Source organism: Streptosporangium sp. NPDC049376 (genome assembly GCF_044466505.1).
In the GTDB taxonomy this organism is placed as follows: domain Bacteria; phylum Actinomycetota; class Actinomycetes; order Streptosporangiales; family Streptosporangiaceae; genus Streptosporangium.
On the sequence record NZ_JBITMT010000005.1, the window covers coordinates 55,772 to 111,461 of the forward strand.

Annotated in this window: 51 protein-coding genes and 1 tRNA gene (1 of these 52 only partly in view); 27 read left to right on the forward strand and 25 right to left on the reverse strand. The window is 69.8% G+C overall.

Annotated features, from left to right (window positions below):
* Positions 1 to 44 precede the first annotated feature (44 nt).
* The 3 genes from ACIBVQ_RS15830 to ACIBVQ_RS15840 all read left to right on the forward strand — a co-directional run bounded on the left by ACIBVQ_RS15830 (position 45) and on the right by ACIBVQ_RS15840 (position 2,751).
* Positions 45 to 701, forward strand: a complete 657-nt coding sequence (locus ACIBVQ_RS15830; RefSeq protein ID WP_352010318.1) for a TetR/AcrR family transcriptional regulator — start codon at positions 45 to 47, stop codon at positions 699 to 701.
* A 36-nt stretch (positions 702 to 737) separates the two neighbouring features.
* Complete coding sequence (locus tag ACIBVQ_RS15835; RefSeq protein WP_352010319.1) at positions 738 to 1,148, forward strand: MerR family transcriptional regulator; 411 nt, start codon at positions 738 to 740, stop codon at positions 1,146 to 1,148.
* Positions 1,149 to 1,233: 85 nt separating this feature from the next.
* Complete coding sequence (locus tag ACIBVQ_RS15840; protein ID WP_399178102.1) at positions 1,234 to 2,751, forward strand: peptidoglycan D,D-transpeptidase FtsI family protein; 1,518 nt, start codon at positions 1,234 to 1,236, stop codon at positions 2,749 to 2,751.
* Here ACIBVQ_RS15840 and ACIBVQ_RS15845 read toward each other — a convergent pair.
* Entirely contained in the window at positions 2,739 to 4,727 is a 1,989-nt protein-coding gene (locus ACIBVQ_RS15845) for an ABC transporter ATP-binding protein (protein WP_352010321.1), read from the reverse strand. The genes ACIBVQ_RS15840 and ACIBVQ_RS15845 overlap by 13 nt on opposite strands.
* A 221-nt stretch (positions 4,728 to 4,948) precedes the next feature.
* On the opposite strand from ACIBVQ_RS15845, the gene ACIBVQ_RS15850 reads away from it, so the two are divergent.
* On the forward strand, positions 4,949 to 7,429 hold the full coding sequence (locus ACIBVQ_RS15850) for an ATP-binding protein (protein ID WP_399178105.1): 2,481 nt from the start codon (positions 4,949 to 4,951) through the stop codon (positions 7,427 to 7,429).
* Positions 7,430 to 8,079: 650 nt separating this feature from the next.
* Positions 8,080 to 8,856, forward strand: coding sequence for an AMP-binding protein (locus ACIBVQ_RS15855; protein ID WP_352010323.1), 777 nt, complete (start codon positions 8,080 to 8,082; stop codon positions 8,854 to 8,856).
* Between the two features lie 326 nt (positions 8,857 to 9,182).
* Here the strand turns inward: ACIBVQ_RS15855 and ACIBVQ_RS15860 are convergent, their stop codons facing one another.
* Positions 9,183 to 10,163 carry an ArsR/SmtB family transcription factor gene (locus tag ACIBVQ_RS15860; protein ID WP_399178107.1) on the reverse strand — a complete coding sequence of 327 codons (981 nt, stop codon included), beginning with the start codon at positions 10,161 to 10,163 and terminating at the stop codon, positions 9,183 to 9,185.
* A 65-nt stretch (positions 10,164 to 10,228) separates the two neighbouring features.
* Here ACIBVQ_RS15860 and ACIBVQ_RS15865 point away from each other — a divergent pair, with 65 nt between their 5' ends.
* Positions 10,229 to 11,431, forward strand: coding sequence for an MFS transporter (locus ACIBVQ_RS15865; RefSeq protein WP_399178109.1), 1,203 nt, complete (start codon positions 10,229 to 10,231; stop codon positions 11,429 to 11,431).
* Positions 11,432 to 11,436: 5 nt separating this feature from the next.
* On the opposite strand, the gene ACIBVQ_RS15870 is transcribed toward ACIBVQ_RS15865, so the two are convergent.
* From ACIBVQ_RS15870 to pcaB, 3 genes are all read right to left on the reverse strand, one after another.
* Positions 11,437 to 11,997, reverse strand: a complete 561-nt coding sequence (locus ACIBVQ_RS15870; RefSeq protein ID WP_399178111.1) for an RICIN domain-containing protein — start codon at positions 11,995 to 11,997, stop codon at positions 11,437 to 11,439.
* A 135-nt stretch (positions 11,998 to 12,132) separates the two neighbouring features.
* On the reverse strand, positions 12,133 to 13,152 hold the full coding sequence (locus tag ACIBVQ_RS15875) for a LacI family DNA-binding transcriptional regulator (protein ID WP_399178113.1): 1,020 nt from the start codon (positions 13,150 to 13,152) through the stop codon (positions 12,133 to 12,135).
* A gap of 84 nt (positions 13,153 to 13,236) precedes the next feature.
* Positions 13,237 to 14,586: a 3-carboxy-cis,cis-muconate cycloisomerase gene (gene pcaB, locus ACIBVQ_RS15880; RefSeq protein WP_399178115.1), complete on the reverse strand. Its 1,350-nt coding sequence runs from the start codon at positions 14,584 to 14,586 to the stop codon at positions 13,237 to 13,239.
* Positions 14,587 to 14,729: 143 nt separating this feature from the next.
* Here pcaB and ACIBVQ_RS15885 point away from each other — a divergent pair, with 143 nt between their 5' ends.
* Positions 14,730 to 14,852, forward strand: coding sequence for a hypothetical protein (locus tag ACIBVQ_RS15885; protein ID WP_399178117.1), 123 nt, complete (start codon positions 14,730 to 14,732; stop codon positions 14,850 to 14,852).
* Here the strand turns inward: ACIBVQ_RS15885 and ACIBVQ_RS15890 are convergent.
* Positions 14,844 to 15,551, reverse strand: a complete 708-nt coding sequence (locus ACIBVQ_RS15890) for a haloacid dehalogenase-like hydrolase (protein WP_362774039.1) — start codon at positions 15,549 to 15,551, stop codon at positions 14,844 to 14,846. The two genes, ACIBVQ_RS15885 and ACIBVQ_RS15890, sit on opposite strands and share 9 nt — an antisense overlap.
* 147 nt (positions 15,552 to 15,698) lie before the next feature.
* Here ACIBVQ_RS15890 and ACIBVQ_RS15895 point away from each other — a divergent pair, with 147 nt between their 5' ends.
* Entirely contained in the window at positions 15,699 to 17,159 is a 1,461-nt protein-coding gene (locus ACIBVQ_RS15895; RefSeq protein WP_399178119.1) for a benzaldehyde dehydrogenase, read from the forward strand.
* 491 nt (positions 17,160 to 17,650) lie between these two features.
* Complete coding sequence (locus ACIBVQ_RS15900) at positions 17,651 to 18,748, forward strand: glycerophosphodiester phosphodiesterase (RefSeq protein WP_399178121.1); 1,098 nt, start codon at positions 17,651 to 17,653, stop codon at positions 18,746 to 18,748.
* Between the two features lie 79 nt (positions 18,749 to 18,827).
* Here ACIBVQ_RS15900 and ACIBVQ_RS15905 read toward each other — a convergent pair whose 3' ends face one another.
* Both ACIBVQ_RS15905 and ACIBVQ_RS15910 read right to left on the reverse strand, forming a co-directional pair.
* Positions 18,828 to 19,352 (reverse strand): cysteine dioxygenase family protein, encoded by a 525-nt coding sequence (locus tag ACIBVQ_RS15905; protein ID WP_362909347.1) that lies wholly within the window; start codon positions 19,350 to 19,352, stop codon positions 18,828 to 18,830.
* A gap of 52 nt (positions 19,353 to 19,404) precedes the next feature.
* Complete coding sequence (locus ACIBVQ_RS15910; protein WP_399178123.1) at positions 19,405 to 20,295, reverse strand: amidohydrolase family protein; 891 nt, start codon at positions 20,293 to 20,295, stop codon at positions 19,405 to 19,407.
* 230 nt (positions 20,296 to 20,525) lie between these two features.
* Here ACIBVQ_RS15910 and ACIBVQ_RS15915 point away from each other — a divergent pair, with 230 nt between their 5' ends.
* Positions 20,526 to 21,506 (forward strand): LacI family DNA-binding transcriptional regulator, encoded by a 981-nt coding sequence (locus ACIBVQ_RS15915; RefSeq protein WP_352010334.1) that lies wholly within the window; start codon positions 20,526 to 20,528, stop codon positions 21,504 to 21,506.
* 156 nt (positions 21,507 to 21,662) lie between these two features.
* On the opposite strand, the gene ACIBVQ_RS15920 is transcribed toward ACIBVQ_RS15915, so the two are convergent.
* The gene (locus ACIBVQ_RS15920; RefSeq protein ID WP_399178125.1) at positions 21,663 to 23,033 is read right to left on the reverse strand and encodes a carbohydrate-binding protein; all 1,371 of its coding nucleotides are present in this window, start codon (positions 23,031 to 23,033) and stop codon (positions 21,663 to 21,665) included.
* 551 nt (positions 23,034 to 23,584) lie between these two features.
* Between ACIBVQ_RS15920 and ACIBVQ_RS15925 the strand changes: the two genes are divergently transcribed.
* The gene (locus ACIBVQ_RS15925; protein ID WP_399178127.1) at positions 23,585 to 24,286 is read left to right on the forward strand and encodes an RNA-guided endonuclease TnpB family protein; all 702 of its coding nucleotides are present in this window, start codon (positions 23,585 to 23,587) and stop codon (positions 24,284 to 24,286) included.
* Here the strand turns inward: ACIBVQ_RS15925 and ACIBVQ_RS15930 are convergent.
* Complete coding sequence (locus ACIBVQ_RS15930) at positions 24,237 to 24,605, reverse strand: phage holin family protein (protein ID WP_399178129.1); 369 nt, start codon at positions 24,603 to 24,605, stop codon at positions 24,237 to 24,239. The genes ACIBVQ_RS15925 and ACIBVQ_RS15930 overlap by 50 nt on opposite strands.
* A 196-nt stretch (positions 24,606 to 24,801) precedes the next feature.
* Between ACIBVQ_RS15930 and ACIBVQ_RS15935 the strand changes: the two genes are divergently transcribed.
* The 5 genes from ACIBVQ_RS15935 (at position 24,802) to ACIBVQ_RS15955 (ending at position 30,441) form a co-directional block, all read left to right on the forward strand.
* Positions 24,802 to 25,086: a hypothetical protein gene (locus tag ACIBVQ_RS15935; protein ID WP_352010337.1), complete on the forward strand. Its 285-nt coding sequence runs from the start codon at positions 24,802 to 24,804 to the stop codon at positions 25,084 to 25,086.
* A gap of 75 nt (positions 25,087 to 25,161) precedes the next feature.
* A complete protein-coding gene (locus ACIBVQ_RS15940; RefSeq protein WP_399178132.1) occupies positions 25,162 to 25,560 on the forward strand; it encodes an OsmC family protein in 399 nt (132 codons plus the stop codon).
* Positions 25,561 to 25,958: 398 nt separating this feature from the next.
* Positions 25,959 to 26,032 (forward strand) — tRNA-Lys (locus ACIBVQ_RS15945).
* A gap of 210 nt (positions 26,033 to 26,242) precedes the next feature.
* The gene (locus ACIBVQ_RS15950) at positions 26,243 to 27,769 is read left to right on the forward strand and encodes a hypothetical protein (RefSeq protein WP_399178134.1); all 1,527 of its coding nucleotides are present in this window, start codon (positions 26,243 to 26,245) and stop codon (positions 27,767 to 27,769) included.
* Positions 27,766 to 30,441: a hypothetical protein gene (locus tag ACIBVQ_RS15955; protein ID WP_399178136.1), complete on the forward strand. Its 2,676-nt coding sequence runs from the start codon at positions 27,766 to 27,768 to the stop codon at positions 30,439 to 30,441. Before ACIBVQ_RS15950 ends, ACIBVQ_RS15955 begins: the two co-directional genes overlap by 4 nt.
* A 165-nt stretch (positions 30,442 to 30,606) precedes the next feature.
* Here ACIBVQ_RS15955 and ACIBVQ_RS15960 read toward each other — a convergent pair whose 3' ends face one another.
* From ACIBVQ_RS15960 to ACIBVQ_RS15985, 6 genes are all read right to left on the reverse strand, one after another.
* Positions 30,607 to 31,065, reverse strand: a complete 459-nt coding sequence (locus tag ACIBVQ_RS15960; RefSeq protein ID WP_352010341.1) for an ABA4-like family protein — start codon at positions 31,063 to 31,065, stop codon at positions 30,607 to 30,609.
* Positions 31,062 to 32,030: a hypothetical protein gene (locus tag ACIBVQ_RS15965; RefSeq protein WP_352010342.1), complete on the reverse strand. Its 969-nt coding sequence runs from the start codon at positions 32,028 to 32,030 to the stop codon at positions 31,062 to 31,064. The genes ACIBVQ_RS15960 and ACIBVQ_RS15965 overlap by 4 nt, the downstream gene beginning before the upstream one ends.
* A gap of 22 nt (positions 32,031 to 32,052) precedes the next feature.
* On the reverse strand, positions 32,053 to 32,772 hold the full coding sequence (locus ACIBVQ_RS15970) for a response regulator (protein ID WP_399178138.1): 720 nt from the start codon (positions 32,770 to 32,772) through the stop codon (positions 32,053 to 32,055).
* The gene (locus tag ACIBVQ_RS15975) at positions 32,691 to 33,752 is read right to left on the reverse strand and encodes a histidine kinase (RefSeq protein ID WP_362774012.1); all 1,062 of its coding nucleotides are present in this window, start codon (positions 33,750 to 33,752) and stop codon (positions 32,691 to 32,693) included. The genes ACIBVQ_RS15970 and ACIBVQ_RS15975 overlap by 82 nt, the downstream gene beginning before the upstream one ends.
* Positions 33,753 to 34,190: 438 nt before the next feature.
* On the reverse strand, positions 34,191 to 35,219 hold the full coding sequence (locus ACIBVQ_RS15980) for an aldo/keto reductase (protein WP_352010733.1): 1,029 nt from the start codon (positions 35,217 to 35,219) through the stop codon (positions 34,191 to 34,193).
* Between the two features lie 12 nt (positions 35,220 to 35,231).
* Positions 35,232 to 37,391 carry an MMPL family transporter gene (locus ACIBVQ_RS15985; protein WP_386187196.1) on the reverse strand — a complete coding sequence of 720 codons (2,160 nt, stop codon included), beginning with the start codon at positions 37,389 to 37,391 and terminating at the stop codon, positions 35,232 to 35,234.
* Positions 37,392 to 37,513: 122 nt separating this feature from the next.
* Between ACIBVQ_RS15985 and ACIBVQ_RS15990 the strand changes: the two genes are divergently transcribed.
* On the forward strand, positions 37,514 to 38,935 hold the full coding sequence (locus tag ACIBVQ_RS15990; RefSeq protein ID WP_399178141.1) for an MFS transporter: 1,422 nt from the start codon (positions 37,514 to 37,516) through the stop codon (positions 38,933 to 38,935).
* 116 nt (positions 38,936 to 39,051) lie between these two features.
* The gene (locus ACIBVQ_RS15995; protein WP_362909331.1) at positions 39,052 to 39,687 is read left to right on the forward strand and encodes a MerR family transcriptional regulator; all 636 of its coding nucleotides are present in this window, start codon (positions 39,052 to 39,054) and stop codon (positions 39,685 to 39,687) included.
* 78 nt (positions 39,688 to 39,765) lie between these two features.
* On the opposite strand, the gene ACIBVQ_RS16000 is transcribed toward ACIBVQ_RS15995, so the two are convergent.
* Genes ACIBVQ_RS16000 through ACIBVQ_RS16010 form a run of 3 tightly spaced genes read right to left on the reverse strand, consistent with a single transcriptional unit; the run spans position 39,766 to position 41,643 of the window.
* On the reverse strand, positions 39,766 to 40,791 hold the full coding sequence (locus tag ACIBVQ_RS16000) for a lactonase family protein (RefSeq protein ID WP_362909329.1): 1,026 nt from the start codon (positions 40,789 to 40,791) through the stop codon (positions 39,766 to 39,768).
* A gap of 26 nt (positions 40,792 to 40,817) precedes the next feature.
* The gene (locus ACIBVQ_RS16005) at positions 40,818 to 41,246 is read right to left on the reverse strand and encodes a MaoC/PaaZ C-terminal domain-containing protein (RefSeq protein ID WP_399178144.1); all 429 of its coding nucleotides are present in this window, start codon (positions 41,244 to 41,246) and stop codon (positions 40,818 to 40,820) included.
* A complete protein-coding gene (locus tag ACIBVQ_RS16010) occupies positions 41,239 to 41,643 on the reverse strand; it encodes a MaoC family dehydratase N-terminal domain-containing protein (protein ID WP_399178146.1) in 405 nt (134 codons plus the stop codon). The genes ACIBVQ_RS16005 and ACIBVQ_RS16010 overlap by 8 nt, the downstream gene beginning before the upstream one ends.
* A gap of 199 nt (positions 41,644 to 41,842) precedes the next feature.
* On the opposite strand from ACIBVQ_RS16010, the gene ACIBVQ_RS16015 reads away from it, so the two are divergent.
* Positions 41,843 to 42,601: a BTAD domain-containing putative transcriptional regulator gene (locus ACIBVQ_RS16015; protein WP_399178148.1), complete on the forward strand. Its 759-nt coding sequence runs from the start codon at positions 41,843 to 41,845 to the stop codon at positions 42,599 to 42,601.
* A 44-nt stretch (positions 42,602 to 42,645) separates the two neighbouring features.
* Here ACIBVQ_RS16015 and ACIBVQ_RS16020 read toward each other — a convergent pair whose 3' ends face one another.
* Genes ACIBVQ_RS16020 through ACIBVQ_RS16040 form a run of 5 tightly spaced genes read right to left on the reverse strand, consistent with a single transcriptional unit; the run spans position 42,646 to position 46,138 of the window.
* On the reverse strand, positions 42,646 to 43,095 hold the full coding sequence (locus tag ACIBVQ_RS16020; protein WP_352010352.1) for a MaoC/PaaZ C-terminal domain-containing protein: 450 nt from the start codon (positions 43,093 to 43,095) through the stop codon (positions 42,646 to 42,648).
* On the reverse strand, positions 43,092 to 43,556 hold the full coding sequence (locus ACIBVQ_RS16025; protein WP_352010353.1) for a MaoC family dehydratase N-terminal domain-containing protein: 465 nt from the start codon (positions 43,554 to 43,556) through the stop codon (positions 43,092 to 43,094). Before ACIBVQ_RS16025 ends, ACIBVQ_RS16020 begins: the two co-directional genes overlap by 4 nt.
* Positions 43,547 to 44,671: a beta-ketoacyl synthase N-terminal-like domain-containing protein gene (locus tag ACIBVQ_RS16030; RefSeq protein ID WP_399178150.1), complete on the reverse strand. Its 1,125-nt coding sequence runs from the start codon at positions 44,669 to 44,671 to the stop codon at positions 43,547 to 43,549. The genes ACIBVQ_RS16025 and ACIBVQ_RS16030 overlap by 10 nt, the downstream gene beginning before the upstream one ends.
* Entirely contained in the window at positions 44,668 to 45,885 is a 1,218-nt protein-coding gene (locus tag ACIBVQ_RS16035; protein ID WP_352010355.1) for a beta-ketoacyl-[acyl-carrier-protein] synthase family protein, read from the reverse strand. Before ACIBVQ_RS16035 ends, ACIBVQ_RS16030 begins: the two co-directional genes overlap by 4 nt.
* The gene (locus ACIBVQ_RS16040) at positions 45,878 to 46,138 is read right to left on the reverse strand and encodes an acyl carrier protein (protein WP_184719879.1); all 261 of its coding nucleotides are present in this window, start codon (positions 46,136 to 46,138) and stop codon (positions 45,878 to 45,880) included. The genes ACIBVQ_RS16035 and ACIBVQ_RS16040 overlap by 8 nt, the downstream gene beginning before the upstream one ends.
* 185 nt (positions 46,139 to 46,323) lie before the next feature.
* Between ACIBVQ_RS16040 and ACIBVQ_RS16045 the strand changes: the two genes are divergently transcribed.
* From ACIBVQ_RS16045 to ACIBVQ_RS16065, 5 genes are read left to right on the forward strand one after another with little or no spacing between them, the layout of a single operon-like run.
* Positions 46,324 to 47,277, forward strand: a complete 954-nt coding sequence (locus ACIBVQ_RS16045; RefSeq protein WP_352010356.1) for an AfsA-related hotdog domain-containing protein — start codon at positions 46,324 to 46,326, stop codon at positions 47,275 to 47,277.
* Positions 47,274 to 47,915, forward strand: coding sequence for an HAD family phosphatase (locus tag ACIBVQ_RS16050; protein ID WP_352010357.1), 642 nt, complete (start codon positions 47,274 to 47,276; stop codon positions 47,913 to 47,915). The genes ACIBVQ_RS16045 and ACIBVQ_RS16050 overlap by 4 nt, the downstream gene beginning before the upstream one ends.
* 6 nt (positions 47,916 to 47,921) lie before the next feature.
* Positions 47,922 to 48,626, forward strand: a complete 705-nt coding sequence (gene fabG / locus ACIBVQ_RS16055) for a 3-oxoacyl-ACP reductase FabG (protein ID WP_352010358.1) — start codon at positions 47,922 to 47,924, stop codon at positions 48,624 to 48,626.
* 39 nt (positions 48,627 to 48,665) lie between these two features.
* On the forward strand, positions 48,666 to 49,187 hold the full coding sequence (locus tag ACIBVQ_RS16060; RefSeq protein WP_362909321.1) for an ester cyclase: 522 nt from the start codon (positions 48,666 to 48,668) through the stop codon (positions 49,185 to 49,187).
* Complete coding sequence (locus ACIBVQ_RS16065) at positions 49,184 to 50,806, forward strand: PQQ-binding-like beta-propeller repeat protein (RefSeq protein WP_352010360.1); 1,623 nt, start codon at positions 49,184 to 49,186, stop codon at positions 50,804 to 50,806. Before ACIBVQ_RS16060 ends, ACIBVQ_RS16065 begins: the two co-directional genes overlap by 4 nt.
* Positions 50,807 to 50,953: 147 nt before the next feature.
* Here ACIBVQ_RS16065 and ACIBVQ_RS16070 read toward each other — a convergent pair whose 3' ends face one another.
* Positions 50,954 to 51,958 (reverse strand): TIGR03617 family F420-dependent LLM class oxidoreductase, encoded by a 1,005-nt coding sequence (locus tag ACIBVQ_RS16070; RefSeq protein WP_362909319.1) that lies wholly within the window; start codon positions 51,956 to 51,958, stop codon positions 50,954 to 50,956.
* A 245-nt stretch (positions 51,959 to 52,203) separates the two neighbouring features.
* Between ACIBVQ_RS16070 and ACIBVQ_RS16075 the strand changes: the two genes are divergently transcribed.
* The 3 genes in view from ACIBVQ_RS16075 to ACIBVQ_RS16085 are tightly spaced (at most 11 nt apart) and all read left to right on the forward strand, a layout consistent with a single transcriptional unit that may run on beyond the window.
* Entirely contained in the window at positions 52,204 to 53,748 is a 1,545-nt protein-coding gene (locus ACIBVQ_RS16075; protein WP_386187661.1) for an acyl-CoA carboxylase subunit beta, read from the forward strand.
* An 11-nt stretch (positions 53,749 to 53,759) separates the two neighbouring features.
* On the forward strand, positions 53,760 to 54,008 hold the full coding sequence (locus ACIBVQ_RS16080) for an acyl-CoA carboxylase epsilon subunit (RefSeq protein ID WP_352010363.1): 249 nt from the start codon (positions 53,760 to 53,762) through the stop codon (positions 54,006 to 54,008).
* Positions 54,009 to 54,012: 4 nt separating this feature from the next.
* On the forward strand, positions 54,013 to 55,690 hold the 5' portion of the coding sequence (locus ACIBVQ_RS16085; protein WP_399178156.1) for an acetyl/propionyl/methylcrotonyl-CoA carboxylase subunit alpha. Its footprint extends 86 nt past the window's final position; 1,678 of the gene's 1,764 nt are visible here — the first part of the coding sequence; the start codon lies at positions 54,013 to 54,015; its stop codon lies beyond the right edge, outside the window.

Sequence of the window (55,690 nt, forward strand, 5' to 3'; positions counted from 1 at the left end):
GATCATGACAATCACTGTCGGTTGTCATGAGGGATGATAGAGCGATGACGAACGTTTCCGGGGAGACCCTCCGCCGTCGTCCCGCCCAGCGCCGAAGCCTCGAACGTGTCGAGCGAATGCTGGACGAGTGCGCACGGCTCCTCGACGAGGTGGGGTACGACGCCCTGACCACCAAGGAGGTCGCGCGCAGGGCCGAGGTGCCGATCGGCACGTTCTACCAGTTCTTTCCCGACAAACAGGGACTGGCGCGCGCGCTCGCGCTGCGCAACCTCGACGCCTTCCTCGGCCGCGTCACGGCCAGGCTCACCGAGGTACGGCTGTCCGACTGGACCGAGATGGTGGATCTCGCGATCGACGAGTTCGTCGCGATGAAGCGCACGACGCCCGGGTTCGCGGTCGTCGACTTCGGCGAGGTGCTGCTCACTCCGGGGGGCCCGGCGCTTGAGGGGACCGAGCGCACGCTCGACACGGCGCTGAGGAACAACGTCGTCGTCGCCGACCGGCTCAAGGCGATCATCATCGACCTGCTCGGCGTTCCCGGCGGCCGAGGGCTGGACAGGGCGCTGATCGTCGCGGTCGAGGCGGCCGACGCCGTGCTCAAGCTTGCCTTCCGCGCCCAGCCCGGTGGTGACCCCGAGCTGATCGGCGAGTGCAAGCGGCTGGTGCGCCGCTATCTGTCGGCCCATCTGCCGGACGACTGAGCGGTCCGGCTTGACCTGGAGCGCACTCCAGGTGGGATGCTGCCGGACGTGAGTGTCTACACGCCGGGACAGGTGGTCGAGGAGACCGGTTTCAGCCTCGACACCCTGCGTTACTACGAACGGATCGGCCTGCTGGGAAGGGTCGGCCGCAACGCGGCCGGGCAGCGGAGGTTCACCCAGGACGATGTCGGCTGGCTCGGCACGCTCCGGTGCCTGCGGGACACCGGTATGCCCATCGCCGAGATGCTCCGCTTCGCGGAACTGGTCAGGGCGGGCGACCACACCATTCCCGACCGGGTCGCGCTGCTCGAAGCCCATGACAGGCGGGTCGAGGAGCAGGTGGCCAACCTGCGTGAGAAGCAGCGGGCGGTCCAGGCGAAGATCGGCTACTACCGTGACGTGGCCGACCTGCCGCCCGCCTGCGAGCCGCTCGTCTCCAGGGCCTGACGAAGCCGTACAGCGGCTTTGCTCCGCACCTGCCCCTTCTTTCCGCTTCGCCTGTTAAACCGGAAGCGGGACCGGGGGAGGGGCGATGGCCGCACCGCGCGCGCGCCGGATCAACATTCCGCTCCGGCACGTCACCCTGACGTGCGGAGCCATGATGTTCGCGCTGCTGGCCAACGTGACCTATCTCCAGGCCTTCCGGAGCGACAGACTCTCTGAGGACCCCCGCAACCCCCGCGTGGTGATCACGCGTCTCGACGGGCTCCGGGGGGACATCCTGCTGCGCGACGGCACCGTCGTGGCGACCAGCGTCGAGAACGAGACCGCGGGACACAGGTACCGGCGCCTCTACCCGGGCGGGCCGCCGTACGCGCCGGTCACCGGGCATCTGTCGATCTACGGCGCCACCGGGCTCGAACGCGCGCAGGACGCCGTGCTGTCCGGCACCGACCCGCGGGTCAAGCTGCGCGCGCTGCTGGACGGCACGCGGGCGGGGGCGACGATCAGGCTCACCATCGACCCCGCGGCGCAGCGGGCGGCCTACGAGGGGCTGCGCGCGACGGGACGGCCCGGGGCGGTCGTCGCCATCGAACCGGGGACCGGCGCGATTCTGGCCATGGCCTCCTACCCCTCCTACGACCCGAACCTCTACACCGACCCCGACGCCGTGGGACTGGAGCGGGCGGACAGGCGGCTGCGGGACGACCCTCGCGAACCCCTGCTGAACCGGGCGATCCGGCGCGGCTACCCGCCCGGCTCGACCTTCAAGATCGTCACCAGTGCCGCCGCGCTCGGCTCGGGGAGATACCGCCCGACGACCGGCCTGCGCGCGCCGGCCGTCCTGCGCCTGCCGGGGACGGCCTCCTACCTGCGCAACGCGGGCGGTGCTCCGTGCGGGAACGGCAGGGCACCGCTGGCCTACGCCTTCCAGCTCTCCTGCAACACCCCGTTCGCGAACCTGGGCATGGCCCTGGGGCAGGAGACACTGCGTGAGCAGGCCCGGGCGTTCGGTTTCGACGCCGACGACCTGACCGTCCCCATGCCGGTCGCGCGGAGCGTCTACCCGCGGGACATGGACCGGGCGCAGACCGCCATGTCCGCGCTCGGTCAGTTCGACACCAGGGCGACTCCCCTCATGATCGCCATGATGTCGGCGGCGGTCGCGAACGACGGCTCGCTGATGCGTCCCTACCTGGTCGATGAGATCCGGCTCGCGGACGGCGCGCTGGTCGACGGGGCGGCCCCCTCGCCGTACCGCAGGACGCTGGACGCCGAGGAGGCCAACCGGCTCACCGCGATGATGGTCACGGTCACCAGGCCCGGCGGCACCGGGGAGGCCGCCGCCATCCCCGGTGTCGAGGTGGCCGCGAAGACCGGCACCGCGGAGAACGGGGTCCCGGGAGGGGACCACGCCGTCTTCACCGGATTCGCCCCGGCCACCGCGCCCAGGATCGCGGTCGGCGTCCTCGTCGAGCACGGCGGCTCGGGCGGCGAGGTCGCGGCCCCCATCGCCAGGGCCGTCATGCGGGCCGTACTCGCGCCCTCCTCCCCTGGGGAGGAACCGCGGGAGGTCGGGGAGGAACCGCGGGAGGTTCAGGCCGAGTAGGCCTCGGCCTGCAGGCCGTACAGATCGGCGTAGAGACCGCCGAGGGCCATCAGCTTGCCGTGGGTGCCCTGCTCGACAACCCGGCCGTGGTCCAGGACGTAGATCCGGTCGGCGTAGCGGACACTGGCCAGCCTGTGGGTGATCAGCAACACCGTACGGCCGTCGGCGTGCCGCCTGACCTGTTCGAAGAGGGCGTGCTCGGCACGGGCGTCGAGGGCGGCGGTTGGCTCGTCGCAGATCAGCAGCGGGGCGTCCCGGTGGAAGCCGCGGGCGATGGCGATCCGCTGCCACTGCCCGCCGGACAGCTCCTGACCGTCCTTGAACCTCCTGTCGAGCAGCGTGTCGTAGCCGTGCCGCAGCTCGGCCACGACCTGGTCGGCCCCGGCGACCTTCGCCGCGGCGGCCAGCGTCTCCTCGCCCCTGTCGGTCCCCATGCCGATGTTGTGCCTGGCGGTCAGCGGCCAGCGGGTGTGGTCCTGGGCGATGACGGCGATGTTGCGCCTGAGCCCGTCCTGGTCCACTCCCGCCAGGTCGGTCTCGTCCCACAGCACACGCCCGCCGTCGGGCTCGTAGAGACCGGCCAGGAGTTTGGCCAGCGTGGTCTTGCCCGAGCCGTTCTCACCGACCAGGGCGATCACCTCGCCCTGGTCGATGTGCACGGAGACCCCGCGCAGCGCGGGCGTCTCGGCGCCGGGGTAGGTGAACACGACGTCCTCGGCGGTGATCCGCTCGAACGTCTCCGGCGCCGCGTCAGGCCGTGCCGGGCCGACACGCCTTTCCGCCTCGGCGCAGAAGTCGAGGAAGTCGGTGAAGTACAGCCCCTCCTCGTAGAGCCGGTTGGTGGCGAACATCAGATTCGACAGATAGGTCTGCCCCGACCGGATCGCCAGTACGGCGGTGCCCGCCACGGCCAGCGCCACCGCGCCCGAGGCCAGCAGCAGCCCGAGGGCCACGTAGACCAGGGCCGCCCCGAGCCCGCCGAGGGCCTCGCCGACCACCTTGGCGAAGGTCTGCCGCCGGGCGAGGTCGAGCCTGACGTCCTGCTCGGCGGTGGCGACCGCGTCGTACATCCGCAGCAGGAAGTCCCGCATCGTGAAGGAGCGCACCTCGGCGGCGGCCGCACGCTCGGCCAGCAGCTCCGAGATGATCCACTTGCGCCGGGAGACGGGAATGATCGCGTACATCGTGGTGTAGCGCATGCGCGCGGTGCGCACCGCGGCCCAGGCGTCCGGCAGCACCGCGAGCACCAGCAGCGGCAGGAGGACCGGATGGAGCACCCCGAGCACCCCGGCCGCGGAGACGATCCCGATGAAGGCGGTCAGTACGTTGATGGTCGTGCTGACGATCGTCCCCGCCGTCGTCACGCCGCGTGAGGAGGCGCGCTGGAGCGAGTCGTGGAAGTCCGAGTCGTCGAACGCGGCCAGGCTCACCTGGCCGGTCAGCCCGTAGAGCCGTTCCTCGGCGACCCGGCTCACCTGCGGGTCGAGCCGGGACTGCGCCCATCCGGAGCCCGCCTGCATCAGGGTGCGCAGGATGCCCGCGACGCCGACCAGGACGAGGCTGGGCAGGGCGGCGACGACCCGCTCCGGGGTCGGGCCCGCCTCGAACAGGGCGGAGAGCACCCCGGTCGTGGCCAGCAGCCCGAACGCGGTGAACGCGCCGCCGAGCAGGCTCAGCCCGATCGTGACGACGATGTCGCGGGGACTGGCCAGCCAGCCGAGCCGTACGGCCTGCGCGACGAGGGCGGGCAGCCGCCTGGAGAGGGCCAGGAAGCCGACGTCGGTCATCGTGTCGGCGTGGGCGTACCAGTCGGAGAGGTTGAGCTCGCCGAGCACCGGCGTGGCCGTCCTGCCAGGACCGGACGCCGCGTCAGGTTCGGGGGCGGGGCCGGGGGCGGGCGGAACGGGCAGGGAGTCGGGGGCGAGCCGAGGAGAGGGGGGAGAGGCTGGATCGTGGTCCGAGGGAGTGTCCGGCATGCCTGCAGTGTGAATCGCCCGGCCGTCGATCCGCCATCCGCTGACCGGTCACGGTCAGTAGTGGCGATACGGCGGGCGGGCCCGATGGTGAATTCATTACGGTGTCCCAATAGGGAGAGTCAGGAAATCCGAGCATCTGAAATGGTGCTAAGCCTGGGCACGACACGGTAATTGGTGTCACACTTTCTGTGACTGCTGCCCCGCGATCTCGTTAAGGGCCGATGACACAGGACACCGCGCACATTTCTCCGACCGGCGGGAACCTCCCCCTGGAGCCCAACGACTTCGTCGGGCGTCAGGTCGACGCCGAGGAACTCGTCGAGCTGCTGGGCGTCGCCCGCCTGGTGACCCTGTGCGGGGCGGGAGGCATCGGCAAGAGCAGGCTGGCGATCAACGTCGCGGGCCGGTTGGCCGCGGGGTTCCCCGGCGGGGTGTGGCTGGTCGAGCTGGCCGAGGCGGCCGGCGACGAGTTGATCGCTCCCCGGGTCGCCTCCGTGCTCGGCATCAAGGCCGAGCCGTCCCGCTCGCTCTCCGAGACGTTGTTCGACGCGCTCGCCGACCGGCAGATGCTGCTGGTGATCGACAACTGTGAGTCGCTCATCGACGAGTGCGCCCGTTTCTGCAGGACGTTGCTCACGATCTGTCCCGAGGTGCGGGTGCTCACCACCAGCCGGGAGCCGCTCCGGGTCGCGGGGGAGACCGTGTGGCGGGTGCCGCCGCTCACGCTGCCGGAGGCGGACGGCCACGAGTACGCCATGGACAGCGAGGCCGTGCAGCTCTTCGTCAGGAGGGCCAGAGCCGCCGTGCGCGGGTTCACCCTCGACGCGGGCAACGCCGACGAGATCGCCAGCCTGTGCGGGGCGCTCGACGGGATGCCGCTCGCCATCGAGCTGGCCGCCGCGCTGTGCCGGGTGCTGACGGTCGAGCAGATCCACGCCAGGCTCAGGGACAGGTTCCGGCTGCTCTCCGAGGGAGACCGTACGGCTCCCGCCAGGCACCAGACGCTCAGGGCCACCGTCGACTGGAGCTACCAGCAGCTCAAGGAGCCGGAACGGATCCTGCTGCGGCGCCTGGCCGTGTTCACCGGCGGATGGACGCTGGAGATGGCCGAGAAGGTCTGCGACGGTGACGGTCTGTGGGCCGAGGACGTCCTGAGCGTCCTGTGCGGCCTGGTGGACAAGTCCCTGGTGCTGGCGGACGCCGAGGTCGCGGGCGAGACGCGCTACCGGATGCTGGAGACGATCCGCCAGTACGCCGCCGAACAGCTGGAGATCGCGGGCGAGGAGCACGAGCTGAGGCGGCGGCACCGTGACCACATGGCCGTGATCGCCGGCCGCGTGCACCAGCTGATCGTCAGGTCTCCCCGCCCGACCTGGGCCGAGATCTGCCCGGTGCTGGTGCTGCTGGACGAGCTGCAGAGTAACCTGTGGGCCGCGGTCCGCTGGTCGGCCGAGGTGGAGGAGCCGGAGAACGCGCTGCGGCTGCTGGTGCTGCTGCGCTGGCCCACCATCGCGGGCGGCCGGTTCACCCCCGCCGACGAGTGGCTTGAGCGCCTGCTGTCCGCCGACAAGTCCGCGGCGCTCCCTCCCAAGGTGCGCGGCGACGCCCTGGTCCTGCGCGGTCAGGTGGCCTTTGGGCAGGGCGACCCCGCCAAGGCGTACGAGGCCTGTTCCGAGGCGGCCGACCTGTGCCGGGCGACGGCGTTGCACGGGCCGCTCAGCGGGGCGCTGGCCATCCTGGCCTGGGTCGCCATCTACCAGCGGCGCCCCGACAAGGCCCGGCGCCTGCTGGATGAGGCCCTGGAGGCGGTGCGCAAGGTCGACGACCCCTGGCACGAGATGGTGATCCGCTCGATGGAGGGGACGTTCGCGCTGTCGGAGGGGCGGGCCAAGGAGTCGCAGCGCTCCTTCGAGGCCGCGCTGGCCATCGCCCGCGGTCTCGACAACCACTGGGCCACCCCGGTGGCGCTCATCGGCCTGGCCCAGGTCGCCTGGACGCGGGGCGACCTGCTGGAGGCCCGCACCCACTACGAACAGGCCCTCGACCAGCTCAAGGACATCACCGCCCACTGGCAGACCATCACCTGTCTGTCCGGCCTGGGGCGGATAGCCCTGGCCCAGGGAGATCTCACGACCGCCCGCGCCAGGCTGACCGAGAGCCTGCGCCTGTGTCGCAGGACCGGTCAGCGGCTCGGCGTCGCCCGGCGGATCGAGACGCTCGCCCAGCTCGCCCTCGCCGAGGAGGACGACCACCGGGCGGTGCGCCTGGCGGGGGCCTCCGCCGCGATCAGGAACGCGATGAGCGGCAGTGCCATGCCGTCCGGGTTCGGCGCGCGGATGGAGGAGCTGCTCCAGCCGGCCCGTGCACGTCTCGGTGACACGCTGGTCGCCCAGCTGTGGGCGCTCGGCAAGGGGATGACCCAGGAGCAGGCGGTCCGCTACGCCCTGGAGGGTGAGGACCGGGCCGAGACGCCGCTGCCGACGGGAAGGATGCCGGTGGCCGCCCCGCTGACCACACTCACCGGGCGTGAGTGGGAGATCGCCGAGCTGATCGCCAGGGGGCTGAGCAACAAGGCCATCGCCGACGAACTGGTGATAAGCCCCGCGACCGCGGCCAGGCATGTGGCCAACATCCTGGCCAAACTCGGCTTCTCCTCCCGCACCCAGGTCGCCACATGGGTCGTGGAGCACAATCGCGTCTGAGGGTGACGTTCCGCCTACACACAGGAACTACACATCGACGGCCACGTAGATACACCTCGGGATACGCACTCCAGCGCATGCGGAGAAGCAGCAGGTAGCCGTACGTTTTCCTCGTGTTCGACCGATGACGCCCCGCCTTCCGCGCCACACCCGCCACAGCGGTCAGGTACGGCAGGCCCACACCATCCCAGGCGTCTCGGTCGGGCACATCGCGAACGTCGCGTGTCCCTCTCGACGGTCGAGGTCTCCTCGGAGGGGTGGGGACCGAAGGCCACGGGACATGCGGCAGCGGGTCCGAGCCGCGCAGGGCTCGGACCCGCACGCGTGAAGGGCCCCACGTCGCAGGGCCCCGTCCGCGTGAGAGGCCCGCGCGTGAAGGCTCCCGCGCCGGTGAGAGGCCCGATGTCTTCCTCTGCGATTTCCCGCCGGTCGGCGGCCGGTTCGAATTCCCCGTCAGTGCCGCAGAAGGCGCCGCGAATCACGGAACCCATTCCGGATCGGCGATGTTTCCGCAGGCCACCCGTCTTTCGGTGAATCACGGAAACGCCTGGTCGGGGAAAGGGGCATCGGACGTGGCCAGCCCGGATACACACTCATTTACATATATCTGTCGATGCAGGGCCGGAGCCGCCGCCCGTACGGTCGTCGGCATGAGACCGACCTCCTCGTCCATAAGGGGCACCGTTACCGAGGCGGTGTTCGGCTGCGCGCACGAGCGAGGTGACCGGCCCGCGTTGATCGATCTCGGTGCGGGGGTGGTCTACAGCCACCGCCGCCTGGCCGAGGAGGTGACGCGAGGAGCCTCGGGGCTGGTCAGGAGGGGCGCAAGGGGACGGCAGGTGGCCGGGATCCACGTGGACAACGTGGCCGCCCATGTCCTGGCGGTGCACACCGTCATCGCGGCGGGTCTCGTCGCGGCGCCCATCGCGTCCGGCAACGGACGGATGGGCGACCTGCTGATCCGCCTTGACGCCCGCTTCCTGATCACCACCCCGGGGTTGGCGGAGAGTTCGTTACAGGCGGCCGACGACTCCCGGGTGCGGCAGGTGATCGCGTTCGGTCAGGCGCGTGACACCGTCGACTTCGCCGACCTGCTGCTGCTCGCCCCGGCTCCGTTGCCGTCCCTCGATCCGTCCGTGCAGCCCGCGTTGCGGGTCGAGGACGGAAGCGTGCTCACCCATGAAGATCTGATCTGGCGGATGTGCGAGCTGGACAAGCTCGTCGCGCTGGAGAAGTCCGACGTCCTGCTGGTGACCTGGCCGCTGGTCTCGACCCTGGCTCTGGCGACCCTGATCGGGCTGGCGCTGATGCGCGGCTCCCTGGTCGTGGTCGCTCCGGGCCTGGCCGCGCAGGAGTTGTCGGCGACGATCCATGACTTCGGTGTCACCGTGCTGACGTTGCTCGACGGGACGGTCCAGCGTGTGTGACCGGGCCGTGCCGGCCGCCGCCGCTCCCGGGCGGCGGCTGCGGAGGGACGGGCACGTGTTGTTATCCGACTATGCCTTGACGTCTCGCGCTGACGGATGCGTTGATTGGTGTACAGCCCCTGACAACGTTGTCATCTTCTCCATGGGCCCTTCGGAGCCTCGACCCCGAAGGGGCGGCAAGACCATGTGACGACGGTTGGACGGCTGTGGCGCGGGCCCTGCCCACCTGACCTCCTACAGCGGGGGCGGACAGGGGGCACGACGGGGCCGCGGACAGGCCGAGGTCCTCCCCCGGTGGACGGGGCCGGGGAGGGTCGGCGGTCGGGTCACGGCAGGGGAGCCGAGGGGCTCACCAGCGAGTCGCCCAGGGCGGTGCGGTGATACAGCACTCCGCGCCCCGTGCGGTTGCCCGTCACCAGGCCCGCCCCACGCAGGGCGGCCAGGTGGCCGCCGACGGTGCCGAGGCTCAGACCGAGCAGGCGGACGAGCTGGCTGGTCGTAGCGGGAACCGCCAGCTCAAGCAGGACCCGGGCCCTGGTCCTGCCGATCAGCGTGGCCAGGCCGTCCGGCGTCTCATGCGTGATCCCCGTGCCCCGCGCCGGATATCCGATCGCGTACGGCCAGGCCTGTTCGAGGTAGGAGCTGACCCCGGAAACGAAGGGGGACGGCACGAAAAGAAGTCCCCGCCCCTCAAGGGCCACCTCCTGCCCGCCCGGAGCGACCTCGATGACCCCCTCGGGGCGCCAGCGCACCCGGGGGTTGAGGTCGTCCAGTGCGGCCGCCCAGCCGTAGGTGGCCAGCCGGCCCGCCCGCTGGATCACGTCCCGTTCCAGGATCGCGTGGACGCGCGGCCAGATGGGGGAGACGATCCGGGCCCAGACCGCTTCGAGGGCGTCGGCGAACAGTTCGACGACGCCCGGCGAGAACAACACGTCAAGGACGGCCTCCGGGGGCCGGGGCATGCCCTCCAGGTTCCTGGCGATCTCCTGGTGCGCCTGGGCGGCGGGCGTCGCCCGTACGGCGGAGAGCTCCGTCTCGAAGGAGGTGTTCACCCCGTCGGGCGGTGGCGCGGGGAAGTCGGCGTTGTAGTGCCGCTCGCGGAACAGCGAGACCATCGGGCCGAGTCCCGGCCGCTCCGCCAGCAGCCGGCCGTACGGCTCGCGCGCCTGGCGTATCCAGGAGAGCCACACCCCGGCCTCCCATTTGCCCGACAGCAGCCAGAGGGCCTGCTTGGTCACCATGAGCGGGGAGATCGCGAACCTGCTGGTCACGATGTCCTGCGGACTGACCTTGATGAGATATCCCATTCGGCACCTTTCGGGAATGGTCGAAAGGTTAGCCTGCCGCCCCGGTGTCTCCCAGCATCGTGCCCATGCTCTTCACGGGGAAAGACGGCGCGACCTATTCCGAGGTCTTCGCCAACGGGCAGTTCCGGGTGCTGTTCGGCAGTTTCACGTTCCTTGTCGTCGGAGACCAGGTCAAGATGCTCGCCTTGGCGGCGCTGGTCTACGCCAGGACCGGCTCGCCGGGTCTGTCGGCGATGGCCTACATGCTGGCCTTCCTGCCGTACGCGGTCGGCGGGACGTTCCTGCTCTCCCTCGCCGACCGGATACGGCCGCGCGCCCTGATGATCGTCGGGGAGCTGGTCCGGGTGGTGACATGCCTGCTGCTTGCCCTCACCGGGATGCCGGTCTGGATGATGCTGGTGCTCGTTTTGGTGACGGGCCTGTTCTCACCCGTCTTCGGGGCGGCCCGCAGTGCCCTGCTTCCCGAACTGCTGCCGGGGGACACGTTCGTGCTGGCCAGGTCCGTGCTGTCCATGACGTCCGCGGGGGCGCAGATCGCCGGGCTGGGGCTGGGCGGCGGTGTCCTGGCCGTCGCGGGGCCGGCGGGGGCGCTCACCGCGACCGCCGTACTGTCCGTGCTCTCCGCCCTGGTGCTGCGCGCCGGGCTGTCCGACCTGCCCGCCCGCGGTGTACAGCGGGGCGGCGCGGTCGCGGAGACGCTGCGGGTCAACCGGGACCTGCTCGCCGACCCCGGGGTGCGTGGGCTGCTGTTCGCCCAGTGGCTGCCCACCTCGTTCCTGTCCGGGGCGGAGGCGATGCTCGTCCCCTACCTGGGGGAGACGGCCGGGGTCGCGCTGGCCGCGGCGTGTGTCGGGCTGGCGGTCGGCAACCTCCTGATGGGGCGGTTCGCCGCGCCGTACACCCGGGAGCGGCTGGCGGCGCCGCTGGCGGTGCTGTCGGGGCTGCCGCTGCTCGCCTTCGCGCTCACGCCGGGACTCGCCGTCTCCGGGCTGGTGCTCCTGCTGGCCACCGCGGCGAGCGGCGCCTGTCAGCTCGGCCTGCAGCGCAGGTTCGTCGAGGCGGTTCCCGAACGGGTCAGGGGGCAGTCGTTCGGGCTGGCGGGGGCGGGCCTGATGACCGGTCAGGCGGTCGGCGCCGCCCTGGTGGGGGGAGTCTCCGAGGTCGTCGCGCCGAGCCTGGCGGTCGCCGGGGCGGGTGTCGCCGTGATCGTCTCCGCCCTCGTCCTCTGGAGGCACCTGCGGCCCGGGCCCGTGGCCGGGGCGTCGTGACCCGCTCAGGCGAGGCGCCACTCCTGGTTGGGCCGGCCGTAGACACAGGTCCACTGGTCGATGCCGGAACCGTCGTCGATGCCTGCGTTCTCGACGTCCAGGCATTTGCCGCTGTGCCGGGCCACCAGGATGAAGTAGCCGCTGTCGCGCTGCAGGAGCTTCCACTCCTGGTTGGGCTGGTCGTCGAGGCAGGTCCACTGGTGGACGTTGGCGCCGTTCCTGGTGCTGACGCCCTCGACGTCCAGGCACTTGCCGCTGTGGGTCGCCCTCAGGGTGTAGTAGCCGTCGCTGGTGGCGACCAGGTTCCACTCTTGGTTGGGCTGGTCGTCGAGGCAGGTCCACTGGTGGAGGTCGGCGCCGTTCCTGGTGCTGACCCTCTCGACGTCCAGGCACTTGCCGCTGTGCCTGGCCACCAGGCTCGCCCTGAACCGGAACCCCGCCTTCGTTCCTGTTTCACCCGTTCTCGCCGCACCACCCGTCGCGACGGCCGTGGACGGGCCGAGAAGGGGGACGGTGATCAAGGCGGCCGCCAGGGCGACGGCACGACCTGCGCGGATGGGCCCCATCACGTCTCCCGGTGCTCTGAAGGATCGACCTGCACTTATTAGCACGGATGACGGAGCGTTTCGGTGAGTCACGTCGTGTGACGGCTCTGTGTCGTGTTCTCAGGCCGACATCCGGCCCAGAACGCCCCCGCGGGGTCAGGAGGGAGGCAGTTCTCCCGACCCCCGGGGGATGAGCCTGGTCGGCAGCTCGACGTGCTCGGCGGGACCGGGGTCGCCCTGGATGCGGCGGAAGAGCAGCTCGGCCGCGGTCCTGCCGAGCCCGGCCGGGTCCTGGGCGACCACGCTCACCCCCGGCACCAGCAGGTCGGCCAGTTCGAAGTCGTCGAAGCCCACCATGGGCAACCGGTGCCCGGTGCGCAGCACGGCCAGCGTCACCCGGCCGTTGCCGGTGAACAGCGCCGTCGGCGGGGTCCGCTCCGAGAGCATCCTGGCCAGTGCCGCCCCCGCCCGCTCGGGGGGACCCGTCGCGATCAGGGAGTCGTCGGCGGGCAGACCGGCCTCGGCCAGGGCCCGCCGGTAACCGCGCAGGCGCTCCGCGGCGGTGAAGATGGACGCGCTGTCGCCGATGAAGGCGACGCGGCGGTGGCCGTACCTGATCAGGTGGGTCACGCCGGAGCACGCGCCGCCCGCGTTGTCGCAGATGACGGTGTCGGCCTCCAGGCCTCCCGGCCGGTCGGCGAAGACGGCGGGCGTGCCCGCCTCCAACTCCGGCCTGAGGTACTCGTGGTCGGCCCCGGCGGGCACGATGATCAGTCCGTCGACCCGCCGGGAGCAGAAGGTGAGGACGAGCTCGCGCTCCCGCCGGGGGTCCTCCCCCGAGGAACCGCTGAGCAGCAGCGAGCCGTACCCGAGGGCGACGTCCTCGACCGCCCGGCTGACACCGGAGTAGAACGGGTCGGCCACGTCCTCGATCACCAGGCCGACACTCGACGTACGGCCGCCGCGTAGCCCTCTGGCGCTCTCGTCGCGACGGTAGCCGAGCCGTTCGATGGCCGAGCGCACCCGTTCGGCGGTCACCGCGTTGACCCCGCGTTCGCCGTTGACGACACGGGAGACGGTCTTGAGCGCCACCCCGGCGGACGCGGCGACGTCCTTCATGGTGGGACGGCCTCGGGAACCGCCCGTGGCGGGACGGCGATGGGGGCGGTCGGTCACGGCCCGATCATCGCCCAGACCCATTTTTTCGACAATGTCGTCCCGCAACGGACACCCCCGCCCCCTGTGTCTAGATTATGGCTGTTATGGCCTGTCCGTGTGGGCGCGTAGCGCCCGGTCGACGAACGCCTCGGCCGATCCGAGATAGCCGGTCGGGTCGAGGGCGGCGTCCACCTCGCCGGGGGTCAGGGCGATCTCCGGATCGGCCAGCAGCGTCTCGCGCAGCGTGCCGCCTCCGTCGGAGGCCCTGGCGCACGCGGCGTCGACCAGCGTCCTGGCCCTCGGGGTGCCGCCGAGCCTGACGACGACGTGCTCGGCCATCATCAGCCCCCGCGTCGCGCCCAGGTTGGCCCGCATCCGTCCGGCGTCCACGGTCATCCCCTCAAGCGCCTCACGCAGCCAGGCCGCGGCGCTCCCGGTCAGCCTGAGCAGGTCGCTCAGCGTCTCCCACTCGGCCTGCCACGGTCCGGCCGCCCGCTCGTGCTCGTGGAGCATGCCGCCGAGCGCGGTGGCGACCAGCCCGGGGACGCGTTGCGCGCAGGCCAGAACCGACATCGCGGCGACCGGGTTGCGCTTGTGCGGCATCGCGCTCGAACCGCCCCGGCCCGGCGACGACGGCTCGGCCGCCTCGGCGACCTCCGGCTGGGACAGTAGTTTCACATCGGTGGCGATCTTCCCCAGCGACCCGGCCACGGTGCCGAGGGCGCAGGCCAGCCGTGCGATCGGGGTGCGGTCGGTGTGCCAGGGCAGGACCGGCTCGGCCAGCCCGAGCTCCGCCGCGAGGTACGGCAGCACCTCGTGACCGCGTCCACGCAGCACGGCCAGGGTTCCGGCGGCTCCGCCGTACTGGACGGGCAGGCGCAGGTCGGTCAGCGCGGCCAGGCCCTGGTTCAGCGCGTTCAGCCAGCCCGCCGCCTTCAGCCCGAAGGTGATCGGCACGGCGTGCTGCAGGATCGTGCGTCCGGCCATCACGGTGTCCCGGTGCTCGACGGCCAGCCGGGCGCACGCGCTCGCGCACGCCGACAGGTCGGCGGTGAGCGGTGCCAGGGCACGCGAGGCGACCAGCATCGAGGCCGTGTCGTTGATGTCCTGGCTGGTCGCGCCGTAGTGCACGAACCGCCGGACCTCCGGCTCGACCCGTTCGCGCAGGGCCGCGACCATGGGGATCACCGGATTCCCCGTCGGTACGGCCGCGCGGCCGAGCTCGGCCAGGTCGAACCGCTCGGGCTCGCAGGCCTCCCGTACGGCGGAGGCCGCCTCCCACGGCGCCAGCCCCGCCTTCGCCTGCGCGGCGGCCAGTGCCGCCTCGACGTCCAGCATCGCGGCCAGCCACGCCGCGTCCGACACCTCGGGCGCCGCGCCGCCCCTGGAGAACATCCCCGAGAACAGTCCATGGCGCGCTGACGAGGTCATGGTCACCTCTAGAAATGTCATGGCGACAGCCTGTCACGCTCCGGAGGAGGCGTAGGGACAAATAGAAAAGACCTTTTTGACGGGGAAGTGCCTTCCTTCCCGGATGCCGGCACCCGGTGTGGTTTCGGGCTGTTGCTTTCGGGTGGTTCAGGAAGGATGTCGGCATGGATTGCCTGGAGATCCTCATCGGCAGGGCCGAGCGTCTCGACCATGTACTGATCCGGGTCCTCGGCCGGGTGTTCCCCGGTCATGACGTGGCGCAGGCCGCCCTGCTCGGGTCACGCTGAGGCGGTGCCGAGGATGGAGGCGATCACGGCCGGGGTGTCGGACAGGTCGGTGAGGACCAGTTCGGCTCCCACCTCGCGCAGCGCGGCCTCGTCGCTCGCCCCCGTGGCGACCGCAACGACCCTGGCGCCGCCGTGGTGCCCGGCCAGGACGTCGTGCGGGGTGTCGCCGACCAGGACGGTGCTGTGCTCGTCGAACCGCTCGCCGTACTTCTCGGCCGCCCGTAGTTGCGCGAGCCGTACCAGGGGCGGGCGGTCGCCGTGGTCGAGGCCGTAGGCGCCGACCTCGAAGTCCACGTACTCGTCCAGGGAGAACGCCGCGAGCTTGCTGACCGCGATGGGCCGCATGTTCCCGGTGAGCACCGACTGCACCACGTCGGTACGGCAGGCCAGGGCCTTGAGCGCCTCCCTGGCGCCGGGCAGGACACGGCCGTGTTCGCGGATCTCGTGGATGCGTGCGTCGAAGCCGGTGGCGAACTCGTGGCACAGGCGCTGGAGCAGCGGCTCAGACGTCTCGATGCCGTGCGTCAGCAGTGTCTCGGTGATGATGGCCCGGTCGGTCCTCCCGGCGAAGGAGGGCAGTCCGTGCGCGGCCAGGACCCGGCCCGTCACGGTGGTGAACGCGTTCTCGTAGATCGTTCTGGTCAACGGTCCGACGGCGAGCAGTGTGTGATCGATGTCCCACAGAACGAGAGTGCGCACGAATCACATCGTATGAGGTGCTATGCCCCATTGAAGAGAAGACCGTGGTCAGCATGCGTCCTGTATGTGTAAGTTCGTTCTGCGGACGAATGTTCATTTTTGAACATCCCGCCCACCACCATGTCGCGACGACAGGGAGACGACCCCATGACGCTGATGGACGCAAAAACATGGACGGGACTGGTCTACGGGGACGGCTGGACCACCTCGCGCGGCGGAGACGCCGCGGTGGTGGAACCCGCGACCGGTGCCGAACTGGGGCGGGTCGGCATGGCGAACGCGCAGGACGTGGCGGAGGCGGCCGCGCTGGCCGTACGGGCTCAGCGGGAGTGGGCGGCCACCTCCTTCGAGGAGCGGGCGGCGGTGCTGCGGCGGGCCGGGCGGCTGTTCGAGGAGCACGAGCGGGAGATCCAGGACTGGCTGGTCCGTGAGGCCGGGTCCGTCCGCCCGAAGACGGGCGTCGAGACGCACATCGCGGCCCAGGAGTGCTACGAGGCCGCCGCGCTGGCCTCCCAGCCGCTGGGAGAGATCCTGCCGACCGCGAAGAAGCGGCTCAGCATGGCCCGCCGCGTCCCCGTCGGGGTCGTCGGAGTGATCTCACCGTTCAACTTCCCGCTGATCCTCGCCATCCGCTCGGTCGCCCCCGCGCTCGCGCTGGGCAACGCGGTGATCCTCAAGCCGGACCCGCGCACCGCGGTCTCCGGCGGCTTCTCGATCGCCCGCGTCTTCGAGGAGGCGGGGCTGCCCAAGGGCCTGCTCCACGTGCTTCCCGGCGGCGTCGAGGCGGGCCAGGCACTGGTCGGCCACCCGCTGGTACCGGTGATCTCCTTCACCGGATCGACCGCGGCAGGACGCAGGATCGGCGAGGAGTGCGGGCGGCTGCTCAAGCGCGCCCACCTGGAACTCGGCGGCAACTCCGCGCTGATCGTGCTTGAGGACGCCGACCTCGACCGGGCCGTCTCCGCGGCGGCGTGGGGCTCCTTCCTGCACCAGGGGCAGATCTGCATGACGACCGGTCGTCACATCGTGCACTCCTCGATCGCGGAGGAGTACGTCGCGCGGCTGGCGGAGAAGGCCGAGCGCCTGACGGTCGGCGACCCGGCGGGCGGACGGGTCGCGCTCGGCCCGCTGATCGACGCCGGGCAGCGCGACAAGGTCCACGCCCTGGTCACCGGTAGCGTCGAGGCCGGAGCGAGACTGGCGGCCGGAGGCACCTACGAGGGACTGTTCTACCGGCCGACGGTGCTCGCCGACCTTCCCGAGGGCGCCCCCGCCTACGCCCAGGAGGTCTTCGGCCCGGTCGCGCCGGTCGTGCCGTTCTCCACGGCCGAGGAGGCCGCCGCGCTGGCCGCCGACAGCGAGTACGGCCTGTCCCTGGGCATCCTCACCGGGGACGCGATGCGGGGCCTGGCGCTGGCCGACCTCATCCCCACCGGGATCGTCCACATCAACGACCAGACGGTCGACGACGAGGCCGTCGCGCCGTTCGGCGGGCTGGGCGCCTCGGGCACCGGCTCACGCTTCGGCGGGGGCAGGGCCAACGCCGAGGCGTTCACCGAGACCCGCTGGGTGACGGTGCAGGGCGAGATCGCGGGCTACCCCTTCTGAACGTGACCGAGCGGCCGCCGGCGCGTTCAGTTGCAGAGGGCGCGGGCGGCCGCCGCGGTGACGGTTGAGGTGTCGGCGGCGTCGCGTGGCCGGTTGCCCGGCAGCAGGATGATCCTTGTGGAGGGGCCGTACGGACCGCACGCCTCCTGAGCGCCGAGGGCCGTCTTCCGGGTTCTTCTGGGCGCCGGGGGTACGGACCCGCGCGGGCGGTCCCTCAAGGCGGCGGACAGGGCTATGGGGGCACCGGCGCTGCCTCGCGCGGGGACATGGCCTCTCCATTCGGGTGATCGGGGAGTGGACGGGTCGCCCCCCGGCAGAACAGCGCCTCGCCTGCCCTCGAACAAGGGAGAAGGCGGTCGATCGAACAGCCGTCGACCGGCCTCGGACCACGTCTCGGCCATCGGCCGGAGTCCCGTGCGGACACCTGTGCGTGTGGTCCCGGTCGTGTCCCCGGCACCCGGCGGCCACCTTTCCGTCCTACCGTTCAGGTCATGATCCGCAGGCTCTCGGCCGCCACGCTGGCCGTCCTCGTCACCGGTACCGCCGTGGCCCTGCTGCAGCAGCCCAGGCCCGCGGCGGCGGAACACCGGGACCGGAATCCCGTCGTCATCGGCCACCGCGGCGCCAGCGCCCACCGGCCGGAACACACCCTGCTCTCCTACGAGTCCGCGATCGCGCTCGGCGCCGACTACATCGAGCCCGACCTGGTCTCCACCAAGGACCACGTGCTGGTCGCCAGGCACGAGAACGAGATCTCCGGGACCACCGACGTGGAGAGCCATCCCGAGTTCGCCGGACGCCGTACGACCAAGACCGTCGACGGGCGGGCCGTCACGGGATGGTTCACCGAGGACTTCACCCTGGCCGAGCTGAAGACGCTCAGGGCCAAGGAGCGCATCCCCGACCTGCGCCCGGAGAACACCGCCTTCGACGGACTCGCCGAGATCCCGACCTTCGAGGAGGTCGTACGGCTGGCGCGCCGCAGCGGCGTCGGGGTCTACCCGGAGACCAAGCACCCCACCTACTTCGACTCCATCGGCCTGTCGCTTGAGGAGCCGCTGCTTGAGGTGCTCGGCCGGTACGGCTGGCGCGGGCGGCGTGACCCGGTGTTCGTCCAGTCGTTCGAGACCGCGAACCTGCGGGAGCTGCGGGGACGGACCAGGCTGCGGCTGGTCCAGCTGGTCAACGCCACCGGTGCGCCGTACGACTGGACGGCGGCGGGGGACCCGCGTACCTACGACACCATGCTCACCCCGGCGGGGCTGCGGGAGGTGGCGGGCTACGCGGACGGCGTCGGCGTGGACACCCGGCGGGTCGTCCCCCTCGACGCGGAGGGGCGAACCCGGCAGCCCACGACGCTCGTCCAGGACGCGCACCGGGCCGGGCTGCAGGTGCACGCCTGGACGGTCAGGCCGGAGAACTCCCAGCTCCCGGTGGACTTCCGGGCGGGAAACCCGGCCAGTCCCGTCTACCCGCGCGCGACGGGTGACGTGGCCGGGTGGCTTGAGCGGCTCTACCGGCTCGGCCTCGACGGCGTCTTCTCCGACGACCCCGGCGTGGCCAGGGCGGTCAGGGACCGGGTCCGGTGAGAACGGGAACCGCCGGCCACCCGCCCCTTGGGTGACCGGCGGTGATCCTGGGGCGATCCTGGAGTGATCCCGGCGCCTCCTACGCGACGGCGACCTCGCCGTTCTCCGCGAGGTCGTCCATCGGGCGCAGCTCGTCGGCGTAGCTCACCGAGACACGGCGCATCACGCCGGTGTCGCTGATCGAGTACTGGCCCAGGCGCCACAGCGGCGGCGAGTAGGCGTGGATCGAGACGCTGCCGTTCACGGCCCCGGTCAGCCGGTGGATGTGGTCGGGCCCGAAGGAGAACGACTCACCCGCCGAGACCACCGTCTCCAGGTGCTCGCCGCCGATACGGGGATTGCACTCAAGCAGCGTGCCGGTCACCACGCGGACCGCGCCGGAGGAGATGTCGTGGTCGTGCCAGCCGGTGTCGTCCTCGGGGCGCCAGCACAGCAGCCAGACGTCCACGTAGGCGTCCCGGTAGAGGGAGGCGTAGTGGCGGCCCCCCTCCTCGGGGAAGGCCACCTGGTCCTCCCAGCGTGACGGGTCCGCCGCCAGCGCGTCGACCAGGTCGCGGAGCTCACGCCGGTCGAGGGCGCGCTCCGGCAGGGCGTCGAAGCTCATCGGGTGCCTCCCAGGAGACGGCAGCGCCCGCTGCCCTGGGACTGATTCACGTTCACTTGCGCGACTCCTTTCGGTTCAACAGACGGCTGGGGTTGGTGACCGCGATGGCGTGCCCGGCGGCCTCGCCGAGCGCGGGGTCGGGTGCGGTCGCGTACGGCTGGTCGGAGCCGTTGACCACGACGTCGATGCCGAGTTCGCGGATGACGGCGTCGATGGCCCGGGGACCGTAGGAGGAGGTCTCAAGGAAGGCGCCGGGGTCCACCTGGCCCCGGCTCTGGCCGCCCCGGCTGATCAGGCGCTCGGAGTGCAGCGGCGCGAGCCCGGCCAGCAGGGCGAAGCAGACCCGCAGGCCGGGGTGGCGGGTCCGGCCGAAGGCGGCGAAGGCGTACCAGGAGGCGTGCATCTGCTGGACGTACGGCACGACGGCGGGCCACCAGCCGGGGCCGGTGGGCGTCCCGGCGGGGCCGGGGTGCACGAAGAGCGGCAGGTCGCGTTCGGCGAGCACGTCGAGCAGGGGCGCGACCCCGGCCAGCCCCGCCTCGTCGCCGATGGCCGTCGCGGGCAGCTGGAGCCCGGCGAGCCCCTGGTCGAGGGCCTTGGCGAGCCTGGCCGGGTCGACGTCGGAGAGGCAGGCCGCCGCCCACGCGCCGAAGGGGGCGGGCAGCGCCAGGGCGTCCTCGTGGTAGGCGTCGATGAGGGGCCAGGCCTCCTCGGGCGGCAGCGTCTCGATGCCGAGCGGACTGGACAGTGAGACCAGCGCCAGCTCCAGGTCCTCGTTGCGCGCCAGCCGTACGGCGAGGTCGTGGTCGGCCGGGTCGACCTCGTAGGGGGGTTCGCCGTCCAGGTGCAGGGTCCAGCCGTCCAGGCGGGGAGGAGCCGTACGGCGGCGCAGCGCGTCCACGAACGCGGGCGCCCACAGGTGCTGGTGCACGTCGACGGCCATTTTTCTCCCCTTCCTTTCGTGGTATTCCCTACCTAGAATATAGGTAACAGCTCTGACCTTACTACGTCTCCGGGTGACACGGTTCAGTGAACCGATTCAGTGAATCGGTTCACCTTATGGGGGGCGATGCCCCGAACCATCCGGATGTACGGCATACCCCTGTTCAGACGGGGGTTCCGGCATAGGGTGGACAAGTGCCCCAGCCACGGAAACGAGCGACTATACGTGAGGTGGCGAAGGCCACCGGTCTCTCCCCGGCGTCGGTCTCCTACGCCCTGCGCGGCCTGCAGGTGTCGGAGGAGACCATCGAGCGGGTCCGGCGCGTGGCCGCCGAACTCGGCTACGAGGCCGATCCGATCGCCCGCGCGCTGGCCAGCGGCAGGACAGGGACGATCGGACTGCTCTGCGGCTCTCTTGAGGACCTCTGGCAGCAGGCCCTGGCGGTCGGCATCGGCAGGTCGCTGAAGGACAACGACCGGTACGCGCTGATCCTGGACGCCGCGGGCGATCCCTACCGGGAACGGACCCTGGCCAGGCAGCTGCGCGACCAGCGGGTGGACGCCCTGATCGTGCAGCCGGTCGACCCGGCGGCCGAGGTGTGGCCGGAACTGTGTGAGAGCCTGCCGGTCGTCTCGATCGGCGACGGCCTGGCGGGCGCACGGACCGCCGGGGAGGTCGTCTTCGACAACCGGGCGGGGGTCACGCTGGCGCTCGAACACATGCGGGACCGGGGACACGGGCGCATCGCCGTACTCACCCCGACCAGGGCGAGCACCCCGGACCGCCCGGCGGACGTGCACGTGCTCGCGGAGGCGGGACGGCTGGGCCTGGACATCGAGGTGGTCACCGCGCCGCAGGCGCTCACCGCGGCGACCGGGGTGGCCGACGCGATGCTCGCGGACGGGCACCGGGCGTTCTTCTGCTTCGCGGACTCGATCGCCTACGGCGTCTACGCCGCCTCGACGGAACGGGGGCTGCGCATCCCCGCCGACGTGTCGGTGATGGGCTACGACGACCACCCGATGTCGGGGCTGCTCACCCCGGGGCTCACCACGGTCGACTGGGACATCGACGGCATCATCCGCGCCGCCGTGCGCACGGTGGTGGCCGCGGCCGACGGCAACACCCGCCGCCGGCGTATCGTCCAGGCCCCCGAGCTGCGCGAGCGTGGCTCGGTCGGCAGGGGGACGGCCGCGCCCGGCGCCTTCTGAACGCGGCGTCCGACACGCGAAAGGCCCGGCACCGTGGTTCGGTGCCGGGCCTTCCTGTCGAGCGGACGGCCCTGTCGGGAGGCCGTCCGCTCATTGGCCGGTCCGTGGGTCCTCACGCGGGCAGGCGCCGTCGAGGGGACCCGGGATGGCCCGGTGTCAGACGCGCTGCCAGAGGGCCGGGACGTTCGGCGGCTCCCAGCCGGGCATCGCGGTGTGGCCCTGGAGGCAACGGTAGGTCGAGCCGCCGTAGGTCACGGTCGCGCCCGCGCTGTAGGCGGTGCCGGCGGCCCAGGTGCCACCGGGGTTCTGGGTCGAGGTCGAGGTCGGCGTCGGGTTCGGGCCACCGTTGCTGGTGACCAGGGTGAGGCCGTTCGCCTGCAGGATCTCGCCGACCGGCTGGAAGTAGGTCGTGCCGCCGGAGGAGCAGTTACCCGTTCCGCCGGAGGTGACGCCCTGGGCCTGGTCGCCGGAGATGAACGAACCACCGGAGTCGCCGGGCTCGGCGCAGACGCTGGTCCGGGTCACCTCGTAGACGGTGCCCTCCTGGTAGGCGACACTGCTGTTGAGCTGCTGGACGGTGCCGCAGTGCCAGCCGGTGGTCGAGCCGGAACGGCAGACCGAGGAACCGACCTGGGCGACGGTCGAGCCGTTCACCGGGATCGTGGCACCGTTCTGGACCACGACGCCACGCGGGGTCCAGTTGGAGTTGGTGGCGATCCAGGAGTAGTCGCTGCCCGGGAAGACGGAGTTCTGGAAGGTGCCCTGCGCGACCCGGTTGGAGCCGCTGGTGGAGCTGCCGGTGCTGCCGCAGTGACCCGCGGAGACGAAGCCGCTCTGGCCGCCACGGGTGGCGGAGAAGCCGATCGAGCAGCGGCTGCCGCTGCCGATGTAGTAGGCGTCGCCGCCGCGCAGGTCGTAGAACGTCCTGGCCTTCTCGCTCGACTGCTCGACCTTGACCAGCGCCTTGTCCACGCCGCTGGCCGCGACGAAGGACTGGCCCGCGGCGACGTCGGAGGCCAGCACGACCACCGAGTTGTTGCGGACGTCGAGGTACCAGGCGTTCACCGAGGAGGGGGAGGACTCCTTGGCCTGCCGGTTGAGGCCCTCCTGGGCCGCGGTGAGCGCGGCCAGCGAGTGCTTGACCAACTTGGCCTGGGCGCCGGTCTTGAGAATGGCGGTCAGCTGCTTGGAGTCGCTGGTGGCGACCACAAGGTCGGAGGTCGGGCCGGTGACCCAGGTGCCGCCGTAGGCGACGCCGAGCTGCTTGGCGACGACGGGCTCGACCTTGGAGGCCGCGTTCTCGTTGACCAGACGGGTCGAGGCCTGCTCACCGGTGATGCCGAGGTCGCGGGTGAGCGCGGAGACCAGTTCGGGGGCGGGCTTGACGACGGCGGCGGCCTGGGCCTTCGCCTGAACATAAAGGGGATCGGCGGAGGCTGCGCCGGTGGTTACGGAGGCGAGGGCGGGGGTCGCTACCAACGCGGCGGCGAGCGTGACGCCCACTGCCACGGCATTTCTGCGGAGCATGTGATCTCTCCTCGTGTCGGGGGGTGCGCCGTCAACGTAACGGTTAGGACACAAGGAGCGGCTCTCTCAGAACGGCCCTATCACTGTGCTATGAAGATTTAACCGACATGACTTGATAAAGGGTGACACCGTTAGTCAACTCCGTCATCCCTATCTGGTACGTAGGGCGGAGGACGTCGGTTCAACGGGGCCGCGTCCATTGTGGGCGCCCCATCAGATTCTTTCGAGGGGACGGTCGCCTTCAGGTGACGGGAGAATCGGGAGCGGGAGGGCCGCCGAGACCCGAGCGTGCATTGACCCGCCTGGTCTGCGCATCGCGGATGTCCTTCCTGGTTTTGTCGGTGCCGGCCGATACCGTGACGGTGTCGTTGCCGAACGTGATGGGGGTGGGGTGTGCGCAGGTCGTTCACGTTCCTGTTGCGCCTCACCCGTCACCAGGAGATCGCGCTGGCGGCGTGCCTGGACGATCACCGGGTCCTGTACAAGGCCGCGTCAAAGCGGGCCGTACGCCCGGCTTCCCCCGGTTCAAGGGGCGGGGTCGGTTCGACACGGTGGAGTGGCCCAGGGACGGTGACGGTTGCCGGTGGGACTCCCAGCCCGAGCACCCCACCGCGACGTTCGTGCGCCTTCAAGGGGCCGGGCAGGTCCGGGTGCACCGGCACCGGCCGGTCAAGGGCCGGGTGAAGACGATCGGCGTCAAGCGGGAGGGCTCCCGCTGGTACGTGATCCTGTCGTGCGAGGACGTGCCCGCCGAACCGCTCCCCGCCACGGGTGCGGCGGTCGGCATCGACCTGGGGGTCGCCTCGCTGGTGACCACCTCCGGCGGTGAGCACGTCGCCAACCCGCGCCACCTGGCCGCGACCGCCGATCGTCTCGCAGCGGCGCAGCGGGCCCTGGCCCGTAAGAGAGGCTCGCGGCGGCGCCGTAAGGCCGTGGCACGGGTCGCCGCCCTGCACGGCAAGGTCCGCCGTCAGCGCCTTGACCACGGGCACAAGGCCGCGCTCGCCCTGGTCCGCGCCTATGACGTGATCGTGCACGAGGATCTGCGGATCGCGAACATGACCCGCAGCGCCTCCGGCACGGTCGAGCGGCCCGCAGGGAGCGGAGGAGTCACGTCATGGTGCGTTACCCGGGTCGTTCCCAGCGGGGGAACGGCCGTCCGCCGTTCCCCCGGCCCTGGTTCCGGCCTTCGGGCGCGGGTCGTCAGTCGCCGAGGACCAGGTCGAGCAGCCAGCTCACCAGACCGACGATGATCGCGCCCCAGAAGGCGGCGCCGAAGCCCTCCACGTGGAACGACAGGCGGAGCTGCTCGGCGATCCAGCTCGTGAGCAGCAGCAGGCCGGCGTTCACCACCAGGGCGAACAGGCCCAGCGTGAGCACGTAGAAGGCGCAGCCGAGGACCTTGATGATCGGCTTGAGTACCGCGTTGACGACACCGAAGACCAGGGCGACCGCGATCAGGGTGACGATCTGACTGCTGGTGGACGTCGCGGACGCCGTGATGCCGCTCACGAGCTGTGTCGCCGCCCACAGGGCGGCCGCCACAACCAGGATCTTGATGATGATTCTCACGTTCGGGCATCCTCGCATGGGGGTCGGACGGGCATACCTGGACACTAAACAGTCTGGGACGCGTCGGCGCGGCTGTTCGGTCACGGATTCGGGGTCACGCCGTCGCGGCGTGGTGGCGCACATGCATGGGCGATGCCGTACGCGGGCAGAACATGAATGATCGACGCGATCTGGGGGCAGAAGGGCGCGTGAGGGGGTGAGGAAGTTGGAGACGGACCAGCTTGAGGCGCTGTCGGCCCAGGAACTGCATGATCGGGCGGTCCGCTACGCCGTGCACCACGGAGACTTCGCCTTCCTGTGGGAACTGCTCAAGGTGATTCCCGCCGCGGAGGCGTCAACCGGGAACGAGGACGAGACGGCCAATGATCTGAGCCGAGTCTCGGCGCTGCTCAGCGACGCCATGGCGTCCGGTGAGGGGGAGCTCGGCGACGCGCTCCGTCCCTTCTACATCGAGTACCTGTCGCAGCACCCCGACGCCTGAGACGCCCGCTCGTGCCGGGCGCCCGCCGTACCGGCCGCCTGGGTAGGGTTGGCCGGGGAACACGGGAGGAGCGTCATGGCTCGGGTGAACGTCGAACGGTCCGAGAACGGCTTCGTGGCCCGCAACGACCGCGGGGCCGAGGTCGTCATGGGCGGCGGCGACGAGCAGGGGGTCTTCACCCCGGTCGAGTTGCTGCTCGCCGCGCTCGGCGGCTGCAACATCGTCACCGTCGAGCCCCTCACCGCCAAGCGCGGGCACCGGCTCGTGCGCCTGGCGATGACCGTCCAGGCGGAGAAGGTCGAGCCGACGCTGCTCGGCCCGATCACCGTCACCTACGACGTCGAGCTCCCCGAGGGGGACGACGCGGCCGACGAGGTCTTCCGTGCCGTGGCCAAGCGGGTCGAGGAGCGATACTGCACGGTGAGCCGGGCGCTGAGGGAGCAGACCGAGGTCAGGCTCGAACTGCCCGAGTGAGGCTCCTCCCTGAGGAGGACGTCCGGTGATACCGGGTCATCTCCGGGTGTAGGCCCAAAATCAACCCTCGGATGACGTGCTCGTTACGTTCGCTTCTGTACTGTTGAAGCAGGTCAAGGGGTTCTGCGAAGCCCGGGGAGCTACAGCAGGAGACTTTTCACCGGAAACGGACGCGAGGGGGATCGCGTCCTAGAGCGGAGCCGCCGGAGTCTTGGGGGAGGCGAAGGCGGGCCCGCGATGAGGCCGGGGCTGGATGGTTGGGGGACCATTCGGCCCCGGGACCTCTTTCCAGGCGAGGGCCGGGCGGTTGGGGGGCCGCCCGGTCCTCGTCTGTCTTCTCCGGATGTAGCCGATGTGCGCCGCCGTGCGGAGGACTGCTAGAGTTACCTCCGTCGCAGGCGCCGCTAGCTCAGTTGGTTAGAGCAGCTGACTCTTAATCAGCGGGTCCGGGGTTCGAGTCCCTGGCGGCGCACCGCACAAGGCCTCAGGTCAGTGACACTGATCTGAGGCTTTTGATTTTGGCATCGCGCGTGCCTCATGTCCGGAACGCACCTCTGTGCCTCGCTTGGGCGGCTCAGGACCGGTCGGTTTCTGGATGGACGACTACGGCACCAGAGCAACTGATCAGCATTGTTTTCGGATCTGGAGGATTGAAAACTGCTGATTGTGTTGTGATGACGCCATGCACAGCACGCTCGGACCGGACTGGGCCATCAGGGGGCTCAACCAGCGGGCCGGTCGCTATCCGCTGTCGGTTGAGGCGCCGGTACTACGGGCTGTCGAAGCGCTCGTGCCCGGGGTGTCGACACTGACGCGCTACATCCGCTACTACGCCTTCTACGCCGCGCTGGCGGCTCACTGCGCTGAGAAGAACCTGGATGACGAGGGGTGTCGGCGGCTATTGCGGTGTGGTGAGGTGGTCTTCGCGGCAGCCCATCACGAGGTACCGGCGGAGACGCCCCCCGGCCCCGCTCACGGTATCGACCGCGTTCGTGCCTTCTACGGGGATCGGCTGGATCTCGCCCGGGCCGCGGCCGAGGGCAAGGACTCGTATTCACCACGTTCCCGAGGCTTCTGGGAACAGTACGGGGGACCTAGCGCGGTCCTTGGCACCACAACGCTTGACGAGGGGGCGCTGCGGCCCGGACGACACTCTTGCCCTCACGACGTGCGACTGCTGTTCCAACCGGTCTTCTCCCTGGCCGAGGCCGATTCGGTGTCTTCCGAGGAACTGGCGGCTCTCAAGGACGTGACCCTGCAGTCGGAACGAAGGCCCGAGGCGCCGTGGATGGTTGATCTATTCACCGCCTCACGGGCGGGAAGGCACGATCCCGCCGAGTGGGAACCCGATGACCTGATTCGACGGGCCAGCCTTCGTGTTCTCGCCCGAGCCGTTGAACTCTACGGTGCGGAAGGCGGTTCGTTCGAGGAGGTGTTGCGCTCGGCCGTGGCGTTCGGCGACCAGATCGACGTGGATCCAGTGCTGTCGTCGATCGAACAGAGCCAGGGATGGCGTGGCGTCCTCCTGCGTCATTACTCGATCGGCGCCTGGCGGCGCCTGTGGGCTGCTCTGGTCGCCTCGATAGGAGGAGAGGACGGCGACGCGGATCGAACCCGGGATGAACTGCGCGCGTGGCTGGCTGACCAGCTCGATGACATGCCCGTCGGCGTCGTTCTGGATGAGCTGGGTCCCCTGCAGGACAGCTCAGGACACCCGCTGCCCCGGGAACGTCAGCTGCTGGCGGCAGGGGACCGGCGCGAGCCGCTCACCAACGTCAAACTGCTTCTGGCAGGCGCGCTGCGAGCGCAGGAGTTGACGGGCATAGCTCAGAAGACGTTTCTCGGCCCCAGACGACGTGGAATGGGCGAGATCCTTGATCCAACATGGGTGCGTTTCCTGGCGGAGGATTACCGTGCCCGCTCCTTTAAGGACCTGGGCGCTCGGTTGGTGGATGACATGCTCGCCCAAGCAGCCCGGATCGCACGGGCAAAGATGCGCCGTGACCCGGCGACCGGCAGGCTGCTGCTGTTCTCCCGTGTCCACGAGCGCAACGACCGCTTCTTCAAAACGAGCAACGAAGGCGACGGTGACATCGGCCTGCGCGTTCAGCAACTCGGCGACTTCTCCCTGCAGTTGAACCTCTTCGACACCATTGGGGGCGGATGGACCGTCACCTCCGAGGCCCGCACCGCGCTGGAGCTGGTATGACCGAGGAGACGTCGAGCTGGCGTTTCGCCTCCCCCCTATCGCTGGTCAACGACTGGCGCGACCGTGCCGACCAGGCGTCCCTGCGTGAGCTGGTGTTGTTCGGTTTCACCGTCGATCTGCCCTTTCTTGAGCAGGTCGTCGTCCCCACCGCCCGTGTGCTGGGCGCACGGATCACAGTTCTGGGCGACGCGGGCCAGGGGATGTACGACCCGATAGACGTTCGCCTGGCGGGCAGTTCCTACCTGCACAGCCTGGTCTCCTGCACCGGGGCGTTCCACCCGAAGCTCGCTCTGCTCATCGGCGAGGAAGACGTGTGGATGGCCGTCGGCTCCGGTAATCCCACCCTGTCCGGATGGGGGGCGAACGACGAGCTGTGGACCGTCGTCGCCTCCGATGACGGTGGCGTACACCCTGCGATCGCTCAGGCTGGGGAGTGGCTTTACCGGCTGGCCACCACGCCTGAGGTGAAGATGGCGCCGTGGTGCGCCGAGCTTCTGTGGCACATCGCCACAGACCTCACCGGTCGCCCGATCACAGACGGTATGACAGAGGTCAGACTTCTGGACAACCTTGATCTGGCGTTCTTCGATCAGCTTCCCCGGGGGCCTGTGGACGAACTGTGCTTGTACGCCCCCTTCATCGACCCTACGGGGGAGGCTGTCAGGCGTCTGATCGAGCGTTTCGAACCTCGGGAGACGATCCTCGCAGTGCAGCCCCGATGGACCAGCTATGACGGCAGCGCTCTGCTCAACGCCCTCGCCGGTCACACGGTCCGGTTACGCCTGTTGTCCGAGACCCATCTACGGCACGGCAAGCTGATCCAATGGCGTGTCGGTGACAGGCGGCTCGGGCTCGTGGGCAGCCCCAATCTCAGCCGTGGCGCCCTGATGCGCTCGACCACTGAGGGCGGTAACTGCGAGCTGGCCGTACTCTCGCCTCTTTCCAAAGACCTGATGCCCTCGGGGGAATCCGCGAGCCGTGAGACTATGACGGGCCGCTCCACGATCAGGCCGTCACGGTCATCGCCGTCCCTGGTGTTGCTTGGCGCGTTGGTGCACAGCAATGGACTGGAAGTGACGCTGGCGAGGCCGCAATCGGTGGATGTCAGAATCGACAGTTCGCCGGACGGCTCCCCCCAGTCGTGGCGGGCAGTCGGCGTCATACCGGCTGGGGAGGTGGCTCTGTTACTGACGGTGCCCGAGGCTCCGGGCTCGGTTATCCGTGCGGTCATGCACCGGGCCGGCATCGGTGCGGTGGAGTCTCCACCAGTTTTCGCGGTCAGTCCGGCACGGTGCGCACCCCGCGTCGCGGGAGAGCAGGAGCCCCGCCTTCGCCGGGAGTACACCGTCGAGGAACTCTTCACCGACCCCGTGCTCGCACGGCGGTTCACCGCGGATCTCGTCCAGCTGGTGGAGGTCCTGCCGCGGGGCGTCCGCGTCCGGTCGGAGGCGGGCAGCGGTGACGGTGTCGCCGTCGGATCCTCGATCGAGGACAGGTGGACCGCTCATCTGGAGGAATGCAGAAGGATCCTCGGAACCTCGTTCACCAGGTTGATATATGGGCTCGGAGCCTTTGGACTGCCGGACTCCTCACGGCTGTCCCTCTGGAATCACGTCTCAAGCGTCAAAGATGAAGGAGAGGAGGAGGACGACCCCCAGGAGGGTGCCGACGCTCCGGGGGAGGTGGAATCCGCGGATCGCCATCTCTACCGGCAATGGGCTATGCGCTGGGTCGATGCGGTGACCCGCAAGGACGCCGAGCTTCCGCCGCTGCTGACGCGCATGCTGATAGCCGGCATCTACATCAAGCTGCTGGCCGCCGGTTTGTGGCGTCTTTCGGACGACTCCTGGCGAGAACCTCTCGGTCGGCTCGCCCAAGCCCTCGTACCCCACGACGGTGACAACGTGCCTGTCGAATCCCGCGGTCGGCTGTGTGCGGTGACTGCCACCTGTGCGGCTCTGCTGTGTCAGGACGTCTTCCTCACCGGTGGGAGACCGAACGATCTTCTCGCCGCTCGTGTCTGGGCCACCGTCAAACCCTTGATCGCCGAGGCGGACCCTGAGCTGGCGGAAGACATGCTTCTCCCGCCTGTTCAGCCCCGCGCTCGCGTGGTCTCGGCCGGGAGCCTCCGTCGTCTCATCGAGCTGGCCGCCACCGACGACCCTCTCGCCGAGATGAGAGCCGAGATCGACGCGGCCGGCTGGGAAGTCACCGAAGAAGGCGGGGTGTGGGAGATCACCGGGAGTTTCAGCAATCCCACCCTGGTCGCGGCACGCTTGGCCACAGAGATCGGCAAGTCAGGAAAACCAGCTGTGGTTCTGGCAAGGGCCGGGACGAAACAGACTCTGATCGTGTGGCGGTCACCTGAGTTGGTACTTCTGTCTGATCCTGGACGAACGTGGCGGGTCTACAACATCACGGCATCGTTCTCACCCGAGTCCCGCTTCGCCTCGGCGGACATCGGTTCTGTTCCCGGCCTCATCGGTAAACCGCGGGGTGTCTATCTCGCGCCGTCCGCCGAGGTGAATCGTGTGATCAGTAGCTGCGGCTTCGAGACTGTCGCGCTGCGTGACCTGGTCCTCCGGGGTAGAACACACGATGACGCGCCCGAAGGCGGAAACGTGCCCCTGAAGTCGCTGAACCGGAGATCGAACGGTGGAGCTTCTCGGTAGGTGATGGGCGACTCCCGTTAGCGGCCGTCACCTTGGGAGTGAGGGCCCGGAAGAGATGTCTACCGGGCGATCGATCGGGGTTCGAGTCCCTGGCGGCGCACCGCACACGAACGAGGCTCAGGTCATCTCGACCTGGGCCTCGTTCGTGTTTCCCGGCGGAGGGTCTCACCCCGGCGCCAGGCGTTCGGTGGACGGCGTGTTCCTTGGCGGTCCCACGACGGTGCGGATCGCCAGGTAGATCAGCAGTCCCATGGGGGAGAGCAGAAGCGTGAAGACCAGCAGCGGTCCCATCAGCAGCGGGTGGACCCGGCGCTCCCTGGAGTCGAGATACATCCAGCGGGCGATGAACACGTCGAAGGCGATGACGTGCGCCCACAGGATGGCGGCGCCGTCCCTTCGCCCGAAGAAGGCGGTGATCAGGTCCAGGTCGGGCCTGCTGACCACCTCCCACAGGTCGGGGAAGCGCGGGATGGCCAGCGTCAGGTAGATCGCCAGCTGCGGCAGGATGATCAGTGGCGAGGAGATGATCCGGTGGGTGATCGACCAGGTCGGGGCGAAGACCATCAACGCCCAGAACGGCACGGTCAGCGGGAAGGTGATGGTGAAGAGGGTGTCGACCGTCATGACAGCCCCTTCCCCACGGCCGCGCGCACGAGCGGCTGCCTGCGTCCGAACGTCACGACCAGTCCCGCGGCCACGACGACCGCGCCGGCCAGGGCGGCCAGGGCGGTCAGGGTGAGGGCGTCGGGGTGGATCAGCGGCTGGGCCCGGCGCGCCTGCCAGGTCAGCAGCACCACGAGCCCGGCGTAGCCGAGCCCGGCGGTCCACACCAGGCCGAGCCGTACACGCTCGGGGGCGAGCGCGGGCAGGCGGCGGGAGAGCGCGGTGAGCAGGAACGCGAGCACCGGCATGACCTGCAGCGCGTGCAGGCCGATGGCGTGGGGGACGCGCATGTCGCCTCCCGTGGTGCTCCAGCCGAGGATCGGCATGCCGGGGCCGCCGTCGGGGACGCCGACGCTGTGCGCGCCCGCGGCCAGGGTTCCCGCGGCGGCGGCCTCTGCGCGCCCGGTGCCGCCCACCATGTAGTAGGCGACCATCATGCCCAGCAGGCAGACCAGCAGCCCGAAGCGCAGCCCGGCCGTGGTCACCCGGTCACCGGTCTGCTGACGCAGCGCGAGCACCGCGACGACCATGGTGACGACCGCGAGCATCGTGACGAGCATGCCCATGACGCCGAAGACGGCGGCGTCCTGGGGGGTGCTGATGTTGAAGTGACTGTGCCTGCCCCGCGCGGCCTGCACGACGATGAGCCCGACCCCGACCGTGGTGAGCCCGACGATCGCGGTCCCGGTCTTCCTGGCCAGTTCGGGCGTACGGCCGAGCATCGGCAGCAGCCAGGCGAGCGTCAGGCTGTAGACCATGAACGACAGGGCGAACTTGAACGGCTTGAGCCAGACGGAGGCGCCGTCGAGGGTGCGCTCGTCAACGAGCATGCCGGCCGCGCTGAACACGGCGAGGCCGGTCAGCACGGCGCTGAACACGACGAGTGGGCGATGCCAGCCGGAAACGAGGCGGAGGGTGCGTGTCACGGCACCTCCCAGCAATGGATAATCATGTATCGATAGTAGCGCGATCCATAATTTGCTTCAGGCTGGTGAGAGGGGGCGGTGCGGCGTGCGCCGACCGCAGGAGCGGATGGGTGGGAGCCGTCCCGATCGCCTTGTTGACCGCGTCGATGCGGGAGACGGCCGACAGCTTGCCGAAGATGTTGCGCAGGTGCCGTTTGACGGTCCCCTCGGTGATCGCCAGCTGAACGGCGATCTGCCGGTTGCTGAGCGCCTTGGCGACCAGCGCCAGGACCTCCTGCTCGCGTTCGGTGAGGACGCCCTGCGGAGCGGCGCGCGGAGCCGGGGCGATCGCCTGGGAGACCAGCACCGTCACCCCGTGGCGCCCGGCGTGCACGCTGCGGATGGCCACCAGCAGCTCCTGGCTGCGGATGGCCTTGTGCAGGTATCCGTGAGCGCCGGCGGCCAGCAGGTCCTGGACCAGTTGGGGGTCGTCGTGCATGCTCAGGATGATCACTTTGGGCGGCGGCGATATCTCCAGGAGGCGAGGCATGGTCCGCGCGGGATGGTGGTTGGGCATCTCCACGTCGAGCAACACGATGTCCGGCCTGGTACGGGCGGCGAGCGAGATCACCCCGGGGCCGTCAGAGGCGTCCCCCACGACGTGGAAGTCCTCCTCGGCCCTCAGTACCTGACAGAGGGCGTCTCGGAACAGGGTGTGGTCGTCGGCGACGAGAATCCGAATCCGATCATTTGATTCCGGCATGACAAAGCTCCTGGAAGCGGGACCCATATCCGGAGCCGCGTGCCTGCGGACAGGCGGCTGGCGAGGTGGAAAACCCCGTGTAGTAGCTCGATGCGCTCTCTCATGGAGGAGAGCCCCGCGCTGTTCTCCTTGTCCTTGACGATCAGCCCCGTGCCGTCGTCGTCGACCGTCGCGAGAAGGTCTCCTGAGACGATGTCCACACGGGTGACGACCTTGCCGGCCTTGGAGTGCGCGAAGGCGTTGCGCATGCCCTCGCGGAGCACCGCGAAGATCTCGCTCCTGTAGTGGTCGGGCAGCAGGCGCTCGTCCCCGTGGACGGCGACGCTCACCTCGGTCTCCGCCGGTGCGGCGTCCCGGGCGAACTCCTTCAGGGCGACCGCGAGAGGAGGTTCGGCCACGCGCAGCCGGAGCCCGGAGACCAGCCTCCTCGCACCCTGGGAGATCTCGAAGAGCGCCTGGCGGATGTTTCTGATGTCCGCCTCCATGCCCTCGGCCTGCCGCTGGCTCTCGAACAGGTCGAGGTGGAGAAGGGCCATGCTGACGCCGCTGCCGATCCAGTCGTGGATGTCCCGCGCGAGCCGGTGACGGTCGTCGATCTGGGTCTCGTGGATGCGGTCGAGCGTCATGGCGTCCCGCTTGGCGGCCAGGACCTGGGTGAGGGCGAGAATGCCCCGGTTGAGGGTCGTCAGGAACGCCCTGCGCAGCTCCGCCTCGTCCGGATGGCCGTCCAGGATGGAGGGCAGGCGGTCGCACGCCGCGTCGAACAGCTCCGTCCAGCCGAGTGCGGCCTCCAGGGGGTCGATCTGGCTGGTGGCGTGGGCGGGCAGCTCGGTGAACCGCGGGGGGGTTCTCCGCTCCCCGCTCTTGAGCGTCTCAGCGCACTCCGTAAGTACCAATTCGGCCTGTAACCGACATTCCTCCCAGATCTCAGGGCTTCTGACCAGCGGGCTGGACAGCTCCCGCAGGCGGGCTTCGTACACTTCAAGTATTGCTGAACTGTTTAACGTGAATCGCTGGTGAGGTGTGAGCAGTGCGCCGATACTGGTCCCTTGCATCGTCATCCCCGTGCATTTCAATGGACGAACTTCGAGCATGTACGGACCGATCCGCTACGGCTGGTCTGGCTGCAATGAAGTAAGCGAACCATGGAATGCATTGCTGGACTCGTTCCCCCGAACGCCAGCGTAGCCGGTCCTGCTCCTAACATTATCTAGGCAAGGCGTATCCCGTGCAACGTTAATGACACTCCAAAAACAAAATATGACTGTATTCGAGGCACCACGGTCCGCACTGACTGGGGGTGCGGCCGTCGGCAAACATATAGGAAGGCTCACATTTCAATTGCCGACGACCGCTCCCAGCTGGGATTGTGCGCTTGTGTGCTATGTCATTAAGGCCGAATCATATTTCATGAAGTTTCAACGACGTCGTCTGGCCTGGTCCTCCAGTGCCGGATGACGCCAACCGGCGTCGTGCGGGTTGAGCGTGACACCGGGCGGAACGATCTTGTCGATCTCGTCGAGCACCTCCGCGGTGAGGGTCACCTCCGCCGCCGGGAGCTGGCTGTCGAGGTGCTCCGCCGTACGGGGGCCGATGATCACCGAGGTGACGGCCGGGTGCTGGAGCACGAAGGCGAGCGACAGCTCGATCAGGCTGACGCCCGTCCGCTCGGCGAGCCCGGCCAGCGCCTCGACCGCCTCCAGCTTGCGCTGGTTCTCGGGCAGCTGCATGTCGTAGCGCTCCGGCAGCACGAAGCTGCGGATGGTGAACGGCAGTTCCCTGTCCTTGCGGTAGGTCCCGCTCAGCCAGCCGCCCGCCAGCGGGCTCCAGGTGATGACGCCGGTGCCGAGGTCCTCGCACACCGGGAGTACGTCGCCCTCGATCCCGCGTACCAGCAGTGAGTACGGCGCCTGCTCGCAGACGAAGCGCTCCCTGGCCCGGAACTGCGAGGTCCAGTGCGCCTCGACGAGCAGGTGGGCCGGGAAGGTCGAGGTGCCGAAGTAGCGGATCTTCCCGGCGCGGACCAGGTCGGTGAGCGCGCCGAGGGTCTCGTCGATGTCGGTGGTGAGGTCGGGACGGTGGATCTGGTAGAGGTCGATCCAGTCCGTGCCGAGCCGGCGCAGGCTGTTCTCGACCTCCTGGAAGATCCACCGCCGGGAGTTGCCGCGCGAGTTCGGGTCGTCACCCATCGGCATGTGGCACTTGGTGGCGAGCACCACCTTGTCCCGCGCGCCCAGGTCGGCCAGGGCGCCGCCGACGAGCTGCTCCGACTCGCCCCCGGAGTAGTTGTCCGAGGTGTCGACGAAGTTCACGCCCGCGTCGAGCGCCGTACCGATGATCTTGGTCACCTCGCTCTGCTCCGAGGTGCCCCAGGAGCCGAACATCATGGCGCCCAGGCAGATCTTGCTCACCTTCAGCCCGGTACGGCCGAGCACGCGGTATTCCATGGTGGTCACGGGTCACACTCCTGCGGGGCGGGGCGCCAGGTCGATGTCGTCGGCGTCGCTGGCCTCGCGCACGCCGAATCTCTCCCACACCCGCTTGAGCGGGGCGGGTGCCCACCACGCGGCGTGGCCGAGCAGGCGCATCGTGGCGGGGACGAGCAGGCCGCGGACGATCGTCACGTCGACGACGACCGCGATGAGCAGGCCGACGCCGGCCATCTTCATGAACGTGATGCCGGAGATCACGAAGCCGCCGACGACCACGGCGAGCAGCAGGGCGGCGCTGGTGATGATCCTCGCCGTGTGCTGGACGCCCAGGGCGATGGACTCGACCGGGTCGCCGGTGCGCTCCATCTCCTCGCGGATGCGCGACAGCAGGAAGACCTCGTAGTCCATGGCCAGGCCGAAGGCGATCGCCACGATCAGCACCGGGAAGTTGACGTCGATCGCGCCGACCGGGACGAAGCCCAGCAATCCGGACAGCCAGCCGTCCTGGAAGATCAGCTTGATGGCGCCGAAGGAGGCCGAGAGCGACAGGAGGTTGAGCACGATCGACTTCAGCGGCAGCACCACCGAGCCGAAGGCGAGGAACAGCACCACGAAGGAGACCACCGCCACGAACAACGCCATCCACGGCATCCGGGAGATGACCATGTCGACGATGTCCACCCGGGAGGCGGGCATTCCGGTGAAGGAGGCCTTGGTGCCGGGCGGCGGGGCGACCGCGCGCAGGTTCTCGACCATCGTGCGGGCCTCGGGGGACATCGGGTCGATCGAGTAGCCCATGGCGAGCCTGGCCTGGTCGGCCGCGGTGCCGGTCACCCGCGCGCTGTCCACGTTGGCGACCGCGTCGAGCCTGCGGGCGTAGGCGTCGAGGGCGGCGGTGTCGGCCTTGCCCTCGACGACCGAGGTCACCAGCTTGGCCGGGTCGTGTGAGAAGTCGGTGGCCAGCTTCTGGGTCACCAGGCGGGCATCGGCCTGCATGGGCAGCACCCAGTCACCGGGACGCGCCCAGTTGACGCCGAGGAAGGGCAGGCCCAGGCCGACCAGCACGACCACGATGACGGCGGTGAAGGCCAGCGGGCGTCGCATGACGGACTGGGTGAGCCGGTACCAGCGGCCCTCGGTCGCCGGGACGGTCGTGACCTGGCCGCGGCGCTCCTTGCGGCCGTTCACCCGGGGCCCGGCGTAGCGCAGCACCGCGGGCAGCACGGTGAGCGTCGCCAGTACGGCCAGCAGCGTGACGCCCGCCCCCGCGAAGCCCATCGAGAGCAGGAACCTGGACGGGAAGACCGTCAGGCCGGCGAAGGACATGGCGACGATCAGGCCGGAGAAGGCGATGGTGCGGCCCGAGGTGACCATGGTGCGCCGTACCGCCTCGTCGACGGAGTGGCCGTTGCGCATCTCCTCTCGGAACCGGTTGACCATGAGCAGGGCGTAGTCGATGGCCAGACCGAGGCCCAGGATGCTGATCACCTGGATCGCGAACGTCGAGATGTCGGCGAAGAAGGTGACGAAGCGCAGCACGGCGAACGAGCCGAAGGCCGCGGTGAAGCCGATGAGCAGTGGCAGCGCCGCCGCTATGAAGCTGCGGAAGATCAGCACCAGCAGGATGAGCAGGAGGGGGACCGACAGCGACTCGGCGAAGATCAGGTCGCGCAGCGTCTGCCGGTTCACCTGGTCGGTCATCGAGGTCAGGCCGCCGAAGCGGACGGTCAGGCCGTCGACCTTGAGTTTGTCCTGGATCGCGCGCAGCTGCAGCACGCGTTGCTGGTCGTTGCTGGAGTTGAGCTGGATCGCGACGTAGGTCGCGTGCTTGTCCTTGGAGACGAAGTCCGGGGACTTGGTCGTCCAGTAGGTCTCCAGGCGCAAGACGTTGTCACGGGGAACCGCGGCCAGGGCGCTCTGGAGGGGGCCGGAGAAGGCGGGGTCGTCGACTGTCTTGTCCGGGCTCTCGTAGAGCACCACGAGGTCGTTCGCGTACCGGCCGAGGGGGCCCGCGACGATCTCGTCCGCGTGCACCGACTCGCTGCCCGGGTCGTCGAAGCCCGCGCCGCCACCGAGCCTGCTCAGCACGCCCGAGCCCCATCCGCCTGCCACGACGGTGAAGAGCAGGGTGCCGATGACGACCCATAGTCGGCGTCTCGCGGCGAACCTGCCAAGTGCGGAGAACATCAGTCCCCTCCCATTGGACGCCAGTGGATAGTGGATATCACTACTATCGATAAAAACCCGATAGTGATAATATCTACTATCTGTGCGAGTCTTCGCAAGGTCCTTTGAGATGGAGGCGTCTTGTGAATGTGCGAGGCGGCGGCCTGTCCACGTTCCTGATCACCGGGGTTGCGGCCTTCATGGCGTCGATGGACAACCTCGTCGTCACCACCGCGTTACCGACTATTCGTGACCGCTTCAACGCCTCACTTGAGAGCCTTGAGTGGACGGTGAACGCCTACACGCTGACATACGCGATCTTCCTGCTCACCGCGGCGATCCTCGGGGATCGCTTCGGGCGGCGCAGGGTCTTCGTCGGCGGCGTCACCCTGTTCACCCTGGCCTCGGCGGCCGCGGCCATGGCCACCTCCGCGGAGTGGCTCGTCCTGGCGCGGGCCGTGCAGGGCGTCGGAGCCTCGGTGATCTTCCCCCTCGCGCTGACCCTGGTGGTGCAGTCCGTGCCACAGGAGCGCAGGGGCATGTCCATCGCCGGGCTCAGCGGCATGAGCGGCCTGGCCATCGCCGTCGGCCCCTGGATCGGCGGCATGATCGTCGAACTCGGCGACTGGCACTGGGTGTTCTGGATCAACGTCCCCATCGGGGTGATCCTGGTGCCGCTCGCGCTGCGCATACTGACCGAGAGCCACGGCCCCTACAGCCGTCTCGACGTCCGGGGAACCCTGCTGGTCACGCTCGGCCTGCTCGGCGTCGTCTTCGGCATGGTGCGCAGCACCACCCTCGGCTGGGGAAGCCCGCAGGTGATCGCCCCCGTCGCGGCCGGAGCCGCGCTGCTGGTCTGGTTCGTCCTCTTCGAGGGCCGGGTCCCCAACCCGGTCGTGCCGCCCCGCCTGTTCCGCAGCAGGGGGTTCACCCTGTCCAACCTGGTCGCGCTGCTCGTCCAGGGCGGCATGTTCGGCGCGGTCTTCCTGCTGACGCAGTTCCTGCAGCACGTGCTGAACTTCTCGCCCATGGGGGCCGGGCTGCGCACGCTGCCGTGGACGATGATGCCCGTCCTCGTCGCCCCGCTCGCGGGCATGTTCGGCGAGCGGCTCGGCGTCAGGCGGCTCATGGTGGCCGGCGCGGTCCTTCAGGGCGGGGCGCTGGCCTGGTTCGCGCTGGTGGTCTCCTCCGAGGTCTCCTACCTCGTGCTGCTGCCCGGAATGGTGGTCGCGGGACTGGGCATGGGTCTGTTCTTCGCGCTCAGCGCCAGGCAGACGCTGGACTTCGTCTCCGTCGAGGAGGAGGGGGTCGCCTCCGGCGTCAACAGCTCCATGCGGCAGGTCGGCGTGGTCATGGGCATCGCCGTACTGTCCGGGCTCTTCGCCGCCACGGGCGGCTACTCGGGGCCTGAGGAGTTCGTCTCCGGCCTGCGGCCCGCGCTGTGGGCGGGCACCGTCATCCTCGCCCTGGGAGCCCTCGCCGCACTGTTCACCCCGGCCCGTCCCCCCGCTCCGGTCGCCCGGATCGAGGAAATCAAGCCGCTCAGAACCGTGGAAAGTGGATAGCGGAGGGTTCGCTGTCTATCCTGAATCGATTCGATGCGGTCAAGGCCGTTCCTCCGGTCGTCTCCGCCCACTGGGAAGACGGCCGGGGGACGTGGCAGGGGGAGGGGAGGAGAGGTATGCGGATCGCGGAGCTGAGCCGTCGCAGCGGAGTGCCGATCCCGACGATCAAGTACTACATGCGGGAAGGGCTGCTGCCGCCGGGTGAGCGGACCAGCCCCAACCAGGCGCAGTACGAGGAGACCCACCTGCGCAGGCTCAAGCTGGCCAGGGCGCTGGTGGAGGTCGGTGGCCTGAGCATCGCCGCGGCGCGCGACGTCCTCACCCTGATGGACTCGCAGATGAACAGCCTCAGCGCGCTCGGCAAGGCCCAGTACGCCCTGACGACCCGTCGCGACCACGTCGAGGACGAGGCCTGGGCCGAGGCGTCCCGCCAGGTCGAGGAGCTCATCGCCAAGCGGGAGTGGCGGGTCGGTCCCCGCAACCCGGCCAGGCTGAGCCTGACCGAGGCGCTGGCCACCATGCACCGCCTGCGGCAGGACGACTACTTCGCCCTGCTCGGGGAGTACGCCGAGACGGTCGGCCATCTGGCCGAGCTGGAGATCACCGCGATCATGGGCAGGCCCGACCTCGACAGCATGGCGGAGGCCGTGGTGATCTGGACCGCGATCGGCGACGCCGTGGTCTCCTCCCTCAGGCGCATCGCCCAGGAGGCGGAGACCGCCCGGCGCTTCGGCGGCTACGTGGACGACTGAGGAGCCCTCCCCCACGAGAGACGAACAGGCGCCGGACCCCGACGGGGTCCGGCGCCTGTCGTCGTTCGGGCTCCGGGTTCAGAAGGGCAGCAGGCAGGCCGCGCCGGGGACCTCGACCGCCGGGGCGCCGTCCAGCGAGAGCAGGCCGGTCTCGGGGTCGACGGTCAGGGAGACGACCGTCCCCGCCGACTGGTTGGCCAGGCGCAGCGTCGTGCCCGACGCGTCGAACACGAGGTCCCAGGGCATCGTGCTGAGCGGCTCCTCGGAGAGCCTGAGGTTCTGCACCGGCTCCAGGTGCGCGCCCTCCTTGTCGACCCGCAGCACGGTGAGGCTCTCGTGGCCCCGGTTGGCGACGTAGACGAACCGGGCGTCCGCCGACAGGACGAGCGCGGACGGGGCGTTCCAGCCGTCCTCCCCGTCGGGGAGCGTGGGAGCGGAACCGGCCGTCCACAGGGCACCCGTCGAGGGGTCGTAGCCGCAGACCGTGACCGTGGAGACCAGCTCGTTGACCACGTAAAGGTAGCGGCCGTCCGGGTGGAAGACCAGGTGACGGGGGCCGGTGCCCGCGCCGAGGTGCACCTGGCTGTGCGGGACCAGCAGCCCCTCGTCGAGGCGGTAGACGTACAGCTGGTCGTTGCCCTTGTCCGGCACGAGCACGCGGTCGCCGGTCGGGTCGGGGACCGTCACGTGCGGGTGCGGGCCGAGCTGGCTCAGCTCGTTGGGGCCGGAGCCGAGGTGCTTGACGGACTGCCGCACCGGGCCGAGGCTCCCGTCGTCGTTGACCGGGAAGACCACGACCTCTCCCGAGTCGTGGTTGGTCGCGTAGACGTGGCCCGCGTGGACGAGGACGTGGATCGTCCCCGCGCCCTCGGTCGGCTGGTCGTTCAGCGGGGTCAGTGACCCGTCGTCCCCGACCGTCAGCGCGAACACCCGTCCCTCGGGGGCGTTGCTCGCGGCGTACAGGGTCCGTCCCGACGGGGACAGGGCCAGGTGGAACGGGTTGACGATGTCGGTGAACGTACCGGTTACCGCGCCCGCCTCGATGACCGTGATCCCCGTCGCGGGGACCTCGGTCCAGGAGTAGGCGCCCACGAAGGTCGGCATCGTGGAGTTCCTCTCTGTTGTCTGGGTCAGTTGAGTGCGACGACGGCCCGGGGGCGGGCCAGGACCTTCTCTCCGCTGCAGCGGACGGTCAGGTCGACGCGGACCCGGGAGCCGTCCAGCTTCTCGGCGACCACGCCGTCGACGACGAGTTCGACGCCCGCCTCGTCGTCCGGGACGACGACGGGCCTGGCGAAGCGGCCCCCGCATTCGAGGACGGCCTGCCGTCCCGCCCAGTCGCTGACCAGCCGCATGGCCACGCCCATGGTGAGCATGCCGTGCGCGATGATCGTGGGCAGGCCCGCCTCCGTCGCGGCGCGCTCGCTCCAGTGGATGGGGTTGAGGTCGCCGGAGGCGCCCGCGTAGCGCACCAGGTCGCCCCGGCGGATCACGTGCGTCAGCCGGGGCAGCGCGGTCCCCGGGGTGACGTCGTCGTATCGAGGCAGCGGTTCAGTCATCGCTCTGCGCAATCAGTGTCGAGGTGGTGGTGCACACGTGCTCGCCCGCGACGGTGCGCAGGTCGCTGGTGAGGGTGACCGTGTCGGTCGAGCCGACGCGGCCGAGCTCGCTGATCGTGACCGTCACGGTCAGCTCGTCGCCGTCCCTGATGGGGCGCCTGTGCTCGAAGCGCTGGTCGCGGTGGAGCAGGCGCGTCAGGTCGAGCCCGAGATCGGGGTCGCTGACGACCTCGACCTCGGCGCGCAGGGTGAGCGCGATGGCGAACGTCGGTGGGGCGGCCGGGTCGTCGCTCGTGTCGCCGATCGCGGCGGCGAACTCGCGGATCTTCTCACGGCCGACCAGATAGGGAACGGTGGCCGGGTAGACCCGGCCGGCGAAGGCCGGATTCAGCGGCACCTCGACCTCCTCGGCTTGAGGGCGGTTGCGGGGGAGACGTAAATCACGCCGGGCGGTCTGGACACGTCCCGACCTGCTTCTCATTGGTGGTGCTATGTCTCTTTGGAGACATCCGATGTGTCTTTAGCGCAGTATCACTATTTGCGGTGGCATATGCAGACTCTCCTCCGTCAGGTCATTTCCCTGGGGGGGAGAGAACATGATCAACTTTTCCATCCTCGGCTCCTTCGAACTGCGGACCGAACAGGGGGTCTGGGTCCCGCGCGGTCCCAAGGTCCGCAGGCTGCTCGCGTTGCTGCTGCTCAGGCCCGGTCAGGTGGTCGACATCGACACCCTGGCCGAGGAGCTGTGGGACGGGGCGCCACCGAAGACCGTGGTCGCGACGATCCGCACGCACGTCTACCACCTGCGCCAGATGCTGGCCAAGGAGAGCGGAGAACCGGGGCTCGCCGATCTGCTGATCACCGAGCCGACCGGCTACCAGCTCCGGGTGACGGAGGACCAGGTGGACGTCCGTCACTTCCAGCGGCTGGTCGCCGACGGCAGGACCGCCCTGGTGGCGGGCCGTACGGCGGAGGCCGCGCGGCTGCTGCGCGAGGCGCTGGGCATGTGGCGGGGGGCGCCGCTGACCAACGTTCCGCTCGGCCCGGTCCTCACCCGTCACGTCGCCCACCTGGAGGAGAAGCGGATGAGGGCCATGGAGCTGTCCGTCGAGGCCGACATGCGCCTGGGCCTGCACCGCGAGCTGATCCCCGACCTGCGCGGCCTGGTGGCGAGCAACCTGCTCAACGAGTGGTTCCACGCCCGCCTCATCGAGGCGCTGCACCTGTCGGGCCGCCGGGGTGAGGCCCTGCTGGCCTTCCGCGACCTGCGCAGGGTCCTGCACGAGGAACTGGGCCTGGAACCGTCCGCCGAGCTGCAGCGGCTCCACCACGAGATCCTGGCCGAAGCCGGGTGAGCCCCCGCCTCCTGTCCCGGCGACGACCGGGAAGGAGGCGGGCGCTACCGCAGCGCCACGATGGTCCTGGGCATGGTGAGAACCTTGCCGCCGTCGCTCCCGCCGAGCCGTACGGCCACGCTGAGCCTGAGCCTGGGCGGCTCCAGCTTCTCCATGACCGTGGCCTCGACCGTCAGCTCGACGCCGACACCGTCGTTGGGCACCGGGACGAGCCGGGGGAACCGGCCGCCGAAGTCGACGACCGCTCCCGCGTCGCCCGCCCAGTCCGTCAGCACGCCCAGCGCCAGGCCCATGGTGAACATGCCGTGCGCGATGGGACTCGGCAGCCCCATCGCCACCGCCGTCCTGTCGTCCCAGTGGATGACGTTGTAGTCGCAGGCGGCGCCGCCGTACCTGACGAGGTCCTTGCGCTCCACCCGGAACGTACGGCCCGGCAGCCGGAAACCCGGCTCGATGTCCTCGTAGCGAGGCCGTGCGGCCGTTTCGACCGTCACCGGACGTCACCCCCCTCCTGGCCGAAGATGACGAACGTCGACCGGCCGGTGCACACATGCTCGCCGTCGGCCGCGGTGAGCGTGCTCTCGTAGGTGACGACGTCGTTGCCCGCCACCGAGTCCACGCCCGCGAGCCGTACCGTCACGGTCAGCACGTCCCCGGCGTGGATGGGCCGGTTGTAGGCGAAGCGCTGCTCGCGGTGGACGAAGCGGTTCTGGTTGGCCGCGCCCAGTTCGGGGTCGTGCACCGCGTCGTGCTCGGCCTCCAGGGTCAGCACCATGGGGAAGCTGGGCGGGGCGATGATGTCCGGATAGCCGAGGGCCCGCGCCGCCTCGGTGTCCCAGCAGGCGGCGTTGCCCTCCCGGACGGCGGCGGCGAACTCCCTGATCTTCTCCCTGCCGACCTCGTAGGGCGCGGTCGGCGGGTAGACCTTGCCGACACACCCCTCGTTCATCGGCATTCGCGCACCACCAGGCAGCCCGCGTTGCCGTCACCGCCGATGGAGGTCACCAGCGCGACACGGGCGTGCTCGGCGGGCTCGGCGCGCCACAGCGCCAGGACCGCGGCGATCTGCAGGGGGACGCTGGCGCTGTACAGCTCGCCGAGCGTCTCGGACACCCGGACCGTGGGCACGGAACGGCCCAGCACCTCGCGCAGCGCCCGCTCCTCGGTCTCCTCGGCGCCGATCTGGCCGGCCGCGCCGACCGCGACGACGTCCACCTCGCCGGGGGAGACCCCGCTGCGCTCAAGCGCCCGCTCGATGCCCGAGCGCAGCCCCTCAAGGCGGCCCTCGGCGTCCCTGGCGCCGTAGTAGCCGACCTCGCAGGCCAGCAGGTCGGCCAGGCCGGTACGGCCCTCGGCGGCGACGGTCTCGCCGTCCTCGACGAGGAAGGCCGCGGCCCCCTCACCGACGGCCGCGTCCTCACGGAGCGCGCCGGACTTGTGCCAGCCCCAGGCCGCCACCTCCGACAGCTCCTCGATGCCGCCGATCAGCAGCCTGCTCGAACGCCCGTCGCCGATCGTGGTGCGGGCGAAGCGCACCGCGGCCAGCCCCGCCGCCTGACCGCCCGACATGACCACGTTCACCCCGGTGAGGGAGTTGCGGATCGCGATCTGGCCGGTGCAGGCGTTGGTGACGACGTTGGGGAACCTGGCGGGGTTGACGAGGTAGGGCTTCTCCTGGAGGAGGGTGTCACGGCCCACCTCAAGCATGCTGACCAGACTGCCGGTGTTGGTCGCCATGACCACCCCGGTGTCGGCGCGCTCCTCGTCGGTGAGGGGCCTGCCGTACTCGTCCAGGGCCAGCTTGCAGGCGATCAGGCCGAGCAGGGTGAAGCGGTCGATGTGACGCAGCCCCTTGCGGCCCAGGTGCTCGGCGACCTTGAGGTCGGGCACCGCCCACAGGGGCCGCGGCGGGTAGCCGTCGGTCACGTCCTCGAAGCCGCTCACCGGCGCGGTGTGCGCCTCGACGCCGGAGCGCAGCGCGCCACCCAGGACGTCCAGGCCCAGGCCCGCGGGTGAGACGACCCCGCAGGCCGTGATCGTCAAAGGTCTGACGGCGACGGTCGTCGTCACGCCACCCTCCCGAAGATCGTAACGACGTTGTTCCCGCCGAACGCGAGACCCTGGTTCTGCACGATGTTCGGTGTGGCCGTACGGGCCTTGCCCGGGACCACGTCGAGCCCGTCGCCCAGCGCCGGGTCGAGCTTGTCCAGGTTCGCGGTCGGCGGCAGGAACCCGTCCTGCAGAGCCTTGCCGCAGACGATCGCGCCGAAGGCGCTGGCGGCGCCCATCGTGTGCCCGATCATCGACTTGATGGAGCTGATCGGCGGGATGCGCTCACCGAACACCTCACGGACCGCGCTGACCTCGGTGTAGTCGTTGGTCGGCGTTCCGGTGCCGTGCGCGCAGATGTAGTCGATCTGCTCGGGCTTGACCCCCGCGTAGCGGTGGGCGATGCGGATGCACTCGGCGATGCTCGGCGCGTCCGGGTTGACCATGTGCCGGGCGTCGCAGTTCACGCCGTAGCCCAGCACCTCGGCGTAGATCGTGGCCCCCCGGGCCACGGCGTGGTCCAGCGGTTCGAGCAGCAGGACCGCGCCGCCCTCACCGGTGAGGATGCCGGAGCGGTTGAGGTCGAACGGCCGGGACAGGTCCTCGGCCAGCGCGCCCAGCCGGTAGAACCCGGCGTGGCAGGCCCGGTTGACCGCGTCCGCCCCGCCGGCCAGCATGAAGTCGGCCTCGCCGGTGCGCACCAGGTCGTAGGCGTAGCCGAGCGCCATGTTGCTCGCCGAGCACGCCGTGGGGATGGTCTGGGCGTCACCGGTGAGCCGCAGCTCGTGGTTGACGGAGTTGGCGATCTGGCTGACCGGTGTCATGGCGGCGAGCCGCCCGTCCACCTCGCCGAGCCCGTCCGTGACCCACTGCTCGACCGCGGCCTGCAGGACCTGGGCCTCGCCCGCGGTGGTCCCCATGATGGAGCCGGCCCGCGAGGCGGACAGCAGCTCCGGGTCGAGCTTCGCGTCCTGTACGGCCAGCCGCGCCGCGGCCGCCGAGAACAGGCTGCTGCGCCCCCAGCGCTCGACGTCGAGCCTCTCCAGGATCGCCTCGGGCTGGAAGTCGTGGACCTCACCGGCCGTCGTGTACGGGAAGTTGCCGGCGTCGAAGCTGGCGATCTTCGAGGCGCCGTTGCGTCCCTCTCGGATGCCCTCGATGAAGTTCTCGACCCCGATGCCTATGCTGCTCACCGCCCCGAGGCCGGTGATGACCACCCGGTGGTGTTCAGACACCCTGGGACTCCCGGCTGTTGATGGTCCCCACGACGTCGAAGACGCCCTGGAGGTTGGGCATGTTCGGCAGCTCGTCCTGCGGCACCACGATCCCGAGCTCCTTCTCGATCCTGGCGAGGATCGTGATGAGCGAGAGGGAGTCGGCGTCGTATTCGTCGATGAAGTGTCCCTCTGCGGTGAGCTCGCCGTCCTCCAGTTCGAGCTCCTGGGAGATGATGCCGCGGATCTTTTCCTGCAGAACGTCCAGAGTCATTATCGGATTCCTTTCGTGAATGCGGATCACCGCTGGAAAACGACATTAGGGGGATGTGGATATAAGGGGCAAGGCGGCGGATCGAAAGTGGTATGCGGGCGCATTTTTATGGCACTTTTATTTGAATTTCATCGCGCCGTGCCACAGTGATCTCCGACTTATTCCGGCATTTTGTGGAGGTACGGATGACGACCGGGGACCTGATCTCCCCACGGGAGCTCAGCTTCGGCCGTACGGTGGAACGCCGCCTGGTCCACAGGGCCTCCGTCGCGGAGGTCTTCGTAACCGACCTGGTCCCGGCGGGGGAGTCCCGCTTCCTGGCCGCGGCACAGCTTCCGCTCAGTCACGGCTACTACAGCGACCATCTGTCGCGACCGGCCCACTTCGACCCGCTGCTCATCCTTGAGGCGGGCAGGCAGGCCGGCATCGCGGGCGCCCACCTTCTCGGGCTCCCCCCGGACACCACGATGATGGTCAACACCTTCTCGCTGGACCTGCCGGACCCGTCCGCGCTGCGGACCGGGCGCAGGCCGGGTGAGCTGCGGATCGACAACCACTTCGAGACCATCCGCGTCAGGGCGGGCAAGGTGCGCAAGGGCGCCGTCCGCCAGGACCTCTCCATCGGCGACGTCCCGATCGGCACGCACACCATGGAAGTGCAGATCGTCACGCACACCGAGCACGAGGCGCTGCGCAACGTGCTGCGCGGCACCCCCGCCCCCCTGACCGGGGACCTGGAGGACGTGCCCGCCCCCGACCAGGCCGAGCCGTACACGGTCGGCAGGGTCAGCCCGATGAACGTGGTGATCTCGCAGGTCGAGCGGGGTCCCTCGGCGGTGAGCGCCAGGGTGACGCCGAGGTACGGCAACCGCGCGATCTTCGACCACGACTACGACCACCTGCCCGCCATGACCCTGACCGAGGCGGCCCGTCAGCTCGCCCTCGTCGTGATGGGCGACGTCACCGCCTGGCCGGCCACGGTCTCCGGATCCTTCGGGCGGTTCGCGGAGCTCGACCAGCCGGTGCTGGCCGCGGCGACCCGTACGGACTCGGGTGACGGCACCGCAACGGTGAACGTCGCCTTCATTCAGGAGGCGATCACGATCGCCGAATCGACCATGGTGATGGTGCCCCGATGACCCAACCCGTCCTGGCCGTGTGGACCGACTTCGGCGGCGTGCTGACACCGCCCATCAGTCACACCCTGGCCGTCTTCTGCGAGAGGCAGGGCATCCGTCAGGAGCCGCTGATCGACGCGATCCTCAAGGTCACCGCGTCGTACGGCACGGACGACGTGATGCTGCCCATCGACACCCCGCTGGTCACCGAGCAGGAGTGGCTCGCCCAGATCGGGGAGCTGCTGCGCGCCGACCACGGCATCGACCTGCACATGACGACCCTCGCCGACGCCTGGTTCGACGGCAGGGAGCTGAACAAGGAGTGGGCCGACCGGCTGCGGGAGGTCAGGGCCGAGGGACTGTTCGTCGGGCTGCTGTCCAACATGGTCCCGGCCTGGGACGCGCACTGGCGCCGCATGCTCAGCCCCGATGGCCTCTTCGACGACGTCGTCCTGTCCTTCGAGGTGGGCCACCGCAAGCCGGCCAGGGAGATCTTCGACCTGGCGGTCGAGCGCTCCGGCATCCCCGCCGCGCAGTCCCTGTTCGTCGACGACCTCGCCAAGAACTGCGAGGGAGCCGAGGCGGCCGGGTGGCGCGCCATCCACTTCACCGACGCGCAAACCGCAATCAAGGCTCTGAACGAGCAGTTGGGAGTGTGAGCTCAAATGAGCCGTTCCGTACTGGTCACGGGTGGCAACCGGGGCATCGGCCTGGCCATCGCGCGGGCCTTCGAGGAGGCCGGTGACAAGGTCGCCGTCACCTACCGCTCGGGAGAGCCGCCGGAGGGACTGTTCGGCGTGCGGTGCGACGTGACCGACAGCGCGTCGGTCGAGGCGGCCTTCGAGGAGGTCAAGGCCCAGCAGGGCGCCGTCCAGGTCCTGGTCGCCAACGCCGGGACCACCCGCGACAACCTGTTCATGGCCATGTCGGAGAAGGACTTCGCCGACGTCATCGACACCAACCTGATGGGCGCCGTCCGCGCCGCCCGGTGCGCGGTGACCGACATGGTCAAGGCCCGGTGGGGACGGATCATCCTCGTCGGCTCGACCACCGCCTTCTGGGGCTCGCCGGGAGTGACCAACTACTCGGCCTCCAAGGCGGCCATGGCGGGCTTCGCCCGCTCCCTGGCCTGGGAACTCGGTCCCAGGAAGATCACCGTGAACGTGGTGATGCCCGGTCTCGTCGAGACCGACATGGTGGCGGGGCTCTCCGAGCAGCACCGCGCGTACCTGCACAGCATCACGGCGCTGCGCCGCTCGGGCAGGCCCGAGGAGGTCGCCCCCGCGGTGCGGTTCCTGGCCAGCGACGAGGCCAGCTTCATCACCGGCGCCCTGCTGCCCGTCAGTGGCGGCTCCGGGCTCGGTTACTGACTCCCCACATGCACCTCGCACATCTGAGAAAGGCGGATCATGCCGGACGAGGTTGAGAAGATGCTGGCCCCTCTGGCGGAGGCGCCACCGACCGCAACCGAGGAGATCATCGAGATCGCCATCGGCATCGCCAAGGTGTTCGGTGAACTCGACGAGGAGGCGGCTCACCGTTACATCGCCCCCGACTTCATCGACCACGAGGCCTCGCCGGGCGTCGCGGGCGGCCCCGAGGGCTACCTGTCGACGGCCCGCTACATGCGCAACGCGTTCTCCGAGGCGACCTGGCAGGTCGACGACTTCATCTCCGAGGGCGACAAGTTCGCCTGCCGGGTGACCTTCAGCGGCAAGCACACCGGCGACTTCCTTGGCGTGGCGCCGACCGGCGCCGAGGTCAAGGTCCAGCACCTGCACTTCTACCGGATCGCCGACGGTAAGGCGGCCGAGCACTGGGGAGCCCGTGACGAGCTCACCCTGCTGCGTCAGATCGGACAGTTCACCCCCGAGTACGCCACCCCCGCGGACGCGGGCGCGGCGATCGGCCGTCAGGAGGTCTCGTCATGAAACTGCCGGGCAAGATGTTGACGCGCGCCGCCGTCGGTGTGGGCGCGCTCCTGCTGGCGATGGGCGGCCTGGTGCCCGGCGCCCAGGCGCAGAGCGCCGCGCAGAAGACCTTCCCGAACCTGCCCTCGCCCGCCGACTGGTCGATGGGCGGCCACGACAACTTCAACTCGAAGTCCAACCCCTTCGAGCGCAGGATCGGCACCTCGAACGCCGACAAGCTCGCCGTCAAGTGGACCTACACCGCGCACGGTGACACCTCGGCCATCCCGGCCGTGGTGGACGGCGCGGTCTACATCCCCGACTGGGGCGGCTACTTCTCCAAGCTCGACGCCAAGACCGGCGCGGTCATCTGGTCGCGCAAGGTCTCGGACTGGAACGGCATCGCCGGCGGCATCGTCAGGGCCAGCCCGACGGTGGTCGGCGGACGCATCTACGTCGGCGACCAGAACGGCCCGCAGGGCGGCCAGGGCGCGCACCTGCTCGCCGTCGACGCCACCACCGGCGACCTGATCTGGAAGACCACGCTCGACGAGCACTTCGCGGCCGTCCTCACCGGTTCGCCCACGCTCTACAACGGCGTCCTCTACCAGGGCGTCTCCTCCAAGGAGGCGGCCGTCGCGGGCCTGCCCGGCTACAAGTGCTGCACCTTCCGCGGCAGCGTGAACGCGGTCGACGCCAAGACCGGCAAGGTGCTGTGGAAGAAGTACACCGTCCCCGACAACGGCGGACAGCCCGGCGGCTTCAGCGGCGGTGGCGTGTGGAGCACCAGCCCCATGATCAACCCGACCAACCACACGGTCGTCGTCGGCACCGGGCAGAACCTCTCGGTCCCCAAGAGCGTGAGCGACTGCCAGAGCTCGGGCAAGCCCGCCTCCGAGTGCCAGCCGCCGGACAACCACATCGACCAGCTGCTCGCCCTCGACCTGCGCACCGGCGACATCAAGTGGCAGGCCGGCGACATCGTGTTCGACGCCTGGACGGTGGCCTGCGAGCCCAACTTCCCGCCGGAGAACTGCCCGCCCAACCACGGCGGTGACTACGACTTCGCCGAGGGCGGCCACCTGCTGACCATCCCCGGCCGGTTCGGCCTGCCGCGCATGGTCATCGGCGCCGGGCAGAAGAGCGGCGCCTACTGGCTGCTCGACGCCCGCACCGGCAAGACCATCTGGAAGACCCAGGTCGGCCCCGGCGGCGTGCACGGCGGCATCGAGTGGGGCAGCGCCACCGACGGCAAGCGCTTCTACGTCAGCAACGCCAACACCAGCCACGTCGCCTACACCCTGCCCAACGGGCAGACCACGACCAACGGCATCTTCGCCGCGCTCGACGCCCGCACCGGCAAGATCCTCTGGCAGATCGCCGACCCGTCGAACGCCGAGACCATGGGCGCGGTCACGACCGCCAACGGGGTCATGTACGCCGGCTCGATGAGCGGCCACATGTACGCCATCAACGGCGCCACCGGCGAGATCCTCTGGGACTACCTCGGTGAGGGTTCCTCCAACGCCGGGCCCGCCATCGTCGGCGGCACGGTCTTCTGGGGCAACGGTTACAACAACCGCTTCATCCAGGGCAAGGGCAGCACCACCTTCTACGCCTTCTCCGTGAACGGCCGCTGACACGGCTGAACCTCGGACAAGCGGCGCCGGGTCCTCATCCCCACCCGGCGCCGCTTTCCGCGTGCCGCGTCAGGAGCGTCTCCGGACGTGAAACGGGCCGGGCCACCTTCTCCAAGGTGGCCCGGCCCGTTCGCGTGCTCGGGAAGGTCAGAGCGGCGGCTGCCGTACGAGGTGGCGCAGCTCCTCGTGCAGCGGCTGCAGTGCCTCGGGCGGCAGGTCGCCCGCCTGGAAGAAGGCGATGCTGGTGGCCAGGCCGCCGAACCGCTCCCAGATCTTGGCCGCAGCCTCCTTGGGCTCGCCCACGATCGCGAACGTCTCCAGGATGTGGTCGTCGATCGCGTCGACCATCTCCGCCGCGCGGCCCGCGCCCGCCAGGCGGTACAGCTCGTCCTTCAGGCCGCCGAGCCCCTCCAGTTCCAGGACCGGGGCGTAGCTGGGGATGGAGGCGTAGTAGGCGATGGACTCCTTGGCCTGCCGTACGGCCGCGCTCAGCTCCTCCTCGGTGTTGCCGGTGGCCACGATCGGCGTCGCGTGCAGCTCGAAGCCGTCCATCGACTTGCCCGCGCCCTCCCGGGCCTCACGCAGCGCCGGGATCGTCACGTCCTCAAGCAGCCGCCGGGTGGAGATGATGTGGGCCAGGAAGCCGTCGGCCAGCTCGCCCGCGAGCTGCGTCATCATCGGGCCGACGCCGGCCACGAGGATGGGCGGCTCGCCGTAGGGGTTGGGACCCGGGTTGAAGAAGGGGCTCATCACCGTGTGGCGGTAGAACTCGCCGCGGAACCTGATCCTGCCGTCGGTGGCGAAGCACTTCCAGATGGCGCGCAGCGCCAGGATGTACTCCCGCATGCGGGGCGCGGGCTTCGACCACGGCATGCTGAACCGCTTGGTGATGTGCGTCTGGAGCTGGGAGCCGATACCGAGGGCGAAACGCCCCTTGGAGACCAGCTGCAGGTCGTTGGCGAGCATCGCGGTGGTCATCGGGTTCCTGGCGAACACGACGGCCAGGCCGGTGCGGACGGCGACCCGTTCGGTCTTCAGCGCCGCGGCGGTCAGCCCGACGAACGGGTCGTGCTGCGTCTCGGACATCCACACCGAGTCGTACCCGAGTTCCTCGGCCCGTGCCGCCCTGTCCCCGTATGCGTCCGGTGGCACGGTGATTCCGTGAAAGTCAATCTTCACAGGTGCTGTCCCCTCGTAAAAGGCATATGCCACGATCAGACCACCGACCGTGCCGCCCGGCCATGCCTCCTAAGGAATAGGCGGATACCACCTAGGGGGAAGAAGCCTTCCTATGGCCCCCGATGAATGGACAGAATTTACAGATCTGAATCCCATAGGAAGGGTAAACGGATATGACGGCGGTCGAAGAACGAAAGGTCGAGACCGCGACGCGATCCATGCGCGCGTACGCCGAGGAACTCGCCAGGATCCAGGAGAGCGTCCGGGTCGGCCCGGGGGACGAGGCGACCAGGCGGCAGCACGCCCGGGGCAAGATGACGGTCAGGGAGCGCCTGGGGCTGCTCCTGGACGACGGCTCCTTCACCGAGGTCGAGGGTCTGCGCAGGCATCGGGCGAGCGGCTTCGGCATGGAGGCCAAGCGGCCGTACGGCGACGGCGTGGTCACCGGGTGGGGGACCATCGAGGGCCGGACCGTGTTCGTCTACGCGCACGACTTCCGTATCTTCGGCGGGTCGCTCGGCGAGGCCCACGCCCAGAAGATCCACAAGATCATGGACATGGCCTACGCCGCGGGCGCCCCGCTGATCGGGCTCAACGACGGCGCGGGGGCCCGCATCCAGGAGGGGGTCACGGGCCTGGCGGGCTACGGGGGGATCTTCCAGCGCAGTGTCCGCGCCTCGGGCGTGATCCCGCAGATCAGCGTGATCATGGGGCCGTGCGCGGGCGGGGCCACCTACTCCCCGGCGCTCACCGACTTCGTCTTCATGGTCCGCGACACCGCCCAGATGTTCATCACCGGCCCCGACGTCGTCGAGGCGGTCACCGGGGAGAAGGTCACCCACGAGGAACTGGGCGGCGCGGGGGTCCACGGCACGATGACCGGGGTCGCCACCTTCGTCAGCGACGACGAGATCTCCTGCCTGGAGGACGTGCGTCACCTGGTCTCGATGCTGCCGGCGAACAACCAGGAGTTCCCGCCGGAGGCCCTGGCGGACGACCCCGAGGAGCGGCTGTGCGAGGCGCTGCTGGACATCGTCCCCGCCGACCCGAACCGCCCCTACGACATGCGCGACGTCATCGCCGAGGTGATCGACCACGGTGAGCTGGTCGAGATCCACGAGGGCTGGGCGGCGAACATCGTCTGCGGCCTCGGCCGCATCGGAGGTCACGTCGTCGGCGTCGTCGCCAACCAGCCGATGTCGTTCGCGGGTGTGCTGGACATCTCCGCCTCGGAGAAGGCCGCCAGGTTCGTCCAGTTCTGCGATGCCTTCAACATCCCGATCGTGACCTTCGTCGACGTGCCCGGCTTCCTGCCCGGCACCGACCAGGAGCACGGCGGCGTCATCAGGCACGGCGCCAAGCTGCTCTACGCCTACTGCAACGCCACGGTCCCCCGCGTCCAGGTCATCGTGCGCAAGGCGTACGGCGGCGCCTACATCGTGATGGACTCCCGTTCCATCGGCGCCGACCTGTCCTTCGCCTGGCCGAGCAACGAGATCGCGGTCATGGGCGCGGACGGGGCGGCCAACGTGATCTTCCGCAAGGACATCGCCGCCGCGCCCGACCCCGCGGCCAGGCGCGCCGAGCGCATCGCCGAGTACCGCGAACAGCTCATGCACCCCTACTACGCGGTCGAGCGCGGCCTGGTCGACGACATCATCGACCCCCGCGAGACCCGGATGGTCCTGGCCAGGTCGCTGGCCATGCTCAGGGGCAAGAGCGCGACCCTGCCGCAGCGCAAGCACGGCAACCCCCCGATGTGATGGGCGCGGAGATGAGTTCGGAAGACCCGCTGCTGGTCATGCGCGGCAAGCCCTCAGAGGAGGAGCTCGCCGCCGTGGTCGTCGCGTTCCTGGTGTCCCGGCGGCAGGCGCGGGACGGTGGCCGTCCGCCCGCCAGGAGACCGTTCTGGGTGGCAGGCCCCGCCTACCGGGTGCCGTCGCGCCCGGTTTCCCCGCAGACGCAATCCCCACAGACAGTGCCGTCCCAGACAGTGCCGTCACAGACGGCGCGGAGAGGCTGAGCCAGTGCGCAAGGTTCTGATAGCCAACCGTGGGGAGGTCGCGGTCCGGGTCGCGCGGGCCTGCCGCGACGAGGGGATCGGCAGCGTGGCCGTCTACGCCGAGCCCGACCGGGACGCGCTCCACGTCGCGCTCGCCAACGAGGCGTTCGCGCTGGGCGGGGAGACCGCCGCGGAGAGCTACCTGGACATCGGAAAGGTGGTCGAGGCCGCCATCAGGTCGGGGGCGGACGCCGTACACCCCGGGTGGGGCTTCCTCGCGGAGAACTCCGCCTTCGCCCAGGCCGTGATCGACGCCGGACTGACCTGGATCGGGCCGCCGCCCAAGGTGATCGACGACCTCGGGGACAAGGTCTCGGCCCGCAGGATCGCCATGGCCGCCGGAGCCCCGCTCGCCCCCGGCACCGACGGGCCGGTCAGCGGCCCCGAGGAACTGGCCGAGTTCGCCGGGCGGTACGGCCTGCCGGTCGCCATCAAGGCCGCCTTCGGCGGTGGAGGCCGGGGCCTGAAGGTCGCCAGGACCCTTGAGGACATCCCGGAGCTTTACGAGTCGGCGGTGCGGGAGGCGGTCGCGGCCTTCGGCCGGGGCGAGTGCTTCGCCGAACGCTATCTCGACCGGCCCCGGCACGTGGAGACGCAGTGCCTGGCCGACACGCACGGCAACGTGGTGGTGGTCTCCACCCGTGACTGCTCGTTGCAGCGCAGGCACCAGAAGCTCGTCGAGGAGGCCCCGGCGCCGTTCCTCACCGAGGAGCAGAACCGTGTGCTGTACGAGGCGTCCAAGGCCATCCTGCGGGAGGCCGGCTACGTCGGGGCGGGCACCTGCGAGTTCCTGATCGGCAGTGACGGCATGATCTCCTTCCTTGAGGTCAACACCCGGCTGCAGGTCGAGCACCCGGTCAGCGAGGAGGTCACCGGCCTCGACCTGGTGCGTGAGCAGTTCCGCATCGCCAGGGGGGAGGCGCTCGGCTACGACGACCCGCCGGTGCGCGGGCACTCCATCGAGTTCCGCCTCAACGGGGAGGACCCGGGCCGCAACTTCCTGCCGAGCCCGGGAACCATCACCGGCTGGCGTCCCCCCTCGGGACCCGGCGTGCGCCTGGACTCGGGGGCGGAGAACGGGACGGTGCTCTGGCGGGCCTTCGACTCGCTGCTGGCCAAGCTCGTCGTCACCGGCGCCGACCGCGCCCAGGCGCTCGAACGGGCCCGCCGCGCGCTGGCCGAGTTCACGGTCGAGGGGCTGCCGACCACGCTGTCCTTCCACCGGGTCGTGGTCGAGGAACCGGCCTTCCAGGGCGAGGACGGGGCCTTCACGGTCCACACCCAGTGGATCGAGACGGAGTTCCGCGGCGGCATCGAGCCGTACCCGGAGATCCCCGCCGCCGCGACGCCGCACGCAAAGGGGGAGCCCGTCGTCGTCGAGGTGGACGGGCGCCGGGTCGAGATCGTGATCCCGACCGGGTTCGCCGTCCCCGCCGCCCATCCCGCGACCGCCCCCGCCACGGCCAGGCGCCCCCGCAGGCAGGCGGCGAAGGGCGGCGGTACGGCGGGCGGGGCGGACGCCGTGACCAGCCCGATGCAGGGCACGATCGTCAAGGTCGCGGTCGGCAACGGCGACCGGGTCGCGACCGGGGACCTCATCGTGGTGCTTGAGGCGATGAAGATGGAGCAGCCGCTCTTCGCCC

Bases quoted from the DNA above. Each gene is read 5' to 3' on its own strand.
- ACIBVQ_RS16075 (WP_386187661.1), top strand. From the start codon at position 52,204: ATGCGCGCGTACGCCGAGGAACTCGCCAGGATCCAGGAGAGCGTCCGG.
- ACIBVQ_RS15970 (WP_399178138.1), bottom strand. From the start codon at position 32,772: ATGCCGGAATCAAATGATCGGATTCGGATTCTCGTCGCCGACGACCAC.
- ACIBVQ_RS15840 (WP_399178102.1), top strand. From the start codon at position 1,234: ATGGCCGCACCGCGCGCGCGCCGGATCAACATTCCGCTCCGGCACGTC.
- ACIBVQ_RS15940 (WP_399178132.1), top strand. From the start codon at position 25,162: ATGGCTCGGGTGAACGTCGAACGGTCCGAGAACGGCTTCGTGGCCCGC.
- ACIBVQ_RS15960 (WP_352010341.1), bottom strand. From the start codon at position 31,065: ATGACGGTCGACACCCTCTTCACCATCACCTTCCCGCTGACCGTGCCG.
- ACIBVQ_RS15920 (WP_399178125.1), bottom strand. From the start codon at position 23,033: ATGCTCCGCAGAAATGCCGTGGCAGTGGGCGTCACGCTCGCCGCCGCG.
- ACIBVQ_RS16040 (WP_184719879.1), bottom strand. From the start codon at position 46,138: ATGACTCTGGACGTTCTGCAGGAAAAGATCCGCGGCATCATCTCCCAG.
- ACIBVQ_RS15895 (WP_399178119.1), top strand. From the start codon at position 15,699: ATGACGCTGATGGACGCAAAAACATGGACGGGACTGGTCTACGGGGAC.
- pcaB (WP_399178115.1), bottom strand. From the start codon at position 14,586: ATGACATTTCTAGAGGTGACCATGACCTCGTCAGCGCGCCATGGACTG.
- fabG (WP_352010358.1), top strand. From the start codon at position 47,922: ATGAGCCGTTCCGTACTGGTCACGGGTGGCAACCGGGGCATCGGCCTG.
- ACIBVQ_RS15910 (WP_399178123.1), bottom strand. From the start codon at position 20,295: ATGGCCGTCGACGTGCACCAGCACCTGTGGGCGCCCGCGTTCGTGGAC.
- ACIBVQ_RS15885 (WP_399178117.1), top strand. From the start codon at position 14,730: ATGGATTGCCTGGAGATCCTCATCGGCAGGGCCGAGCGTCTCGACCAT.
- ACIBVQ_RS16005 (WP_399178144.1), bottom strand. From the start codon at position 41,246: ATGACTGAACCGCTGCCTCGATACGACGACGTCACCCCGGGGACCGCG.
- ACIBVQ_RS16015 (WP_399178148.1), top strand. From the start codon at position 41,843: ATGATCAACTTTTCCATCCTCGGCTCCTTCGAACTGCGGACCGAACAG.
- ACIBVQ_RS16025 (WP_352010353.1), bottom strand. From the start codon at position 43,556: ATGCCGATGAACGAGGGGTGTGTCGGCAAGGTCTACCCGCCGACCGCG.
- ACIBVQ_RS16080 (WP_352010363.1), top strand. From the start codon at position 53,760: ATGAGTTCGGAAGACCCGCTGCTGGTCATGCGCGGCAAGCCCTCAGAG.
- ACIBVQ_RS16065 (WP_352010360.1), top strand. From the start codon at position 49,184: ATGAAACTGCCGGGCAAGATGTTGACGCGCGCCGCCGTCGGTGTGGGC.
- ACIBVQ_RS15870 (WP_399178111.1), bottom strand. From the start codon at position 11,997: ATGGGGCCCATCCGCGCAGGTCGTGCCGTCGCCCTGGCGGCCGCCTTG.
- ACIBVQ_RS16000 (WP_362909329.1), bottom strand. From the start codon at position 40,791: ATGCCGACCTTCGTGGGCGCCTACTCCTGGACCGAGGTCCCCGCGACG.
- ACIBVQ_RS15850 (WP_399178105.1), top strand. From the start codon at position 4,949: ATGACACAGGACACCGCGCACATTTCTCCGACCGGCGGGAACCTCCCC.
- ACIBVQ_RS15865 (WP_399178109.1), top strand. From the start codon at position 10,229: ATGCTCTTCACGGGGAAAGACGGCGCGACCTATTCCGAGGTCTTCGCC.
- ACIBVQ_RS15955 (WP_399178136.1), top strand. From the start codon at position 27,766: ATGACCGAGGAGACGTCGAGCTGGCGTTTCGCCTCCCCCCTATCGCTG.
- ACIBVQ_RS15845 (WP_352010321.1), bottom strand. From the start codon at position 4,727: ATGCCGGACACTCCCTCGGACCACGATCCAGCCTCTCCCCCCTCTCCT.
- ACIBVQ_RS16050 (WP_352010357.1), top strand. From the start codon at position 47,274: ATGACCCAACCCGTCCTGGCCGTGTGGACCGACTTCGGCGGCGTGCTG.
- ACIBVQ_RS16060 (WP_362909321.1), top strand. From the start codon at position 48,666: ATGCCGGACGAGGTTGAGAAGATGCTGGCCCCTCTGGCGGAGGCGCCA.
- ACIBVQ_RS15855 (WP_352010323.1), top strand. From the start codon at position 8,080: ATGAGACCGACCTCCTCGTCCATAAGGGGCACCGTTACCGAGGCGGTG.
- ACIBVQ_RS15830 (WP_352010318.1), top strand. From the start codon at position 45: ATGACGAACGTTTCCGGGGAGACCCTCCGCCGTCGTCCCGCCCAGCGC.
- ACIBVQ_RS15905 (WP_362909347.1), bottom strand. From the start codon at position 19,352: ATGAGCTTCGACGCCCTGCCGGAGCGCGCCCTCGACCGGCGTGAGCTC.
- ACIBVQ_RS15950 (WP_399178134.1), top strand. From the start codon at position 26,243: ATGCACAGCACGCTCGGACCGGACTGGGCCATCAGGGGGCTCAACCAG.
- ACIBVQ_RS15980 (WP_352010733.1), bottom strand. From the start codon at position 35,219: ATGGAATACCGCGTGCTCGGCCGTACCGGGCTGAAGGTGAGCAAGATC.
- ACIBVQ_RS16045 (WP_352010356.1), top strand. From the start codon at position 46,324: ATGACGACCGGGGACCTGATCTCCCCACGGGAGCTCAGCTTCGGCCGT.
- ACIBVQ_RS15995 (WP_362909331.1), top strand. From the start codon at position 39,052: ATGCGGATCGCGGAGCTGAGCCGTCGCAGCGGAGTGCCGATCCCGACG.
- ACIBVQ_RS15860 (WP_399178107.1), bottom strand. From the start codon at position 10,163: ATGGGATATCTCATCAAGGTCAGTCCGCAGGACATCGTGACCAGCAGG.
- ACIBVQ_RS15985 (WP_386187196.1), bottom strand. From the start codon at position 37,391: ATGTTCTCCGCACTTGGCAGGTTCGCCGCGAGACGCCGACTATGGGTC.
- ACIBVQ_RS15900 (WP_399178121.1), top strand. From the start codon at position 17,651: ATGATCCGCAGGCTCTCGGCCGCCACGCTGGCCGTCCTCGTCACCGGT.
- ACIBVQ_RS15835 (WP_352010319.1), top strand. From the start codon at position 738: ATGCTGCCGGACGTGAGTGTCTACACGCCGGGACAGGTGGTCGAGGAG.